The 57,671-nt window shown below is 45.8% G+C and carries 40 protein-coding genes and 1 pseudogene (2 of these 41 running past the window's edge); 20 read left to right on the top strand and 21 right to left on the bottom strand.

Going from position 1 to position 57,671, the window contains the following annotated elements; all coding sequences use genetic code 11:
- A protein-coding gene (locus B7360_RS00710) for a glycogen/starch/alpha-glucan phosphorylase (RefSeq protein ID WP_085342503.1) crosses the window boundary here: on the bottom strand, positions 1-1,295 show its 5' portion. Its footprint begins 1,159 nt before the window's first position; 1,295 of the gene's 2,454 nt are visible here — the first part of the coding sequence; the start codon lies at positions 1,293-1,295; the stop codon falls past the left edge of the window.
- Between the two features lie 734 nt (positions 1,296-2,029).
- Here B7360_RS00710 and malT point away from each other — a divergent pair.
- The 7 genes from malT to sstT all read left to right on the top strand — a co-directional run bounded on the left by malT (position 2,030) and on the right by sstT (position 10,762).
- Positions 2,030-4,738: an HTH-type transcriptional regulator MalT gene (gene malT / locus B7360_RS00700; protein ID WP_005396763.1), complete on the top strand. Its 2,709-nt coding sequence runs from the start codon at positions 2,030-2,032 to the stop codon at positions 4,736-4,738.
- 580 nt (positions 4,739-5,318) lie between these two features.
- On the top strand, positions 5,319-6,236 hold the full coding sequence (locus B7360_RS00695; protein WP_041853110.1) for a DUF368 domain-containing protein: 918 nt from the start codon (positions 5,319-5,321) through the stop codon (positions 6,234-6,236).
- Positions 6,237-6,487: 251 nt separating this feature from the next.
- A complete protein-coding gene (locus tag B7360_RS00690; RefSeq protein ID WP_047009646.1) occupies positions 6,488-6,913 on the top strand; it encodes a hypothetical protein in 426 nt (141 codons plus the stop codon).
- A 9-nt stretch (positions 6,914-6,922) separates the two neighbouring features.
- Complete coding sequence (locus B7360_RS00685) at positions 6,923-7,537, top strand: SCO family protein (RefSeq protein ID WP_006740812.1); 615 nt, start codon at positions 6,923-6,925, stop codon at positions 7,535-7,537.
- On the top strand, positions 7,527-7,835 hold the full coding sequence (locus tag B7360_RS00680; protein ID WP_085342501.1) for a PTS transporter subunit EIIB: 309 nt from the start codon (positions 7,527-7,529) through the stop codon (positions 7,833-7,835). Before B7360_RS00685 ends, B7360_RS00680 begins: the two co-directional genes overlap by 11 nt.
- A gap of 275 nt (positions 7,836-8,110) precedes the next feature.
- A complete protein-coding gene (rsgA, locus tag B7360_RS00675; RefSeq protein WP_085342500.1) occupies positions 8,111-9,187 on the top strand; it encodes a ribosome small subunit-dependent GTPase A in 1,077 nt (358 codons plus the stop codon).
- A 357-nt stretch (positions 9,188-9,544) separates the two neighbouring features.
- Entirely contained in the window at positions 9,545-10,762 is a 1,218-nt protein-coding gene (sstT, locus tag B7360_RS00670) for a serine/threonine transporter SstT (RefSeq protein WP_005396770.1), read from the top strand.
- A gap of 72 nt (positions 10,763-10,834) precedes the next feature.
- On the opposite strand, the gene pdxY is transcribed toward sstT, so the two are convergent.
- From pdxY to B7360_RS00640, 6 genes are all read right to left on the bottom strand, one after another.
- A complete protein-coding gene (pdxY, locus tag B7360_RS00665) occupies positions 10,835-11,704 on the bottom strand; it encodes a pyridoxal kinase PdxY (RefSeq protein ID WP_085342499.1) in 870 nt (289 codons plus the stop codon).
- Positions 11,705-11,805: 101 nt separating this feature from the next.
- Positions 11,806-11,994 (bottom strand): AbrB/MazE/SpoVT family DNA-binding domain-containing protein, encoded by a 189-nt coding sequence (locus tag B7360_RS00660; protein WP_005396772.1) that lies wholly within the window; start codon positions 11,992-11,994, stop codon positions 11,806-11,808.
- A gap of 147 nt (positions 11,995-12,141) precedes the next feature.
- A complete protein-coding gene (gene potE / locus B7360_RS00655; RefSeq protein ID WP_085342498.1) occupies positions 12,142-13,452 on the bottom strand; it encodes a putrescine-ornithine antiporter in 1,311 nt (436 codons plus the stop codon).
- A 61-nt stretch (positions 13,453-13,513) separates the two neighbouring features.
- The gene (speF, locus tag B7360_RS00650) at positions 13,514-15,694 is read right to left on the bottom strand and encodes an ornithine decarboxylase SpeF (protein WP_031780582.1); all 2,181 of its coding nucleotides are present in this window, start codon (positions 15,692-15,694) and stop codon (positions 13,514-13,516) included.
- A 408-nt stretch (positions 15,695-16,102) separates the two neighbouring features.
- On the bottom strand, positions 16,103-16,549 hold the full coding sequence (locus B7360_RS00645; protein WP_031780583.1) for a helix-turn-helix transcriptional regulator: 447 nt from the start codon (positions 16,547-16,549) through the stop codon (positions 16,103-16,105).
- A gap of 540 nt (positions 16,550-17,089) precedes the next feature.
- Positions 17,090-18,286, bottom strand: coding sequence for a tetratricopeptide repeat protein (locus B7360_RS00640; protein WP_085342497.1), 1,197 nt, complete (start codon positions 18,284-18,286; stop codon positions 17,090-17,092).
- 546 nt (positions 18,287-18,832) lie between these two features.
- On the opposite strand from B7360_RS00640, the gene pulA reads away from it, so the two are divergent.
- Complete coding sequence (gene pulA / locus B7360_RS00635; RefSeq protein ID WP_085342496.1) at positions 18,833-22,822, top strand: pullulanase-type alpha-1,6-glucosidase; 3,990 nt, start codon at positions 18,833-18,835, stop codon at positions 22,820-22,822.
- 105 nt (positions 22,823-22,927) lie between these two features.
- Here the strand turns inward: pulA and B7360_RS00630 are convergent, their stop codons facing one another.
- The 5 genes and pseudogenes from B7360_RS00630 to B7360_RS00610 form a co-directional block, all read right to left on the bottom strand.
- Entirely contained in the window at positions 22,928-24,541 is a 1,614-nt protein-coding gene (locus tag B7360_RS00630) for an endonuclease (protein WP_085342495.1), read from the bottom strand.
- Between the two features lie 331 nt (positions 24,542-24,872).
- Complete coding sequence (locus B7360_RS00625) at positions 24,873-26,486, bottom strand: alpha-amylase family glycosyl hydrolase (RefSeq protein WP_085342494.1); 1,614 nt, start codon at positions 26,484-26,486, stop codon at positions 24,873-24,875.
- A 120-nt stretch (positions 26,487-26,606) separates the two neighbouring features.
- Positions 26,607-27,113, bottom strand: a complete 507-nt coding sequence (locus B7360_RS00620) for a glycosidase (protein WP_085342493.1) — start codon at positions 27,111-27,113, stop codon at positions 26,607-26,609.
- A gap of 317 nt (positions 27,114-27,430) precedes the next feature.
- The gene (locus tag B7360_RS00615) at positions 27,431-28,240 is read right to left on the bottom strand and encodes a MalM family protein (protein WP_085342492.1); all 810 of its coding nucleotides are present in this window, start codon (positions 28,238-28,240) and stop codon (positions 27,431-27,433) included.
- A 100-nt stretch (positions 28,241-28,340) separates the two neighbouring features.
- Positions 28,341-29,612, bottom strand: a pseudogene (locus B7360_RS00610) (maltoporin).
- 446 nt (positions 29,613-30,058) lie between these two features.
- Here B7360_RS00610 and glgX point away from each other — a divergent pair.
- The gene (gene glgX / locus B7360_RS00605; RefSeq protein WP_085342491.1) at positions 30,059-32,050 is read left to right on the top strand and encodes a glycogen debranching protein GlgX; all 1,992 of its coding nucleotides are present in this window, start codon (positions 30,059-30,061) and stop codon (positions 32,048-32,050) included.
- A 78-nt stretch (positions 32,051-32,128) separates the two neighbouring features.
- Here glgX and B7360_RS00600 read toward each other — a convergent pair whose 3' ends face one another.
- Both B7360_RS00600 and B7360_RS00595 read right to left on the bottom strand, forming a co-directional pair.
- On the bottom strand, positions 32,129-33,499 hold the full coding sequence (locus B7360_RS00600; protein ID WP_085342490.1) for an L-serine ammonia-lyase: 1,371 nt from the start codon (positions 33,497-33,499) through the stop codon (positions 32,129-32,131).
- 11 nt (positions 33,500-33,510) lie between these two features.
- Positions 33,511-35,052: a sodium:solute symporter gene (locus B7360_RS00595; protein ID WP_085342489.1), complete on the bottom strand. Its 1,542-nt coding sequence runs from the start codon at positions 35,050-35,052 to the stop codon at positions 33,511-33,513.
- Between the two features lie 339 nt (positions 35,053-35,391).
- Between B7360_RS00595 and B7360_RS00590 the strand changes: the two genes are divergently transcribed.
- The 7 genes from B7360_RS00590 (at position 35,392) to B7360_RS00560 (ending at position 43,030) form a co-directional block, all read left to right on the top strand.
- On the top strand, positions 35,392-36,687 hold the full coding sequence (locus tag B7360_RS00590; RefSeq protein WP_085342488.1) for an MFS transporter: 1,296 nt from the start codon (positions 35,392-35,394) through the stop codon (positions 36,685-36,687).
- A gap of 101 nt (positions 36,688-36,788) precedes the next feature.
- Entirely contained in the window at positions 36,789-37,805 is a 1,017-nt protein-coding gene (locus B7360_RS00585; protein ID WP_085342487.1) for a nuclear transport factor 2 family protein, read from the top strand.
- 177 nt (positions 37,806-37,982) lie between these two features.
- A complete protein-coding gene (locus B7360_RS00580; protein ID WP_085342486.1) occupies positions 37,983-39,068 on the top strand; it encodes a porin in 1,086 nt (361 codons plus the stop codon).
- A 257-nt stretch (positions 39,069-39,325) separates the two neighbouring features.
- The gene (locus B7360_RS00575) at positions 39,326-40,333 is read left to right on the top strand and encodes a LacI family DNA-binding transcriptional regulator (RefSeq protein ID WP_074190328.1); all 1,008 of its coding nucleotides are present in this window, start codon (positions 39,326-39,328) and stop codon (positions 40,331-40,333) included.
- A gap of 147 nt (positions 40,334-40,480) precedes the next feature.
- Positions 40,481-41,125 (top strand): recombinase family protein, encoded by a 645-nt coding sequence (locus B7360_RS00570; protein ID WP_005395606.1) that lies wholly within the window; start codon positions 40,481-40,483, stop codon positions 41,123-41,125.
- A complete protein-coding gene (locus B7360_RS00565) occupies positions 41,122-42,306 on the top strand; it encodes a multidrug effflux MFS transporter (protein WP_085342485.1) in 1,185 nt (394 codons plus the stop codon). The genes B7360_RS00570 and B7360_RS00565 overlap by 4 nt, the downstream gene beginning before the upstream one ends.
- Positions 42,307-42,385: 79 nt before the next feature.
- Positions 42,386-43,030 (top strand): START domain-containing protein, encoded by a 645-nt coding sequence (locus B7360_RS00560; RefSeq protein WP_173669993.1) that lies wholly within the window; start codon positions 42,386-42,388, stop codon positions 43,028-43,030.
- A 16-nt stretch (positions 43,031-43,046) separates the two neighbouring features.
- On the opposite strand, the gene B7360_RS00555 is transcribed toward B7360_RS00560, so the two are convergent.
- Positions 43,047-43,256 carry a DUF3955 domain-containing protein gene (locus B7360_RS00555; protein WP_085342484.1) on the bottom strand — a complete coding sequence of 70 codons (210 nt, stop codon included), beginning with the start codon at positions 43,254-43,256 and terminating at the stop codon, positions 43,047-43,049.
- A gap of 505 nt (positions 43,257-43,761) precedes the next feature.
- Between B7360_RS00555 and B7360_RS00550 the strand changes: the two genes are divergently transcribed.
- Positions 43,762-46,008: a CehA/McbA family metallohydrolase gene (locus B7360_RS00550; protein WP_085342483.1), complete on the top strand. Its 2,247-nt coding sequence runs from the start codon at positions 43,762-43,764 to the stop codon at positions 46,006-46,008.
- Between the two features lie 89 nt (positions 46,009-46,097).
- Here B7360_RS00550 and B7360_RS00545 read toward each other — a convergent pair whose 3' ends face one another.
- Positions 46,098-47,852, bottom strand: coding sequence for a hypothetical protein (locus tag B7360_RS00545; protein ID WP_173669992.1), 1,755 nt, complete (start codon positions 47,850-47,852; stop codon positions 46,098-46,100).
- Between the two features lie 428 nt (positions 47,853-48,280).
- Between B7360_RS00545 and B7360_RS00540 the strand changes: the two genes are divergently transcribed.
- Positions 48,281-49,234, top strand: a complete 954-nt coding sequence (locus B7360_RS00540) for a M23 family metallopeptidase (protein WP_005395595.1) — start codon at positions 48,281-48,283, stop codon at positions 49,232-49,234.
- Positions 49,138-49,590, top strand: coding sequence for a polymer-forming cytoskeletal protein (locus B7360_RS00535; RefSeq protein WP_080619267.1), 453 nt, complete (start codon positions 49,138-49,140; stop codon positions 49,588-49,590). The genes B7360_RS00540 and B7360_RS00535 overlap by 97 nt, the downstream gene beginning before the upstream one ends.
- A gap of 88 nt (positions 49,591-49,678) precedes the next feature.
- Here the strand turns inward: B7360_RS00535 and B7360_RS00530 are convergent, their stop codons facing one another.
- Positions 49,679-52,429, bottom strand: coding sequence for a pitrilysin family protein (locus tag B7360_RS00530; RefSeq protein ID WP_085342482.1), 2,751 nt, complete (start codon positions 52,427-52,429; stop codon positions 49,679-49,681).
- A gap of 364 nt (positions 52,430-52,793) precedes the next feature.
- On the opposite strand from B7360_RS00530, the gene B7360_RS00525 reads away from it, so the two are divergent.
- On the top strand, positions 52,794-54,680 hold the full coding sequence (locus B7360_RS00525) for a methyl-accepting chemotaxis protein (RefSeq protein WP_085342481.1): 1,887 nt from the start codon (positions 52,794-52,796) through the stop codon (positions 54,678-54,680).
- A 117-nt stretch (positions 54,681-54,797) separates the two neighbouring features.
- On the opposite strand, the gene fecE is transcribed toward B7360_RS00525, so the two are convergent.
- The 4 genes from fecE to B7360_RS00505 form a co-directional block, all read right to left on the bottom strand.
- Entirely contained in the window at positions 54,798-55,562 is a 765-nt protein-coding gene (fecE, locus tag B7360_RS00520) for a Fe(3+) dicitrate ABC transporter ATP-binding protein FecE (RefSeq protein WP_025505251.1), read from the bottom strand.
- A gap of 2 nt (positions 55,563-55,564) precedes the next feature.
- Positions 55,565-56,536, bottom strand: a complete 972-nt coding sequence (locus B7360_RS00515; RefSeq protein WP_085342480.1) for an iron ABC transporter permease — start codon at positions 56,534-56,536, stop codon at positions 55,565-55,567.
- Complete coding sequence (locus B7360_RS00510; RefSeq protein WP_371343554.1) at positions 56,533-57,492, bottom strand: FecCD family ABC transporter permease; 960 nt, start codon at positions 57,490-57,492, stop codon at positions 56,533-56,535. Before B7360_RS00510 ends, B7360_RS00515 begins: the two co-directional genes overlap by 4 nt.
- A gap of 74 nt (positions 57,493-57,566) precedes the next feature.
- Positions 57,567-57,671, bottom strand: partial view of a Fe(3+) dicitrate ABC transporter substrate-binding protein FecB gene (locus tag B7360_RS00505; RefSeq protein WP_085342478.1) — the final stretch only. The gene runs 819 nt beyond the window's last position; 105 of the gene's 924 nt are visible here — the last part of the coding sequence; the start codon falls outside the window, past its right edge — the gene reads right to left on this strand; its stop codon occupies positions 57,567-57,569.

Here is a 57,671-nt window from a genome sequence, read left to right as displayed (position 1 = left end):
CCAATTACACATAGGTTTGCCATGCGAACCATGCGGTGGAAACCTTCTTCGATGATAGAAAGCTTCTGTTGTTTTGCGACATCACCCGGCCACATTGCACGTACGTCTTGTAGGAAGCGGTGGTTGATCTCGTAAATGATCTCCATGTGACGTGGTAGTAGGTGCTGAATTAGCGACTCCGGCCATGTCTCTAGTGCTTCTGGAAGTAGCGTGTGGTTTGTGTACGCGAAGGTTTGAGAGCTGATTTCCCAAGCCGCTTCCCAAGTTAGACCTTTTTCGTCCATCAGGATGCGCATTAGCTCAGGAATCGCAATCGTTGGGTGCGTATCGTTAAGCTGGATAGTCTCTTGCTTCGGTAGATCCGCTAGCGAGTAGCCAGCTGCTTCGTGGCGACGTAGGATGTCACGTACAGACGCAGCTGAGTGGAAGTACTGTTGCATTAGACGAAGTGTTTTACCTTTCTCGTGGTTGTCATTCGGGTAAAGCACTTTAGTGATGTTGCCTGCGTCGATCAGTGCGTGCTGCGCTTCGAAGTAGTCACCGTTGTTAAAACTTGCTAGCGAGAACGGTGCAATTGCCTGACATTCCCAAAGACGTAGCGGGTAAACCGTGTCTGATTCGTAACCTACGATTGGTAGATCCCAAGGCATTGCTCTTACAGACATGCCAGGAACCCATTTGCGAACTTCTTTACCGTTCTCGTTAACCACTTCAACGTGACCGTAGAAACCGATCTCTTGTGCAAGTTCTGGACGAGCAATTTCCCAAGGGTAGCCTTCTACACCACGCCATGCGTCAGGTGCTTCTTGCTGGCGACCATCTTTGAAAGACTGTTTGAACAAACCGTATTCGTAGTGCAAGCCGTAACCGACGGTTGGGAATTCTTGTGCCGCACATGAATCCATGAAACATGCCGCTAGACGACCAAGACCACCGTTACCCAATGATGGGTCACGTTCTTCTTCTAGCAGGTCAGTTAGGTTGTAACCCAGTTCAGCCATTGCTTCTGTTACTTGTTCGTACAGACCCATGCTGATTAGGTTGTTACCCGTCAAACGACCGATAAGGAACTCTAGCGAAAGGTAGTTAACGCTCTTCGCACTTTTAATGCGTGGATCTTCTTCAGTAGCAAGCAAATCTAAAGTAGTGAACTCAGCCAGTGCATGACCCATTGCTAGGTACCAAGCGCGGCTGTCTGCGTTTTCAATCGTGTGAGCGTAAGTTACAGATAGGTGTTTCTTTACGCTTTCTTGGAACGACTTCTTGTCAAATTGTTTTTGTTGAGTAGGTTTCATTACGAAATTCTCACGTCTTTTGGTAATTCATCTGCCATACATCCTGCATTTACCTCTGTGAATAAACATCCTCCTAATTCTCCTCCTTTGAAGGAGGAGGGCTGAGGGCGTAGAGGGGGTACCATTGCTAGGTTAGTGATCCAAATCTCAACAAAGTGAGCTTTGCTCCAGTTCTTAGTGATTTTGATCACAATGGAATATGAGAAAGGTTAAAACCCGTTCATGACGCTTTTTATAGCCCACTCATCTGATGATGTGAAAATTGTAATATTGGTCACATTAACTTGGTTAACATGGAAAGATTTTTCATAATCGATGTGCAACGAGATCTTAATACGTTCGACACAAAAGATATTTAAGTGACAAGAATCACAAATAAAGGGCGTAGTTGATGGTAAATCCATCAACCCTTGAGAATTAGGAAGTGGATCAAAGTAACGGACATTTCTGATGTCGTAACATCCCACACGGCTCACAGGATTGTACGCTTTTTATACAAACTAGAATTAGGCGGTGTGAGTTATTTCTAGTTTTCGCTAGCTTTTATATCTAAGTGACCGTATGGAATGGTTTTTCAGACGGATGCAAGCCCCAACAAGAGGCGACATCAACCGGCATTCAAGCAGTTTTTGATGCCGGTGAAATCATTCAGTAAGACGAAGCTTTCGAGGGGCCTTACTGAAATGATCACGTCGCAATCACTTGGGTATACATAAATAAGGACATAATTACTAATGTGGATTCCATCTAAGCTTACTCGACCAGGACGCCTGCACAATGCCATCGTGCGCCCACGAGTGTTGGACTTACTACAGCAAGCGCCTTACTACAAATTGGTTTTATTCCGCTCCCCAGCAGGTTACGGAAAAACCACCATGGCAGCGCAGTGGCTATCCGATAAACCAAACGTCGGTTGGTACAGCATTGATGACAGCGATAACGACGGCTTTCGTTTTGTGAACTACCTGCTTCAAGCATTAAACAAAGCCACCAACTTCAGTTGCTCTAACGCACAAAAACTGGCGGAAAAACGCCAAATCTCTTCTCTACGTTCTTTATTCAGCGAAGTGTTCGCGGAAATGGCTGATTTTCATCAAGAGTGCTACGTGGTGCTAGATGACTATCACTTGATCACCAACGATGAAATTCATGAATCCATGCGTTTCTTCTTAAAACACATGCCAGACAACCTCACCGTTGTGGTAACAAGTCGTGCAGCGCCGCCTCTGGGTACTGCAAACTTACGTGTTCGTGATTTAATGATCGAAATCGGCAACGAGATGTTGGCGTTCGATACCGAAGAAACGACTCGTTTCTTTAATCAGCGTATTGCCGATGGCATCGACGAAGACATGGCAAACAGCCTCAGAACCTATGTGGAAGGTTGGCCATCGGCGATGCAGTTGATCGCGTTGCAAGCGCAACATCAAAACCGTACATTGGCGCAAACCGTAGAGTCGGTATCTCAGTTCAATCACGCGCATTTGTGGGATTACCTGGTCGAAGAAGTATTTGACCTACTCGATCACGAAACTCGTCATTTCTTGATGCAAGTTTCCGTGCTTGACCACTTCAATGATGAGTTGGTGTTTGCCCTCACCCAACGCGAAGATGCGCTTGGTTTGATCGAATCATTAAACCGCTACGGCTTATTCATCTACCCACTCGAAGGGGAGCAAAACTGGTTCCGATTCCATAACTTATTTGGCGAGTTTTTGTCTCATGAGCGCCAAGCGCGTATTCCTCAGCAAGAAAAAGATCTCCACCGCAATGCAGCTGTTGCCTGGTTACAACAAAAAGCACCGCACCAAGCGATTCACCATGCACAAAAGTCGAACGATAAAGACTTGGTGGTAGAAATTCTAAACGAATTCGGCTGGAAGATGTTTAACCAAGGCGAGCTCAGCACACTGGAAAGCTCAATTAATAAGTTGGATGCTGAGCTTCTGTTCAGCCACCCAAAACTTACGATGCTCCGAGCTTGGTTGGCTCAAAGTCAGCACCGTTATAACCAAGTAGGCCACCTGCTTGAAGAAGCGGAAGAAGAGCATAAAAAGCGTAACATTGAGTTAGATATTCATTATCAAGGTCAAGCAAACGCGCTGCTTGCTCAAGTGGCTATCAACAGCAACCAGCCAGAGAAAGCACTCGAATTAGCGGAGCTAGCACTTAGCCAACTTGATAACACGATTTACCGTAGCCGCATTGTGGCAACTTCGGTTGTTGGCGAAGTTAACCACGTGCTAGGTAAACTCGACCGCGCGTTACCGATGATGCAACAAACCGAGAAACTGGCTCGTCAGTACCAAGTTTACCACCAAGCGTTATGGGCGATTTTACAACAAAGCGAGATTTTGATTGCGCAAGGTTACGTACAAGCCGCCTTTGAGCTGCAAGATTCCGCATTCCGTTTGATTGAAGATCAGCAACTTCAACATGTTCCTCTGCACGAGTTTTTGCTGCGTATTCGAGCGCAAGTGCTTTGGTGCTGGAACCGACTTGATGAAGCAGAAGAATGTGCCTACCGAGGTCTACAAATTCTCGAAAACCATTCGCCAAGTAAGCACTTACACAGCTACTCGATGCTGGCGCGTATTGCGGTTGGCCGTGGCGAGCTAGACAAAGCCGGTAAATTCATTGAGCACATTCAACATTTGATGAAGCAGTCGACTTACCACGTAGATTGGACAGCAAACGCCTCACTATCGTTGATCCTGTTTTGGCAAGCGCGCGGGAATACCGATGCAATGCAAGAATGGCTCAACACTGCAGTTCGTCCTGAATCGGCATGCAACCACTTTTCACAATTGCAATGGCGTAACATTGCACGCGCACACATCAACTTAGGTCAATATACCGAAGCGCGCGCAGCATTAGATTTCCTCCAAAGTGAAGCTCGTCGAACCAACCTGATCACAGATACTAATCGCAACTTAGTGGTCGAAGCGGTGTTTGCTGCTCGTCAAAAAGACGAAGAGCAAGCAAAAGCTTTGCTAAAAGAAGCGTTAGTGATGACAAACCAGACGGGGATGGTAGGTAATTTCCTCATTGATGGCGCCACCATTGGCGGGCTACTGGAGAAGTTAAGCCTCCGCCATGAGTTAGGCGATCTAGAACGTCACCGCGCTCAACAATTGATGAAGGATATTTCCTCCAATCAGCGCAGCCGCTCTATTCACTTTGATGAAGACTTCATTGAGAAGCTGGTAAACCACCCTAACGTACCGGAACTGGTTCGCACAAGCCCACTGACTCAACGTGAGTGGCAGGTGCTTGGTTTGATTTATTCTGGTTTCAGTAATGAGCAAATCGCGCAAGAGCTTGATGTGGCAGGCACCACGATTAAAACCCACATTCGCAACTTGTACCAAAAGCTCAATATCGCCAATCGTAAAGAGGCCATTGTGACAGCTGAAAATTTACTCCAGTTGATGGGGTACTGATCAGCTCAAGAAAACAGATTAAAACCTAAAGTGAAATACAAGGGGTTGGCGTGATGCGTCAGCCCTTTTTTATGAGTCTAGAACGAGGGAAGTGCAATTTGCAAAGCACGTAAGTAACGTTGTTCATATAAAAAAATAGCCAACCGCAATAATCGCGATTGGCTTATATTTAGTGTGAACAAATTGTATTCACTAACAACGTCAGTTGGCTAGGTGACCCTCGGCTTAAGAAGGGTCGAGCAGTATTATGCATTAATCATGCCAAAATGCAAAGACTTATTTTTGGGCACAGGATCTCATATAAAGTGAATTTGTCTATATAAAATATAGCAAAACGCAAATCCAATTATCAAATTGCATTTGCATAATGCAACAGGCGTAGCCATTGATAGTACAGTTAATCATCTCAATAATGTAAACCAAATATTAAGATATCGTTGTATTTGAATCACCTCATAACCTGTAACAAAAATAAGCAATTGCTTGGATATAAAACCCAGTAGCTACAGCACTATTTCATACTTTTTTCGTCGCAATGTTTGTATACTCTGTGCCATCGAAACGACTTAGCATTAGAGCAATGAACTACTTAATTACTTTCTTCAAAGGAATCGCCATGGGCGCAGCAGATGTTGTTCCTGGCGTATCAGGCGGCACCATCGCGTTTATCACCGGCATTTACGATACACTGCTTGAGAGCATTCGACGCATTAACCCATCACTTTTCTCTATTTGGCGAAAAAAAGGGGTTAAAGCCGCCTTTAATCACATCAACGGTTTCTTCCTTATCGCTCTGTTTGCCGGTATTTTCACCAGCATTGCTACGCTAGCAAAGTTGATCACTTGGCTTCTTGACACACACCCCATCCCACTTTGGTCATTTTTCTTTGGTCTGATTTTGGTATCGGTCTATCACATTATTCGTCAGGTTGAACAACGTGATCTTATCCGCTTTGTGACTCTACTTGTTGGTGTCGGGTTTGCTTACAGCATCACCGTGCTTAAACCTTTACACATGGAACCAACGGCCATTAACACATTGTTCGCTGGTGCTATCGCGATTTGCGCGATGATCTTACCGGGCATCTCTGGCAGTTTTATCTTGTTATTGATTGGGATGTATGCGCCAGTATTAGCCGCCGTGAAAGGCTTCCAAGTCGATACATTAGCGCTGTTTTTGTCAGGTTGTGTGATTGGTTTGCTGTCCTTTTCGCATCTATTGTCGTGGTTACTACGCAAGTTCCGCGATTTCACTCTGATGTTTTTGACAGGCTTAATGATTGGTACGTTACCAAAGATTTGGCCTTGGAAAGAAACCATTACTTGGCGCACCAATTCAAAGGGTGAGCAAGTGCCCTTGCTACAGCACAACCTATCACCATTTGAATTTGAACACGTAACATCACAACCTTCTCAGTTAGTGCTTGCCGTTGTGATGATGCTTGCTGCCATTGCGCTGGTTTTGAGTCTCGAAAAATTTGCAGATTCAGACAAGTAACTGCGGTATCAAATCAATACGGAATCAACAAACAAGAACGGAGCCAATTGGCTCCGTTTTTGTTTATTGGCTAAGAGAAAATCATCGCAATTGAAAATCTTTATGGGCTTGATTCAACAGCCCCTAAGCCGCGCGGTTATTTTGCTCTCTGTCATCGAGGCACAACGCACAATTTATCTAGGCCACGAGTTGGCTAATGACGCTTCTGTGCTACGATGCAGGTAATGTTAAGTGATAAATGCTGAACCTTAATGAAAGTGTTACAAATCGCCGCTGTTTCAGCCGCACTGGTTGCGGGATTTTATGCCCCGACTTTACTAAAAAGCTTTTCTTCATCCACTCCGATCAAACCGATAGATGAGTATTGCTTTCTCTCTACTGCCTCGTGCGTTCAAGAGAATGTTACGATGACGCTCAACGCAGATACTGCTCAACCCTTGGTCCCTACTACTCTGAATGTTGAGTGGCGCACAAGCGATGCTGAGCAACTCGTCCTAAGCCTTTCAGGAAGAGAAATGGAGATGGGAGAACCCAAGTTTTTACTGAAGCAAGTCGCTCCCGGTCGATATCAAGGTGACATCATCCTGCCGGTTTGCACTCAAGACGCCATGACCTGGGTTGGTGAACTCAGTGATGGAGAGAATACCGTTTACCCTGCTATAAAAATGCAAAGATAAGGAATCGTTATGAGCCGCAATTGGTCCCTATTTCTCGTAGTTGCTTTCGCCCTCGGGTTTGGCGTAAAAAGCTATTTAGATAATCAGAAAACGAAGCCAGAGCAAGTGGATAGTTCCACCTCTCAACAAACGGTATTGTTTGGGGAAAATAACCAAGCCGTCAATATCTTCGATGTGAATGACCCTCGCATTCGAGTCGTCTATTTTGGCTTTACTCGCTGCCCAGATGTTTGCCCAACTTCGCTTGCTATGCTAGCAGGAGCCCTAAATCAGATCGATGAAGCGCAAAAAGCGCAACTGCGCCCAATGTTCATTTCTTTAGATCCAGAGCGTGATGAGGCCGATGCCTCGGCGAAATATGCCCATTACTTCCATCCAATGATTGAAGGCCTATCGGCACCTCTTGATGTAACCACACCTTTGGCACACAACTATGGTGTTATTTTCCGCAAAACCGAATTGGAAGGCTCGGAGCTCAAATACACGCTTGATCACAGCTCTTACTTTTACTTCTTGAAGCCGGATGGCACGTTAATCACCAAGGTACCGCATACACTCTCGCCGGCACCGATTGTTGAAGCCATTTCAAAACTGACGACTGAAGGCTCCTCAAATGACAGTTAAGTCAGTGCTGAAACAGTTTTTCAGTTTCCTAACTCAAACCAACCCCAATGTCGAACAAGACGTCGATACGATCATTGACGCCATTGGGGGGATAGAAAACCTGCTAGAAACCGGAGCATGCACGACTCGGCTGCGTCTTACCCTCAGAACGACGTCCATCATAGATAAAAATGCACTCAAAAATCATGGCGCACATGGCATCGTGATATTGGATGAGCGTCATGTCCAAATCATATACGGCTTAAAAGCCAACACGTATTCGCAGATTATGGAAGAGCGCATCAACAAACAAAGCTAATATTTTCGCAGTATAGCTACCCTCTAAGAAAAAGGGCGGCTATACTCTCTTGGCTTAATTAATTCACTTATTTATTAACCAACGAAGAGGACACATGATGATTGTATTGAATAACACTAACTGGGCATCGCAAGGGTAACCCTAACCGCACCAATTGCGTGGCATAGCCACAACTCCCCTTCTCTGCCCGGTCTTAACCGGGGTCAACTCTATCCGAATTAGACCCTAATGCGATTTGTATTAAGGCGCTTTTTTGCGTCTGGGATAATTCAACAATGAATCAAACACATACTTTTTGTGACACATTAATTTCAACTTCAAACCCACTAAAACGATTGGGTTGGAAACCATTTTTTCAGCAACAACTGACACTAGACGATTACGACGACACTATCTTTGCACGTGTGATTGCGCATCACCGAAGTGGTTACCTATTGGCGACAGAAACGGGGCAAGTCCACCTCAATGCCCACCACTCTCTACCCAATATGACCGTCGGAGACTGGGTTATCTTAAATGACGATCAGCAATTTGTTCGCTTACTGGATCGCTTGAGCCTCTTTAGCCGCAAAGCAGCAGGTAGCAAAGTGGCAGAGCAACTCATCGCCGCAAATGTGGATACCGTTTTTATCGTCTGTTCCCTTAACGACGACTTCAATTTAAGTCGTATTGAACGCTATCTCGCCTTGGCTCATGAAGCCGAAGTCGAACCCGTCATCGTGCTTTCCAAAGCCGATTTGTGTGGCAACATTGATGAACTAAAAAGCCAAGTACAGAAGCTCGATCCTCTATTAGTCATAGAGACAGTCAACGGCTTAGAAGCAGAGAGTGCTTCCAAACTCATGAGCTGGTGCGAAGAAGGACAAACCGTCGCTTTTATCGGTTCTTCAGGCGTTGGCAAATCAACTCTTGTGAATGCATTACTCGGGCAGCAAGAACAGGCGACCGGGCATATTCGTGAAGACGATAGTAAAGGGCGACATACAACCACATCGCGCTCTATCCATCTATTACCTGATGGCGGCATCTTGATTGATACTCCGGGAATGCGCGAGCTTCAACTAGCAGACTGCGAAGTGGGCGTCAGTGAGGCATTTTCTGACATTGAGGCTCTCGCTCAGCGTTGTCGCTTTGGTGATTGCCAGCATCAAACTGAGCCGGGTTGCGCAGTTCAAGCTGCGATTGAAAATGGCAAACTGGAGGTTCGTCGTTTCAATAACTATCAAAAACTATTGCGAGAACAAGCCTTTAACGGCGCGACTTTGGCAGAGCAACGAGCTCAAAGTCGACAGTTCGGGAAACTCACTCGAAATGCCATGAGTGATAAGCGCAGGCGCCAACAAAGTTATTGATTTGTTACGTTTGAGTTGTCAATAAAATCAAAGGAGACGAAAGTCTCCTTTTTAACAACTTTATTAAAAACCATTACTCATAACTAATGATAATTTTCAACATAAAAATCTTATTTAAATAACATTGAGCAAACATTTAATCCAAAAACAAACTAAAACTAGACACAAAATATTACCAAGCTAAGATATGTGATATTCAGCAAGAAAATGGCTGAATTTATAAAAACAGGATAATTGATAATCATGTGTCTTAGTGACCAGAAGCAATGCTCACCCCTTGCAATACAAGGGCATTATCGCCGTGTAATGATGGACTATTGCCCTGCTCGCTCTGCCATAAAATTGCAGGAATGATGTATGCAACACAACAGCCTCGTTGCCCGATTTGCTCGTGGTAACCTCGTCGTCCAGATCCTTGTCGGTATTGTCTTTGGTATTTTGCTCGCCACAATTTCCCCAAGCCATGCCGAAAGTGCAGGATTAATTGGTAGCCTTTTTGTTGGTGCTCTTAAAGCGATCGCGCCAATCCTTGTGTTTATTTTGGTTGCCGCTTCAATTGCGAACCAAAAGAAAAACCAGCACACGTACATGCGTCCAATCGTTGTACTGTACCTGATGGGTACGTTCTTCGCGGCACTATCAGCAGTGGTTCTAAGCTTCCTTTTCCCGACCAATTTAACGCTTGTCACCGGCGCTGAAGGGGCAACGCCGCCTCAAGGTATTGCTGAAATTCTACGCACACTGTTGTTTAAACTGGTCGACAACCCAGTAAATGCACTAGTAGAAGCAAACTACATCGGCATTCTTGCTTGGGGTGTGGGTCTGGGTCTTGCACTACACCACGCATCTGCAACAACGAAAGCCGTGTTTGAAGATCTCAGCCACAGCGTGTCTCACATTGTTCGCTTTATCATTCGTCTTGCACCATTTGGTATCTTTGGTCTGGTTGCTTCAACGTTCGCAACAACAGGCTTTAGCGCACTAGCAAGCTACGCACACCTTCTGGCGGTTCTTCTTGGCGCTATGATGATCATCGCACTCGTTGTAAACCCGGCGATCGTGTTCGTTAAAACTAAGCAAAACCCTTACCCACTTGTATTCCGTTGCCTACGTGAAAGTGGTGTAACCGCGTTCTTCACTCGTTCAAGTGCGGCGAATATCCCAGTAAACATGGCACTATGTGAGAAGCTAAAACTGGACGAAGATACGTACTCAGTATCTATCCCACTAGGTGCGACCATTAACATGGCTGGTGCTGCAATCACTATCACAACGCTAACGCTTGCAGCTGTGCACACTATGGGTATTGAAGTTGATCTACTGACTGCGCTACTGCTCAGTATTGTGGCTGCGGTTTCTGCATGTGGCGCATCAGGTGTTGCAGGTGGCTCGCTACTACTTATCCCACTTGCGTGTGGTCTGTTTGGTATCTCAAACGACGTAGCAATGCAGGTTGTAGCGGTTGGCTTCATCATCGGCGTGATTCAAGATTCTGCTGAAACTGCACTAAACAGTTCAACAGACGTTGTCTTCACAGCAGCAGTTTGTAAATCAGAACAGCAAAAAGCTCAGTAAGACTGACAGAACAAATAGAAAGGGGAGCCGATGATGGCTCCCCTTTTTTATATACTAATTATTTGCGCTCAATTACGCGGTGGCCAGAACCACCTCTTCAATTGAGAAATGCTTACTTGGCTCAACAAATTCTTGCTGTGCCGCGATAGTTTGCAGCTCCCACTCCCCTGCATGGTAAGTGGCGCTTAATACCCCGTAACACGCGTCATGGCAGTGTTGGAAAGCTTGTTTAGGAGACCAGCCCTTCAATAATCCAGCGGTGAAGATAGCCGAAATAAGATCGCCTACCCCCACAGGTTGTTTGGCAAACTCAAACTGAGGGCGCTTCGCTAAGTAAATGCCTTCTTGCGTTGCCAGTAACATGTTGAAGCTGCCATTCTCTAGGCAGTAAAGGTGCTTCACTAGCACTATTTTTGGACCTTTCGCTAGTGCACGTTGGCATGCCGTGATCGCATCGTCTAACGAGTGGATTTCCATCTCTGCAAATTGGCTTAGCTCGAACTGGTTAGGCACGATCACATCTGCCATTGGCATCAGACGGTTTAACAAGTTTTCTGCAATACCCGGCGCCACAATACAGCCTTTGTCTGGCGCGCCCATCACAGGGTCGCAAACATAAAGTGCGTTCGGGTTCGCTTGCTTCACCTTCGTCACGGTTTCTTCAACAGCAAGGCACTGCTCTGCGCTGCCTTGGTAGCCCGTCAACACCGCTTGGCACTTTTCCAATGCACCGATGTTACTAAGACCACGCACTAACTCGCTAATGTCTTCAGCCGCAAACGCTCGCCCAGTCCAACCTTCTTGATACTGCGTGTGGTTAGAAAATTGAACGGTATGAATCGGCCATACTTCGAAGCCCATGCGTTGCATTGGGAAAACGGCACTGCTGTTACCAGCATGACCAAAAGAAACATGAGATTGTATAGAGAGGATACCTTGCATAGTACCTTACCTCTTATTGTTGTTATCGATAGTTCAAAGACAGCGGCAAGCGCCAGTTTTGCGAAACCAGTAGTGTATCCGACAAACCAAGATTCTCTAACTCAATTCTCGTTAACTTCTTCAGAGTAAGTTGGAGCGCTGGTTTTCAACACCATCTTCTTGATTTCCATTTTGTCTTTATTCAGTGCGATTTCTAGGGTATCTCCTTCCCTTATCCCGAGTTGAGTCAGGATTACGCTTGGAATGACTACGGCGGTATCGTCACCGATTTTAACAGGTTGACTTATCATCTTTCGTCCTCCAAATGTCGAAAATGAGTTTTCACATCATTGGATATTTATTCCCAAGAGCCTTGTTCTGACTTGGGCTTGGCATAAGCGCCTAAAAACAAAGAGCCTTCCACACCGCGTTTGGGAAGGCTCTTTCATTATTATTTTTTAATTTGCTAAAGGCTCATGCTTGGCAGCAATCAGACCGTAAGCACTCCAACCTAGGAAGGTTACGATTGAGCCCCACATCATCGCTTCGTAGCCGGAACCATATAGCGCGTAGAAGCTGTATAGGGAACCAATCAGAGCGATAATGTTGGTGGTTTTCATCTCGCGCTCTGGCACGTGCGCCACTTGCTGCATGATGAAAATTGCGCCCATACATAGGATGTAAGGAATTACGTTCGTTACTACCGCTAGGTTAACCAGCGCTTCGAACTGCTCGTTCAGCGTTGGAGAAATAGTCATTAAAGACAGCACCGATTGGATAACCGTGATGGCCACCATACCTTTGATTGGCGTACCACGTTTGTCCACTTGAGAGAACAATTTAGGGAAGAAGCCCGCATCAGAAGATGATTTGAACACTGACGCGATAGTGAACTGCCAACCTAATAGAGAACCCGCACAAGCCAATACCGCCATACCAGCAACCGCTTTACCTGCTGCTGAGCCAAGCATCACAGACCATACGGTTGAGAATAGCGCGGTAGAAGCGGCAAGCTCAGAGTTTGCAACGATACCAGAACAGATGTTTGTCGATACAATGTAAACCACCGCAGCAATCAACGTACCGCCCAATACTGCGATTGGTACGTTCTTCTCTGGGTTTTCTACTGCTTCAGAGTTCGCACAAGCCGATTCAAGACCAAGAAACGCCCATAGTGTCATGGCAATAGAAGCGCTCACAGCTTCACCAAATGGTAGGTGGTGTGGGTTCCAAGCTTCTATGTACATGGTTGGGTTAAACCAGAACCAACCAACAATACCTAGCGAACATACCGGTAGGATCACACCCCATACCGTGAAGGTACCGATTTGACCTGTGATTTTCGCACCACCGAAGTTAGCGAAAGTACAAATCCAAAGAATGGCGATGGTATACAAACAGGTTTCGACCGGAGATAGGGTCACTTCAAAAAATGCGGAGCCGTAACCCACACAGGTAATCGCGATCGCAATATTCGCAATAAGGAGCGACAAACCGTAAGTCCAGCCCGCCATAAACGCACCCGATTTACCGAATGCGTAAGACGCGTAACCGTTCATACCGCCGTCACGTTTACTAAAGCGACCACATTTTGCAAACACATAAGCCAACGCCAAAGAGCCCGCTGCCGTGATCAGCCAAGACAACACAGAAATGGTGCCCACTTGCGCCAGTTTACTTGGCAGCATGATAATACCGGAGCCAGCCATATTGATGAACGTCAGAATGGTTAACTGCACCACCGACATTTTTTTAGTTTCAGTACTCATAAATTATTCTCCACGAATAAGCGGTTCGCACCGACGCCGGAGCGTGGTGCGAACGGGTAGATTAATCTTTTAGGACATAGCAATGTGCGGTAGTGCGACCGTCGACATCTTCAAGGTACACACCTTGAATTTCTGGCGCGAAGCCTGGGAATCGGTTGATGCCTTCTTCTAGAGATAAGAAGTAATCCACCACCTGTTGAGTCCAGATTTCACCAGTGATCACACAGATAATGCCTGGAGGGTAAGGTAGTGCACCTTCGGCGGCTACGCGGCCGACGGCCTCTTTAAGTGGTAAGTAATCGCATTCACCGCGGAAGTATTTGCGCGTTGCCACGTCCGGTTTGTGAACCATTTGTGGGAAGTATTCACTGCGGAACATCGCTTTTTGTAGCTGTTTCACGTTCAGCTCTTTGTACATGTCATGCATTTCCTGACATAGCTGACGGATGGTGTAACCACGGTAGCGCTCTTTGTTCGCTTCGTAGACGCCTGGTAGCACGATACTGAGAGGTGCATCATCACGAATGAATTTTTCGAATCGGTTGATTTGCGCGACAAGGTGACGGATCTTACCCATATCTTCGGCAGGAGTGAGTAGGAACAAGATGGAGTTCAAGTCACACTTCTCAGGGATGATGCCGTTTTCGCGAAGGAAGTTCGCCAATAGCGTTGCCGGAATACCGAAATCTGCGTAGCTGCCGTCTTCGGCAATGCCTGCCGTGGTTAGCAACAATTTACATGGGTCAACAAAGTATTGACCTTCACCATAACCTTCAAACTTGTGCCAGTTTGCATCTGGCTCGAACATGAAGAACTTCTTGTTGGTCGCGATCACATCAGTGTCATAACTGCCCCAAGGTTGACCTTCAATTTCATTTGGAATGAACGGACGAATTAACTCACAACTTTTGAGAATTTCTTTACGCGCTTCGATACCTGTCTTAACTGCGTCGCTCCATAAACGTAAGCCTGCTTCACCATCGTGGATCTTCGCGTTCACATCCAATGCAGCAAACAACGCATAGAAAGGAGATGTCGATGCGTGCATCATAAACGCGTTGTTAAAGCGTTTGTGATTGCAGTAACGAGCTTGGCCTTTGATATGGCGGTCTTTTTTGTGGATTTGCGACGTTTGAGAGAAACCAGCTTGTTGTTTGTGAACAGACTGAGTCACGATCACACCCGCATCTTCTGGTTTCAGATCCAGTAGCAGTGGCGAACAATCTTTCATCATAGGGATGAACTGCTCATAGCCTACCCATGCCGAGTCAAACAAGATGTAGTCACAAAGGTGGCCAATCTTATCCATGACGTAACGAGCGTTATAAATTGTACCGTCGTAAGTACCCAACTGGATGATGGCCAAGCGGAACGGACGTTCATCTCGTGCACGCTCTGGAGATACTTTCGCGATTTGAGCACGAATATACTCTTCATCGAAACAGTGCTCATCCATACCACCAATGAAGCCCCAAGGGTTACGCGCTGTTTCTAGATAAACTGGCATACCACCCGCTTGGATTAACGCGCCGTGGTGATTCGACTTGTGGTTATTGCGGTCGAACAATACCAAATCGCCTTCAGTTACTAGCGCGTTACACACCACTTTGTTTGAAGCAGAAGTACCGTTGAGTACGAAGTAAGTTTTGTCAGCGTTAAATACTTTTGCAGCGTGTGCTTGCGCTTGGTGTGCAGAACCTTCGTGGATCAGTAAGTCACCTAAGTCCACGTCCGCGTTACACAAGTCGCTACGGAATAGGTTTTCGCCAAAGAAATCGTAGAATTGTTTACCAGCAGGGTGTTTTTTGAAGAACTGACCACCTTGGTGCCCTGGACAGTCAAACGCCGAGTTACCCATCTCAACGTAGTGCGTTAATTGCTTGAAGAAAGGAGGGAGCAGACGACACTCATATTTAGTCACAGCTTCATTAATTTGACGGCAGTAGTAATCGATAGATTGTCTTTCTAAATCAATAACCCCCGTTAACCAAACGTAATCTTCTGCCGAAACTGGAGTTTCATCGGTCACTAAGAAAACAGGAATTCCGTACCCTGTTTCCGAAATCATTCTGTGCAGACCCGCTTTAATGTCTGCTGACGTAATAATAGCCGCACCAACGTCGGTTAATTCAACTTGTTCTAAAGGCAGTAAGTGACGATTAAATTGTTCATCTAAAGATTCAGCTAATAAGCTAAAGTCTTCAGGCATGTAATTACTAACACCTATAATTAAACGTTTCATTTGAAATATCTCTTTTTGTTCTTTAAAAATGACAAGGACAGATATTACAAACGAAATATTTATTTAAAATTCAAATTACAAATTTCGTGATTAAATTTTCATATTTAAAAGACTTATTTTATCGAATTAAAATTTAGAGACTTTCATCACTTTCCAGCTTCTATCTCAATGATATTGAAACGCACCTAAAAGGAAAGAACCTTCAATAATTATGTGACAACGCCCATTATTAAAAAGAAGGTTATTATAAGAAAATAAAGTTTTGAGATTTCCATCACTATATAATAAGTTAAATTATATTATTGCAGTTTAAAACACTCCACTTTTAACCAAATTTAAACACATAATAAAAGAGCCATCAACACATGTATTGATGGCTCTTTACTTTGGATATAAAGAAAAAACAACTTAATTGAATAAATGACTATCTAGCTTGACTCCACCATTCGACCATTGCTGATAACGCTTTACAGACATGCCTGACGAGTACATGGTATGTTTACAATCCATACACTCAACAAAATACAACCCACTCATTCCTGCCATAACGTGCAGCCTTCGGCTATCGCAGCGCTTGCAGGACAGGCGCTTTACTTTGGTGTTGACGTCAATACGCCGAGCAAAGTTTAACGTTTCGTGAGAGCATAAAGCGTCAACAGCACTATCTTTAAAAGGATGCTCACTAAGTAAATAATTAATGGCGTAATCGTACACCGGGGGGATTGAAGATTTTCCACTTTCAATATTACTTATCTTAGCAACGGAAACGCCTAATAAAGAAGCGAACTCAGCCTTACTGTACTCTAAGATAAATCTTGAAGAGATGAATTTATCTGCACTAATGATTCTCAACATACACAAATCTCTAATAGAAATAAAAACAGAGCAAACTAATTCGCTCCATTTCTGCTGAAACATGTAATGAAAAAGTTACTTCCTAGTGTAATTCTGCATATTATCTATGCTATTTTATTTTGTACGTCATCTTGCGCCTAATTAATTATAAAATCAATAATCCATGCCTAAATATAAAAACACAATTTAAGATTTATAATACAATTTTTAATTTACATTATTAGATAAAGTAATGAATACTATTAACCTATTACTCTGGGCATCAAGTATTGCTCTTCAATCATTATTACTATCAATTGAAGAGACTTGATTTGAGCCCAACAGGAGAAGTAGATAAAGAGGGAAATCCCTCTATTTGAAGATAAACATATCCCGCCTTAGCGAAGTACTAAAAATGTGTTGAAAAATCGAATAAATAGTATGCAATCTAGTAAATAAATCGCTTAGATAAGTTTACAGTCTGTAATTGTGATCGACAGAGATACTGAGACAGAAAGGCAAAAGAAAAGCCTCAATTATGAGGCTTATGGATAAGATAAATTATGGTTGAAGGAAATTCTGCGTGAAATCGAGCGCCTCTTTAGAGAGCTTTTTTTCGGTGGACGATGTGGTTGTCTGTCCCTCCGTCGTTGCGGTCGTCATGTCAGGCTGGAAGTTCGGCGCCGATGCTTCATCCCATGCGTTAGCATCGTCTTTATTTTCGTCACTCAACACCGCGTTAAGCTCCTCCTCTGCAGGAAAATACGCTTCGCGTTTGTACACCTTGTTCAGCGCACGAATAATGGAATGCTTTCTCACCATCCCTGACGCAAGCTTTCTTTGCAACGGTTTCGCTATGGATTGCAATCCAACGACGACATCAACACCAATATTGGTTGCCACTTCGTCACGCAACGTACGCGCTGGCTGATACCCCATATTGGCAGCAAGAAACAACCAAACATAAGCAATCGCATTGCCTGTTTTACCTTTGTCCTTCCACGCTTCGCCAGCATGATACATCGCCTCGGCGCTACCACCTTCTGCGGCTCTTTCAAGCCAATAGCAGCCTTTGACCATGCTTTTTTCTGTACCAACACCATTTAGGTAACATAAGCCAACTTGGATCTTTCCGTCCGCACTGTCTTTTTCAGCCGCTTTCATAAACCAATAGAGTGCATCTGCACTGCGTCCTGCACTATTGTCTGATGAAAGTTGCCATTCACCCATGTAAAGCATGGCATCAATGCAGCCTTCTTCGGCTGCAGTTTCAATCAGTTGGTTACCTTTGGGAATATTTTTTTCCGTTCCGCGACCAAAAACCAACGCTTTGCCTGTCGCAAATTTCGCTTCGGTATCCCCTTCCATTCCGGCAATGGCGGTACGCCAAAAGTTTGCCTGCTCTTTTAAAATCACATCTTCACGCATGCGCTCACTCAAGCGAACAATACCGTACATTCCCGTCACGTTGTCCAACTTAGCGGCTTTATCATACCAATACAGCGCTTGACGAATGTTGTCCTTCTCGGCTTCTTTCGCTAGAAATAAAATGGTGGGGATATGCCCGGTTTCTGCTTTGAACTCACGCTCTTTACGCTCTTGCTCTCGCGCTTTTTGCATCGCCTTTCGATAAGCGGCTTCGCGAGCTTTCCTCTCTGCCTCGAGTCTCTGTTTCCGCATCGACAACGAGATCATCCACACAAATATCAGGACGAGTGAAAGGCCAGTTGCCGCAATGGCAATGCCCATACTACTCATAAATAGCCTCTTTTGGTTTCAGGGCCCAATTCATCTCCCTCTCAGGGAAATCTTAAGATTACGCGCCGACATAACGCCGACTACCTTCATTATATAACGACCACTTAGCGAAAATCTGAAGCTTGCCAAGACTTAATGGCGGTATTTTATTCAATATCACTGCAACTTATTTTTAATTAAAAAATATCACTGCGATTTTTATAGAACTTAATCACGGTTTTGGGGCTGAGATATTCTCCTCCCCTATCATCCCCCCTTGCTCCTCCTATAAAAATTTACATTTTAATGATGTGCAGAAGCTCTCACTATGCGTCTGTTTTATTATTTAATTTGTGAACAAAATCGACTGTGACAGAAAATTTTCACTTGTAAAAAACTTAACTGCCTGCTCTCACATTTTGCTGATGATTCAGTGTATTAGCATCTAGTTGAACATTTCCTTTTTCGGCATCTGCCTTTCTAGCGTGTGCGAAACCTTCTTGATGACTGAGTCAGCGAAGGCAGCGCGCAGCTCAATATCAATTCAATAACAATGGATTTGTAAACGTGGACAATAAGACATTTAAATTATCAACAATTGCCAAAACCGTACTGCCTTTGATTTCCGTCGCAGTCATCAGCGGTTGTGGTAGTGATAGCACGAACGAAGATACGACGAACCCAGGCTCAGGCTTGTACCCTGCGGGAGAGAACGAGGTCGTCATTTATTACAAACGCGACGTGGCGTCCGCTTCAACGGCCAGCGACTACGAAGGTTGGGGCTTGCACCTGTGGAACGGTGAAGGCTGTACCAGCACAGATTTAGACGCAATGGGCATTCCTGGCACAGGAACGGATTGGTCGGCACCGCATCCATTCGATGGCATCAACGACACCTACGGTGCTTATTACGTACTGAAAGTGAACCCAGATGCCTCTGACCCACACGAATGCATGAACTTCATTCTGCACAAAGGCGATGAGAAAGCATTCGGCAGTGCAAATTCAAAAGTAGAGCTGACGAAAATCGGCGAATCTAAAGGGTTGTTTGGCTTCCACGGTAGCAGTGAGCTTTACTACGAGCCAATCGAAGAACGTCCTGTTGATATTGATGGTCAAAAAGCGCATTGGCTAGATGCCAACACCATCGCGTGGGAAGCGGCGGCCAATGCGGATTCCATGAAGCTGTTCTACAGCCTCAGCAACGACATTAAAATGGATGAAGACAAGCAACTCTCCGGTGGCACGGCGGTTGAGTTGACGAAAGCAGGTGATTTATCTGATGGTCTGAAATCACGCTTCCGTCACCTTGCTAGCCTCCAAGCTGCAGGCATTGATGTCGATGACGCGACCCTACGCACGATCCTGAAGTCACAAATCGTTATGGTAGCTTACAACGCAAATGGTGACGTCATTTCTGCAACTGAAGTGCAAAAGCCGGGCGTTTTGGATGCGGTGTTTGCCGATTCCAAGGCAGGTAACGCGATTGGTCAAGAGCTCGGCGCGATTGTGGAAGGCGGAGCTGCAACCTTCAAGCTATGGGCGCCAACTGCTCAAGATGTTGATCTGATAATCTACGATGAAAACTTAGCGGAAGAAGCGACCGTTGCAATGACAGAAGATCCAGCAACAGGTATCTGGGCTTCTGAGGCACAAAGTAATGTTGTTAACAAATACTATCGCTACCAAGTTAAGGTGTACCACCCTACAACTGGGGTCGTTGAAACGCGTTTGGTAACAGACCCATATTCAATGAGCTTGTCTAAGAATTCACGATACTCGCAAGTGGTTGATTTAGATGATCCAAGCTTAATGCCTCAAGATTGGAATAACTACGCGCGCCCAACGCTTAAAAAAGACGAAGACCATATCCTTTACGAGTCACACATTCGTGATTTCAGTTTTAATGACAGCAAAGGCACGCCAAGTCTTGATGGCAAATATCTGGCGCTTACAGAAACTGAGCGTGAGTCTGTATCTCACTTACAAGCTTTAAAAGATGCTGGCCTAACAACGCTACATATCCTGCCAGCATTTGATATTGCAACCGTGGATGAAGACGCTGACCAGCGAGTCGATATCACCGACACCGTGGGTAAACTTTGTGGCATCAAGCCAGAAGCGTCCATCTGTGAGACCGAAGATGACGGCAAAGTGATTGAAGAGGTATTAAATAGCTACGACCCAACAACGGGCAAAGCACAAGCGTTGATGAACGATCTTCGCATGCTAGACAGCTTCAACTGGGGTTACGACCCATACCACTACACCGTGCCAGAAGGCAGTTATGCGACCGATCCTAACGGGTCTAAACGTATCCTTGAGTTCCGCGAAATGGTTCAAGCGACGCATAAAATGGATCTGAAACTGGTCATGGACGTGGTGTACAATCACACGAATGCATCCGGTGTGAACGAAAAATCAGTACTGGATAAAATTGTCCCTGGGTACTACCACCGCCTAAACGTCAACACTGGCGGCGTAGAAAACTCAACCTGCTGTGATAACACCGCCACCGAAAACCTAATGATGGGTAAACTGATGGTTGACTCATTGATGGTGTGGGCGGATGACTATAAAGTCGATGGTTTCCGTTTTGACCTTATGGGCCACCAGCCGAAAGATGTCATGGTTTACGCACTTGAAAAAGTCCGTGAAATTGATCCGAATACTTTATTCTACGGCGAAGGCTGGGACTTCGGTGAAGTCGCGCAAAACGCTCGCTTCGATCAAGCGACACAAGTCAACATGGCGGGGACAGAAATCGGTACTTTCTCTGATCGTCTGCGTGACGCAGTTCGTGGCGGAAGCCCGTTTGATGGCGGTGTAGATTCTGAAGGTAAGCACCCACTTCGCTTCAACCAAGGCTTTGGTAACGCTGCTTACCCGAACGAAGAAACCAAAACTGACGCAGAATCTGTGAATGGCCGTCTACACAACCAAGATCTGGTTCGTCTAGGTATGGCTGGTAATTTAGCTGACTACGTCCTTCTGGATTACAAAGGCGAAACCAAACTTGGTAAGAATGTTGATTACAATGGTGCTCCAGCAGGCTACACAAAAGTGCCATCAGAGAACATTTCCTACGTGTCTAAGCACGATAACCAAACGCTGTGGGACAACAACGCTTACAAGATTGCGACAGGTACTTCATCTGCTGAGCGCGCACGAATGCAGTCTGTGTCACTATCAACGGTGATGCTAGGTCAAGGTATTCCGTTCATTCACATGGGTTCTGAGCTATTGCGCTCTAAGTCAATGCAGCGTGACTCGTACGATTCTGGTGACTGGTTCAACCGTGTATTCTTCGATGGAAGCGACAATAACTGGAACGTTGGTCTACCACGTGAAGACAAAGACGGTGCAAACTGGGAGTTGATCAAAACCATCGTCGGTGACAGCACGGCGAAACCAGACTCAACGGACATCGAGCTGACGAAGCAACAATTCCTAGAGCTACTAAAAATCCGCAGTACAAGCGAACTGTTCCGCTTAGACACCGCGCAAGAAGTGATGAATCGTGTTGATTTCCGCAACGTGGGCCAAGACCAAGTAGAAGGCTTGATTGTGATGTCTATCGACGATGGCACATCAGCAGGTGCCGATTTGGATTCGAACTACGATGCTGTCGTGGCCGTTGTTAACTCAACATCAACTGAGAAATCTTTCAAAGTTGCTGGCGCAACTGGTTTCGAGCTACATGAAGTTCAACAAAACTCTGCGGATGACATCGTGAAAGGTGCAAGCTTCGCCAATGAAACATTCACAGTACCAGCACTGACAACAGCGGTATTCGTACAGCCACAAGACGGCGCGCAAGGTGCTGGCCTACCAGTAAACACGGATAACAAAGACGTATCGAGCATTCCTCCTTACGGCGAAACCGTGGTTTACGTCAAAGGCACCATGAACGAGTGGTCAGATAGCAGTGACTGGGCGATGACCTTTATTGGCAACGGCATGTACTCTGTAACTGGCGTTCTTGAAGCAGGTGAACACGAGTTCAAATTTGCGGATTCAGGATGGGCAAATCCAAACATCGGTTGTGATGCTGCGGATTTGGCTTCTGGCTCACTAGACTTAGGCTCTGCAGGGAACTGTACGTTGTCTGTCGCTGAAACTGGTAAGTACAACTTCACTCTGAACGCGTTACATGTTCAAGATGAAAGCGTAGAAAAACCTGTCGTTTCAGTGACGAAGTCAGCAGATGCACCAACGTTCGGTGAAACAGCACTTTACCTACGTGGCACTATCACCACATGGGATACTCCAGCGCAAGACTCAACTGCGAAGTTCAGCTATGTAGCAAATGACGTTTACTCGCTAGACATTGACCTAGCGGCGGGCAACTACGAGATGAAAGTTGCGAGCGCAGACTGGGCAGCAGACACCAACTTCGGTGGCGAAGGCAGTGTTGAGCTTGGTAAAGCGCTAACGATGGAAGTCGGTGGCGGTAGTGCAAACCTCAAAATTGCGATTGCAGAAGCGGGAAATTACAACTTCCACTTCAACGCGGCTGACAAGTCGGCGCCAATCGTGACGGTAACGAAAAACTAGTTTCATTTAAAAACATCCGTAATGAAAAAGGGGAAGCATCGCGCTTCCCCTTTGTTTTGTTGGTGTCACTATCACTAAATGGTGGATACCAAAATCAAGAAGGTGTTAGTTTCCCCAAATCTGTTCAACAAACTCTGGGTGATCAACGAATGGATTGCGATTGCCCTGAAACTCAAACACTTGTTGATTGCGGTTTTGTTCTTTTTCACTAACGGGATCATTTTTGTGCCAACGCTTCAGCATGTTTAACATCCAAGGTTCAAAAACTGTTGAACTTGAACCATCAAGGACAGCATCCGCATTGCTTGAATTGCCTTCCCAGTTACCTACAACATTTTCATAGCGGGTTGCTATGTAGAAATAGGCACGAGCAAAGTCGCCTTTGAACTCATCGATCGGCTCAAACACCGTACCGGAATAACCTAGGCTAGTACTTGCTTGACCAAGTTTAGAACCATTACTAGACACGTACGTCGCGGTGGCAACTTCACCAAATGGCCAGTTACTGCGCTTCGCATTCACATAGCCATCGGTCGCAAACAAATGGTGACCATCTGAGTTCATCGGTTCAACTTTACCGCCAAACCAGCTTTTCGGGAACGAGTGTTCACGGTTGTAGCAATCCCCTTCTTGGCTATATTGACCACATTGGTCTGTCACTTTCGTGAAGCTGATAGCATCACTGCCCGCAGGTTTCTCTGAATACATATCGAGAATAGAGCCATCATTTTCGTAATAGCGATCAATATCAGCATCTTTTACCAAGGTCCACACCGCAGAATAACCTCGGCTAGTGTGGTTGTTGATGATGTTAAACAGCGCCGTTTTTAGAGCGTAGCCCGTCTTGCCAGACGCCGCTTGGTAGTAACCATCAACTACTGGTGGGGTCGTGGTTGAGTCACCTAACGTAAAGTCAGTGGTTTCGCTTTTCGCAAATTCAGCGCCAGAGGCAAGTGTATTATCCCCCACCTTCAACGCGTAAGACCCCGAACCATTGCCACAGCAAATGCCGTCGCCATAGCTGTCTTGAATCGTAAATTGGTAGTTACCATCGGCTAAACACATGGTCTTTTCAATAGTGCTTTTCTCATACCCCTGACCAGAGAAAAGCACTTGCGCTTGGCTATTTTTCAACTCCCAGCTAGTTTCTGAGCCATAGTTGTCCGTCGTGAGTGTAAGAACCACTTCATGATCGCTACAATTTTCTACAGGAGGTTGTGTACTTGTCTCGGTCGGTTGAAAATTATCGACGTAGACAACTTCTGAGCCATCAAACCCGGCCTCATCATAAAAACGCAACCCGACATTGATGGTCTTGTTCGAACTCGCAGTATAGTTATGCGCCAGCTCTTGCCACTGGTTTACCTGCTGCGGATCTGAGTAATTGTGATAACCATCAACCACCAGACGTGCTTTTACATTTCCTTCGGTGTGATAAACCGAGACAGAAAACGGATAGGTTTTCCCTTGCTCCACATTAATGGTTTGCAAAAGGTCAGTGTTGCTTTGGGTACCTGTATTCACGACGACTTGAGCAGCCAGGCCGCCCGATTTGATTTGTTCGCTGCTTGGCGACACCGCGATGCCAGCGTCAATCACTGACCACTGCGTAGGCGCACTGCCATTCCACTGTTCAAAGTCACCATTGAGAATTTGGCTATATGCAAGCGGAGAGCTAATAACAGCAAGAAGACAGAGGGGTTTCGTTATGGATTTCATTATACTTTTCCATTAGTTATGTAAATCCCAAACACGATAAACATATTAGTAAGGCATAAGTAATCCTTCGGTCACACTTTTACGTTGCACAAGTGTTAATTTACTTTTTAATGTGCAGCTTATCTCACAAATATCTACCTGCCGAAAACAAACGCCAATGCAAAAAGCGAAGCAACCTGTTGGCTACATCGTTGGAAAACCATTAAGGGAAAAGTAAAACGGACGGAAAAAAGCCAAGTGTGCGCCTATGGGGGTCAGCAACAACACTTGGCTTGTGTATGAGAAAATCTTCTGGTCAGCTCAACTGATGAGCGGTGATTCTGGATACTTCCTAGGGTGTAACCGCAAAGAATCGACCTTGTAATGGCGACATCGGAATTTGATATTGACCATTGCTTGGCGTAATTTTTTCATTCGTGAGCAGATCCACCAACTCACCAGTACTAACACTTTCCTGATTAAGAATAATTGTTCTCGCGCTTTTCGAAGTGTTTAGCGCAAACAGTACTTTGTCTGTACCAGATTGTTTCAAGTCCACATAACTGCCGTTACTCGCAACTAAATTCGTGCGTGACCCCTGATACAATGCTGGGTGCGCACTGCGCATCGTCATCAGCGATTTCACGTAAGCTTTGAGATCGGCTTGGTTTGCGTCAAGTGTCGCCGTCACACCTTCAATTTTTGCACTGCTGCGCGCAACGTGATCATCGCACAAACCTTGAATGGCGCAGGTGTTGTTGTCTTCTTTTGCGGCAAAACCATCCACTTGATCCCCGATTTCATCGCCGTAGTACAGCGTGATTGGCCCAGTGTAGGCAGCTTGGAAGGCAAACGCAGCTTTATGGCGTAACCAATATTCTGCATCATTCACATCCGCCAAGTTTCCGCGTTGCAACAAGTCACCAAAGCGCACTAAATCATGGTTGCCGATCATCAAATTCGGTTGCGCATGCGTTGGATATTGGTTGTGTGTGCTGTAGCCGTTGTCTAGCCAATCCACACCGCGACCACCCACGCCGCTCTCATTCACGGCCAAAGTTTCTACGATGCGATAGCGCATCGGGAAGTCAAATGCAGAGCACAATGCTGGATCGCTGTTCGATCCATACGCCTCATTCGCGATCTCAGACTCCCCTTTCCAAATCTCTGCCACCATGTAACCCAACGGATTCACTTGTTCGCCTTTGCTATTGGTGTACGTGACACCTTGCGAGGCTTCATCGACAGCTTTACGAAGTTGTGTCCAAGCGTCTGTCGGAACTTGATAGGCTTGATCTAAACGCCAACCGTCAATTTTGAGTTCTTTGATCCAATACGTTGCTACCTCTTTGTAGAAGTCGAGACTGGCCGGGTAATCAACGGGGTTACTCGATCCCGTTGGCAACAAGCCGGAGGGAGATGGTTTGATCAAACCATCTTTGTGATGACCAAATACGCCATCAAAAAACACGTATAAACCGCGCTTGTGTGCTTCTTCGACTAGAGTTTTCGCGGTCGCTAAATCACCAAATTTTGGGTCGATCTTAAAGTAATCTGTCGCAAAATAGCCCGTGGCGTCCAAACGATCGGCCCAGTGATCTTGTCCTGCTATCGCTTCAGACTCAAAAATCGGCGTCAACCAAATCGCGTTCATCCCTAAATCTTGGATGTAATCAAGTGAATCAATCACCCCTTGCAAATCGCCATTATGGTGACTGGTGCCATAGCCCGTACCGTGACCAATGCTTGCATCACCATCCACAAAACTCTCGACCATGATTTGATAAGTACGAAGTTGGTTACTTTGCGCCATGACATTGGCTTGGCAAGCATAACTGGTATCCGGTAGCGGAGTGCTGCTATTAGTATCGCCACCACCAGAAGAATTACACGCAGATAAAGCACCAATCACACTTAACGCAAGCAGCGATCGATACAGGCGATGGTTACGTCGGACGTTACGCATTTTACTCTCCCTAACTTACTCAAATTAAGTAAAAACATTTGAGTAATAAAATTAACCCCAACATGCTTCCCATGTAGGGGTTAATAAATAAAAAAAGATTTTAAATAACTGAATGGAATATTATTGACACTTATTTACCATAACATGAAGCGGTTTGCCTTTTCCTTCAAACTGAAGGCTCCAGACATATTTCCCGTCTTCTTTAATATCAACTGAAGTATCTGTACCGTAACCACCAAATGTTAATGGTGTTAATTCACCAACGTTCATTCGATTCCCTTTAGCGGTAAATTGTGGGAACCACAACTCGGTCGCATACTGCATTTTGTAGGAGCCTGCTTTTTCTTGCGTCACAACTTGGTAGAAGTTATTGCCTTTGTAGGTGTATTGACGTTGAGGCACGTGTTTCCAGTCGGAATCCGCAAACGTACCCACCACAAACAGTGGTTTAGAAATTGGTCCTTTCGCCGTGCTATCTGGGTTGTCACACGCTTTCATGAAAGCAACCACTTCGTCTTGAGACATATTAACAACAGGCTCTGCGACCGCTTCTGGTTCTGCAGTCGATTGACAACCCACTAAGGCAACAAGTAGGGCGGCAGCAAGAGAGGTCTTCATCATGTTCATTTCACGTAATTCCTTTTTAGTATATCCAAAGCAAAATAAACTCAACGTTTAAAAGAAATATTAATCGTTATTAAAATGGAAATATCAAACGATAAATAAATATCGTCGGCTTGAGAATTTAAATTACTTCGAGAAGTTTATTTATTTCCTAAGTACAAAAAATAAGTTAGGAACTGTCAATAATTATTGCTCTAACCAATATAAAAAACAAAACAATAAAAATAATTATGTGAATAAGATAACTCTATGTAGGGGTATTTTTATTGGTTTATTTTCTATGAAAAAAGGCCAGCATTTTGCTGGCCTTTTATATTCGATTATTTTTTATTTACGGCTTTCACAAACACTTGTTGCGCACCTTCGATACCCAGCTCTTTTGCTTCATCGAGCAAAGTGAGTGCTTTCGGAATATCGTTCGCTGCGACTGCCGCTTCAATTGAGCTGTGGTAGTAGCTAGTGAGATCCGTACCTTGAGGAATGTTATCGTTTTTCGCAACAATCTTGTTATTCACGATATCATTTGCGGATACCGACAAACGGAACTGACCCAGTGGGCTGTGTTTCGCTAAAGGGTCTGCAATATCTGGCGGCTGAGTGTGGCGCGCCATGGCGAAGGCTTTTGCAGGATGCAGAACTTGCGTACTGCCTTTTAGATCAGCGGAAGTCGTGTACACCAATACATGCAGATCGTTACCTGTCATGTCTGGAATCACATTGAGATCAAGTACGAATTTATCATTGTCCAACAGTTTTGCTGGTTCGTACTTAAACTTTGAGAAATCTGCTTGGTAAATGGTTTCTCCTGCCGAGTTCATCACTGCGACATTAGGAGCATAAAATTGAAGTTCTTTACTTACGAATGTCTCTAATTTGATATCGAGACTGCCACGGTTGCCCGGAAGAGCAAACGCTGCAATAGCGCCAGCACTGTTACCATCCAACAGCATTTGGCTTTTATCAGTCAAAGCGAATTCAGTAACCACAGGTACATCAACCGTTACCCATTGAATATCACCCGATTGAGTGATCACTTGTTGCTGACCTTTTGGACTCATCTCTACTTGTTCTACAGACGCACAACCAGTAGCCAACATGCCCAGCAGTACGGGAGCAAGCCATTTTTTCATTACTGTCTACCTCGACTCTTTATTGTTTTTTAAATAAATACAGCCAGATAAGTTCTGGCTGTATCATTCTAGGACAATTTAGGACTTAGTGGTTAGATGATTACCACCAAGCTTCAGCTTGTACACCGAATTGGAACGTATCGTCTGAACGACCGTTGTCAAATGTGTTTGAGTTGTCTTCTTTGTCAGCCGTTAGGTAAGAAGCGTAAACACGGATTTCAGGACGAGCCCAGAAGCTAGAACCAGCAGACCATGCTTGAGCAACAGTTAGCTTACCGTATTTGTTTTCGTCGCCGTCGTTATCGTCGATAGCGTAACCAGCTTCGAAGATAGTTTTGTGGTTGTCATCCCATTTGTACATTGGACGAACTACAACAGACATTGTTTCCCACTTGTCTTGGCCAGCCCACATGTCTTCACCAACACCGTAAACTAACTGGTGACCCATTTCCCAGCTGTCACCCATGCCGATTACACCCCAGTTGATTAGGCGGTAACCAGATGCACCGTTATCAGCTTCTGCACCGTACCAGCTACCGTCGCCGTAGAATGCCATTGTTTTTGAGTAGCCTTCAGTACCGTACTGAAGCACTGTTTTGTTGAAACCAGCGTCTAGACCTTGAGTCAATTCTGCTGTGAACATTACGCCGTTTTTCGCATCTTTAGTGCCGTTTGGCGCAGCGTCAGTTTCGTTAAGGATTGCGTAGTTCAAGCCCATTTCTAGAGAACCGTTGTCCCATAGAGGAAGACCTGCATAACGTACGTCTAGAGTGTTAACGTTTGTATCGCCGCCATCGTTACCTGGATCTGCGATATCGCCACGGTCATTACGAACCCAAGCGAAAGAAACTTTACCTGGACCAGCTTCGATACCTTCAACACCAGCGCCCGCGCCAGAGATGTTCCAGTAGTAGAAGTCAGAGATATGAATGTCGTGACGTTGGTAGTAGCGCTTACCAGCCCAAAGTGTTGCTTCTGGAGCAAAGTTTAGTAGGCCTTTAGCTTGAACGTTGAATTGACGTAGTGCGAATTGTGCATCGTCAACACATTTCACTTAGCCGTTATCCAAACCACAGTTAGCAGAAGTGCTTTCCCAGTCGTTTGAACCATTAGAAGTCATTGCAACCATAGAGTCTACGTAGAACGTTTTGCCGTTGTTGTTGTAAACTTCTTTACCTAGTTGAATCTCGCCGTAGATATCGCTTTCATTACCTAGACGACCGATCTTGTTCTTTTCGAATGTTAATTGTTGACCACCGTCAGCGTTCACGCCAACGCCAGCACGCATGTAACCGTGGAAATCCACTGCGAACGCAGAACCAGCAGCTAAAGTTGCAGCCACAGCAGCGGCAATTGCACTTACTTTTTTCATTCTTAACTCCATTAAGGGTATTTATAATTCTGTCTTCCCTGCTCACTCTTTTAGGTGAATATAGGCAGTAAAAACACACCTAAAGAAAGAGAGGTAAGATGGGAACGAATCCCCGTTTGTTTCAACAGTTATGAGATTACCCGAGGCGTACAAGGATGACTTCCTCCGCCCCAAACTAATTTAAGGGGGATGAGAAGGGAGTAGAAAATTTACCGAATGGTGTTTTTTCGAGTCAGATCACCAATCTAGGGAGGAATTAGTAAGTTTATTCGGTTTTGAGCCGCTACAAAGTGATAGCCATTTCATATTTTTGACTCTAAGCCGTCACATAAAGTAATTAAATTACATGAATATTTTTATATTTAGGGTGGTTGACCTTAGTAAGACAAAGTTTTTAACTTATAGTTTCCTAAAGGTAGCAATAAATATTAAATAAAGTATCTCCGATGACACGACTTCTCTCTCGCCCTTACCCCTTGGGTGCAACTGTAAATAAAGAAGGTTGTAACTTCTCTATTCACGCTCCGGGGAATAAAGACATAAAACTCGCCCTGTTTGCAGACGATGGCAGTTACGCGCTTCATGAGTTACCGAATGAATACGCTGGCATACGTCATACTTTTATTCCGGATATTAAGCCGGGGCAAAAATACGGTTACCTTGTCTCCCACAAGGAAGAGCCACTATTAATTTCTGACCCTTACGCAAAGTCAATTGATAAAGCCCTCCACTACCACCCTCCCTACTCTCCAGCCAAAAGTTTCGATATGCCGAAGTGCATCGTTATCGAAGATAATTTTGACTGGCAAGATACGGATCATCCGCGTATACCCAGAGAAGAGATGGTGTTGTTTGAGACACACGTCAAAGGGCTTACCCAACTTCACCCAGAAGTTGAGGACAAGCTGAAGGGGCGCTATTTAGGTCTTGCATCACCTAAAATGCTGGCCTTTTATGAACAGCAAAACATCAACACGCTGCAATTGCTACCTGTCGCAGCGTGTATGCATGAGCCTCACCTACTAGAGATGGAAAAGGTCAATTATTGGGGATACAACCCTTATCTCTTTATGGTACCCGATCCGCGCTACGCAGAAAAAGACGCCGTCACAGAGCTCAAAACAACGATTCGAGAACTGCACAAAAACGGTATCGAAGTGATTCTCGACGTAGTTTACAACCACACCGCAGAGGGTGGTGAAGGGCCTACAATTTTCAACCTGAAAGCGCTCGATTCCCGTTTTTACATCAAACATGGCAACCACTTCGCAAATTACACTGGTTGTGGCAACACGGTCGATCTCACCTATCAACCCGCTTTAAACCTTGTAATGGATACATTGCGTTACTGGGTTAGCGAATTTAAAGTCGATGGTTTTCGTTTCGACTTAGCCGCAACGTTAGGGCGTCAAGGCGATGATTACAACCCAGAAGCAGCTTTCTTTAAAGCCGTTGCGCAAGACCCTATTTTGCGTGAAACCAAATTGATTGCCGAACCTTGGGATATTGGTCCAAATGGCTACCAAGTGGGTAACTTTCCATTTGGTTGGAACGAATGTAATGACAAACTGCGTGATATTTCCCGCAGTTTTTGGCGCGGTGATCAAGGCTATTTAAAAGAGTTTGCCACTCGATTAATGGGCTCTCGTGACATTTATAGTGCAGCGAACTGGCCATACAAACTCACGGTGAATTACATCACGTATCACGATGGCTTCACACTGCAAGATTTAGTGTCTTACAAGCACAAACACAATGAAGCTAATGGCGAAGAAAATCGCGACGGCCACGGTGACAATCGCTCAGAAAACTACGGTGTCGAAGGCGAGACAGAAAATCTGATGATCATCGCCACGCGTGAGAAGCAAAAACGCAACCTTATTGCCAGCTTGCTGTTTGCTTTTGGAATCCCACACATCCTCACTGCTGACGTGCTGTCTCACACCCAAGGCGGTAACAATAATGCCTATTGCCAAGATAACGAAACCAGTTGGCTTAACTGGGGAGAAACGGAGCGTAAGCAACATTTCAAAACGTGGATGTCACAAATGGTCGCCAACCGAAATCAATACATGGTGCCATTTATCCGAGCTTTCAGTGGCGAAAACCGCAATAACAACCGTATTTTCTGGCGCCGTACAGACGGTCGCTTAATGGAACACGATGATTGGAACCGTTTAAGCTCTGTCGCACTTCACCTTGGTATCGGTAAAGAAGGACAAGAGCTGGTCTACCTCATCAACCAAACTAACGCCACAGCGCGCTTTAAGCTCCCTAATGAGCGAAAGCAAGAATGGGTAACGATCTGCGACACAAACGTACGTAACCTCAACCCAGGGCATGCTGAAGGCGAAGTCTTACTGTCACCCACCTCGATGGTGATTTTGCACTATCAACCAAACCAAAGCACACCAAAAGGTGAGCAAACGCATAGCTAAGTTATAAACGCTCCAAAAAAGCAAAGCCGATGCATCTCTGTGCTTCGGCTTTTTTATTGGTTAGATTTACTTCACTCATTATTCGCAAGGTGGCGCTAGGTGAACCAGAGCCAATCCACCCAGTGACGTCTCGCGGTATTTCTTGTTCATGTCTTTGCCCGTTTGGTACATGGTTTCAATCACCTTATCCAACGAGATCAAACATTTACTATTACGCTTTAATGCCATGCGAGAAGCATTGATCGCTTTCATTGCACCCATCGCATTACGCTCAATACACGGCACTTGCACTAAGCCACCAATTGGGTCACAAGTCATGCCTAGTGAGTGCTCCATGGCGATCTCGGCCGCAATACAAATTTGTTCATTGCTACCACCACGCAGCGCCGTCAAGCCAGCTGCCGCCATGGAAGAAGACACGCCAACTTCGCCCTGACAACCCACTTCGGCACCCGAGATAGACGCATTAGTTTTGTATAAGATGCCAATCGCACCGGATACAGCAAGGAAGTCTTTAAGCTGTTTAGTATCGAGCTCTTTGATGAAGCGATGGTAGTACATTAATACCGCAGGAATCACACCCGCCGCACCATTGGTTGGCGACGTCACCACTTGTCCACCAGCAGCGTTTTCTTCACTTACAGCAAAAGCAAATAGGTTAATCCAATCCATGATTTCCATTGGATCGTTTTCGATTGCTGCATTTGCTTCAAGCTTCTTCAACAAGTTTGGCGCACGGCGGGTCACGTTCAAGCCACCATCCAAGATACCTTCTGTCTCAAAACCGCGCTCCATGCAACGCGTCATCACACGCCAGATCTGTTCTGCGCGTTGATTGATAGCTTCCATATCCTGAAACGCTTGTTCGTTTTTCAGAATCATACCGCCGAGGCTCATGCCATTCTTCTCTGCCTGTGCCAACATTTCGTCTGCACTGGAGAATGGAAACTCAACTTCTACGGGTGCAGTCGCACTGCCATTTTGCAGTTCATCCGCCGTTGCGATGAAACCACCACCGATAGAATAGTAAGTTTCAAAACCAACCTGATTGCCGTGCGCATCTAACGCAGTAATCGTCATGCCATTCTCATGCAGAGGAAGATTCTCTTCATGGAACAACATATCCGTTTTGTAGTTGAATTCGATTTCATGACGGCCATCGACAGACATCATGCCCTCTTCAATCGCCTTGCGCATCGCTTTGTTCGCAGAAGCGATTTTGATGGTATCTGGTTTGTTACCCAACAGACCCAAAATCGTTGCACGGTCAGTATGGTGACCAATCCCCGTTAACGAGAGTGAACCGTATAAATCGACTTGAATACGAACCACTTTTGCCAGGTTCGATTCAATCAAACGAGTGAAGTGGTAACCCGCGATCATTGGACCATTGGTGTGAGAGCTAGAAGGGCCCACACCAATCTTGTAAATATCAAAGATGGACAGCATAAACTTACCTATTACGACAATGCAGCATAAAGCCAATCAGGGAGAACCATACAAGCAGCGATGGTCGCCACAGCGAACACCAACAGCCCGTAGTGGCTTGCGGTTGGCTTTGCAAAAAGATGTTTTTGATTATTGATAAAGATTTGTTGTTCGGCAGTCACAGCGCCCCAACGACGACTCACTAACACACCAAACAAAAGGAAGACGAACGTACCAATTGGCGCGAACCACGGCCAAGCCACGTCGAGATACATCGCAGTAAACACCGCAATCACACTCATGATACTGCCAACGATCACGCCTTTTTCGTTGGCTTTCGCCCAGAATAAGCCAAGCACGAATGAACCCAAACGGATACCAACAAAGATAGAAGTCAGACTAGCGATGGTTTTGAGTACCGATTCATTCGATACCGCCAGAAGAGCTGGCACTACCACCATGGCCGCCGCAAGCAAACTCATCTTTCTTGCGACTTTTTCGTAGTGCTCATCATCGGCACTTTTGCGAACGAAACGCTTGTAGATATCGAACGTTGCGACGGTCGCCATTGAGTTGTAGGTCGAATCCAAGGTCGACATTGCGGCCGCCGCCAACGCGGAAATGATCAAACCAACGACGATTGGGTTAGTGTGGTTGAAGACGAAATCCAAAATCACTTCATTGCTGTTTTCAAACGATTGATCTTGATAGAAAACACTCAAAAGAACACCGAGTACCGCGAAGAACAAGTACACGAAAAACGCACCGTAACCACACAACAGCATCGACTTCTGCGCCGTCTTTTCACATCTCGTCGCTAACGTGCGTTGGATGATCAATTGGTTGGTGCCGTACACACTCAAATGCAAAAAGCTCACGGCAACCACGCCAGCCCAGAGTGTGGTATCCACGCCCAAATCAAAGTCTAAGTTGATGATATTCAGGTGATCACGAGAAAGGTAATCTGCCGCATTAATCTCTGTCATTAGAAGGGCAAAGATAGCGATGCTGCCCGCAACCAATACTGCAGATTGCAACATATCGGTCCAGATAACCGTGGAAATCCCGCCCGCATAGGTATAGCAAGCGGTGAAAATACTAATGTAGATAATGGCTTCAGAAATACTGATAGGCAGAACTTGCACTAAGATCAGCGCCACGGCATACAAAATCACACCCGCAGAGATACATTGAACCACAATAAACACAATCGAGTTGATGGTTCTTGCATACACCCCAAAGCGGTGCTCAAGGTATTCATAAATCGAAGTCAGACCCAGCTTATAAAAGACAGGCACAAAGAAAATGACAGTGAAAAAGATAACGATGGGATAGTTAAGGTGAATACTCATCGCTTCCATGCCAGAGCTATAAACCCAACCAGGCATCCCTACAAACGTCATCGCACTAATGTAAGTCGCAAGTATCGAAACACCTGCCGTAAACCAGCCAAATTGCTTTCCACCCGTGGAAAAGTCGCCACCATTGCTGTAGCGCTTATTCACTAAATAGCTGATTAGTATGGTGATTAACACGTATAACGCAATCACCACAAAACTTGAGTACGTAACCATTTCAGGGTTTCCATAATTCTGGGTGCTAATTATTTGTGCTTGGATATTACTTTAAAAAAGCATATCTAAACGATAATCCCGCCATAACTGTGACTATAATCACCAATATAGACGGTTATATATTCAAAAATGCCAAAAAGACCGATTTAATGAGACTCCCATCACTAAAAACCACCAATTGGGTACGCATTCATTTTAAAATTGATATTGATCACGGATCTAATGACCTTAAAAAAACTATGATTCACCACGACACGAAATCGAAGACGATCCCAATAAGATCGTGTTCTTTAAGTTTGAATAGCAACAAATCCTAAGTGAAATAGAGGTTTATCGGTCATGAATGCCAAAAGACACATGAGCGAAGTTCCTATGATTCAAAGGGTAGCTGCCTATCTAGCGATACTGGTTGGTTACTTTTTTTATTGTTATAACTTTGTAATTATTGACTACGTACGCCCATACATCGTTGAAGCGTATGATGGTATTAGCCTGTCAGACACTGCCCAGTTCTATACATGGCAGTCGGTTGGTGCACTTATCGGTGCATTGAGCTGTGCTTGGTTCGCAACAAAATTTGGTAAGAAATCCACTCTTATTACCATCACAGCCCTAAACGGTGGCGCAACGATCATCAATATGATGTTCACCGACTACACAACATGGGCAGCAATGCGTTTCATCATTGGTTTGTCATTGGGTGGTTACTTCACCGTGGCAGTGAGCCTGATGATCGGCCTATTTACGCCAACGGTACGTGGTAAGTTGACGGCATTCGCGTCTTCTATGTTCTCTGTAGCACTAATGGTAATGGGTGCGTATGCAGCATTTATTGCAAGCATAGATGCACCATGGGAAAGCCTAATGCTTGTAGGTGGTATCCCACCATTGGCAGCAGCTGTTGTCATGATCTTTGTACTACCTAGCGACAGCAAAGTGATCGCTTACGGTGAAGAAGAGCAAGCAAAAGCAGAAGAATCAAATACACCAGCGAAAAAAGGCTCTTGGGGCGAAATGCTAAGCAAGCCTTACCGTAAGATCACACTAACGTGCCTATTACTGGCTGGCCTTAACTTCTATGGTTTCCAATTCTTTGGTGGCTTCGTAACCACTTACCTACGTGATGTACGTATGTTCGACGGTGCAACCATCGGTCTCATCTTCTCTATCTCAGCATTTGGTTCACTGTTTGGTGCGTGGTTCTGGGGTTGGGTAGCTGACAAATTCGGTCGTAAGGTGAACGCATTTGGCTTCATCCTAGCGGGCATCATGGTTTCAATCTTCTTTGTTGCACCTGGCGACATGGTGATTGGCGGCCTAAACATGCTGGCTCTACTTGGTCTGATTTACAACTTCGGTCTGTCTTCTTCAGCGGTATGGGGTGGTTACTTCTCAGAACTGTTCCCAGCACACCTACGTAGCTACGGCGCGGCGCTATTCCACGGCGGTCGTATCCTCGGTATGTGGGCACCAATGGTACTTATCTTCATCCAAGAACGTACCGACCTACAAACCGCAATGTGGGGTTCACCAATCGTATGGATCCTTGCTGGTCTTCTATGGCTATCACTGCCAGAGACACTAAAAGGCGGCGTGCTCGATAAGAGCAAAAAAGCCGAAGCAGCAAAAGCGTAACTGAATTTCAAAAACTCCGGCTGGCTCCCCGGCCGGATGAAAAAACTTAATTTCGAGTCCTGTTCCCAAAGCCGATTCGACAGCAAATAAGAGAGTTTATTATGTCTAAATATCAAGAAGCGAAACGCGTCGTACGTGAATACTTCAGCGCAATGGAAAACGCAACTCACGAGAACGTAGCAGAAGTACTAAAAGCACACACTTCAGAAGATTACTTATGGCGTGGTGTTTACCCATTCCGTGAGCAACAAGGCGCTCAAGCAGCAGCTGACGTTTTCTGGGCTCCTTTGATGAAATCAATGACTCGCATGCAGCGTCGTCAAGACATCTTCATCGGTGGTGAGAACGAAGTAACATCAGGTGAAATCTGGGTAATGAGCATGGGTCACTTCATGGGTCTATTCGACGCTGAATACCTAGGCATGCGCCCAACTGGCAAAATCATGAACATCCGTTACGCAGAATTTAACTGTGTTGAAAACGGCAAGATCACTAATACTGGCCTATTCCTAGACCTTCTAGGCGCGATGGACCAAGCGGGTTGTTACCCACTACCACCATCAACAGGTAAGCACTTCGTATACCCTGGTCCTCGTAACCACGACGGTCTACTGTTCGAAGACGCGGCACCAGAAGAAGGCGTAGCAACACTAGCACTAGTGAACAAGATGGTTGATGACCTATCTGCACTAAACGACAGCGGCGCTATGGGTTGCCCACCAGAAGTTCTTGAGAAGAGCTGGTCTAAAGACATGATCTGGTACGGTCCATGTGGTATCGGTGCGTCTTACACAATCCCTCGTTACCAACAGCAGCACCAATTGCCGTTCCGTAACAACCTGAAAGACAAGAAGTTTAACGGCCACGTATGTCGTTTCGCAGAAGGTAACTTCTCTTGTTTCTTCGGCTGGCCAAACCTATCTAACACGCCAATCGGTGGTTTCCTAGGTATGACAGGTGGTGAAGTACGCGCAGACATGCAAGTGGTTGACGTTTACTACCGTGACGGCGACAAGCTATCTGAGAACTGGGTACTGATCGACCTTCCTTACTGGCTAAAACAGCAAGGTCTAGACGTGTTCGAGCGTACTCAACAGATCCTAAACCCTTCTCTATAAGAAGTCCTAGGGGCGGATTGTCAACCCGCCTTTATGTTGCCTGAATCCCCTCTCGGTTCAGGCGACATGCTCCCAACTCGTGCCTCAAGGATGGGGCACAACCTCAAGATAGAACCCTTATTCACAACGGGCATGAACGCACGGTGGCTTTCTGCGCCCTGAATAACGAGATTGATGATGAAAAAATCGACCCTTTCAGCAGTGATTTTAGCAGCGCTTACTTCTAGCTCAGCCTTTGCTGCACACACTTTTGTTAATGACGCTGGCGACAGCCTAACCATCGATGGCCGTTTCGATCTTCGCTACCAAGACCGTGGCGGTGATGATAACGGAGAATGGAACAGCGGCAGCTCACGTTTCGGTTTGAAAGGCCAAATGGGTCTTGATAACGGCTGGACTGGTTTCGGTCACGCGGAATGGGGCTACAACTCTGGCGCGAACGGCGACAACATTTACGACCGCTTACTATACGCAGGTGTCGATCACGAAAAATACGGCAAGATTGCTGCAGGTACTAAGCAGTGGTCTACCTTCTACGACGTAGCATGGTACACCGATTTAGGTCGTGTATTCGGTACTCGTGGCTCCGGTGTTTACAACCTAGCTGACTGGGGTATCGCATCCGGTGCAGGTCGTGCAGAAAACTCAGTTACGTACCGTAATTCAATTAATGAAAAAGTGAGCTACGGCTTTACTTACCAAACCACGCGTGAAGATGTTGCTCTAGCAAGCAATGCGACAGCCTCATTGAAAAACGGCATGGGTGCGTCTATCACTTACAAACCCGTTGATGGCGTAACACTTGGTGCGGCTTACCATCAAAATGAAGTTACGGATCTGGATGCAAGCGTGGTTGGCGTAGAAAACGGCGACAACATGCGCATCATGCTATTGGGCGCGAACTACAGCAACGGTGGCTTCTACGCGGGTGCGACTTTCCACGTTGGCGAAAACTGGGAAGCAGCGAGCCAAGGTGGTACGGACGTAATGTTCGATACCCTAGGTGGCGAAATCTACACTTACTACCACTTCGACAACGGCCTACGCCCAACGTTGAACTACAACTACATGGAAGATCGCGGTGACGAGACACAAGGTTACGAGCGTAACTTGCTGATTCCTGGTCTTGAATACCACTTCCAGAAGAACAAATTCCTAGTTTGGACTGAATACCAGTTCGACCTAGGTAAAGGTCAGTACGATGGCAGCAAATTCGAAAACCGTGATGATCAATTCGCGGCAGGTATTCGCTACTACTTCTGATAACCACGAGATAAGTTATTCCGGTTACGTAACTTATTCGATTTAGTGGAAATGGGAAATAAGAGCAAGCCTTACCTTTCTTAGGTAAGGCTTTTTTCGTATGCAAAACATGAAATGTGACTTGGGTACTACCCAAATTGCGCCACCAAAGACAATCCAATCCTTTATTTACCTAAATCTTGCTTATTTCTCTTTATGAGTACGTACCTATTTGTGTTAACCTAGTCACAGTTAAACTGACTTATGAATCCACTCACATGAATCCTGCAAAACAAACCGTAACATCGAAGGACGTTGCCAAACTGGCTGGCGTTTCTCAATCTACTGTATCGCGTGTGTTTGTTCCGGGCAGCTCAGTGTCAGAGAAGACCAAGCAAAAGGTCTTTGAAGCTGCGAAAGCCCTAAACTACCGTCCAAATGCTTTTGCACGTAGCTTGACCACCAACGAATCTAAGTTGATCGGTTTGGTATTCCCCGATGCGGATTACCCTATCCACATGAAAACACTCCAATTGATTTCAAGTGAATTGCAGAAGCAAGGCTACTCAGCAGTGTTGATTCCATGGCAAGTGGATGATGAAGACAACCACTCAATCCCGAACATCTTCCAATACCGTGTAGATGGTGTCATTGCCGCTTCCGCTACCTTCAACAAATCACTGTATGAAGAGTGTGAAGAGTTCAATATCCCTATCGTTCAGTATGCACGCGTCGTAGAAGGCACTAAGAGCAGTTACGTTATCAGTGACAACTACGAAGCTGGCCAACAAGCCGCGCAACTTCTGCACAAAAGTGGCGTGAAGAATGCGGTTTACCTGACGGGTGAAGTGCCAACCTTTACCAACGACGAGCGCCAAAGCGGCTTCTGCTCTGAATTTGAAGACCTAACTAGTAATACGCCACGCATCGTTGAAGCCACTTATGATTACGCTAGCTCACTCGACAAAATCCGCGAAATACTCGCTGATAAAAACCGACCAGAAGCCGTGTTCTGTGCGACCGACAACCTTGCAATGGCTGTTATGGATATTGCGCGTATCGAATGCGGATTGAGTATCCCGCAAGACTTACAAGTCATTGGTTTCGACAATATTCCGCAGACAGAGTGGTTGAGTTATCAGTTAACCACATTCCGCCAAGATTTTCGTCGTCTCGCTCGCGAATGCGTGAAGATCATTGTTGATCAAATCAATACTAAAAACGGTAGCTTGGTCAAAATGATGGTACCAGTGAAACTAATCGAGCGGCAGACAACGAAAGCTTGAATGACTAAAGCCAACCATTCGGTTGGCTTTTTTATTTGCTTTTGCTCAACCTCAATGGTCCATTTAGTGTTGTAAGCATTAATGAACCTCTGTATATTTATGAGCCATTACAGAATATGAACCAAACTTAAAAGGCGTATAGTCCATATGGCTACTTATCTTTACACACGTTACTCGCCAAAGAATCGAGCTTATCAAGAGCACCTTAATACTCTAAAAGCTTTTGCGCCCGAAGCTCAGCATTTTGAGGATAAGGTTCGTGGTTGCATGCCTCCAACCGAGAGAGAGGCATTCTTACAACTGCTCGATTCCGTCAGAGCAGGTGATACGATTGTGCTCTGGTGGCTAACGGCATTTGGTCGAGATTTTAGTCAGGCGTTAAATACAATCAAAGTGTTACTAGCAAAAGGGGTCACACTGAAAACCGTTTGTGAACCACTCACATTTGAACCGGATTCTGTTCAAACTCAAACGCTACTCACCGTGTTATCTGGATATGGAAAAGTGCAGACTGAGCACCGCCTGTTTGCAGCGGAGCAAGGGCGACAAGCCATTAAAGAGCAGCCAGATTTGTGGAAACAGAAATTTCGCGGGCGCCCAGCAGACAAAACTAAACACCAACAGATCGCAACGCTGCTGTTAGAAGGCTATACGTTGAAGAGTGTTTCGGAGCAGTGTGATGTCAGCCTATCTACCGTAAAACGCGTCAAATCTAAGTTAAATGAAGTGGATGATGAAGGCTGCCTCAGAACACGAAAGCAAAGAGGTTATTCTGATGGTGATCCATCATGAGTCGCCCAATCAACTTTCGCACTATCTTACTCGCCTGTCTTATTATCAGTGTTGGCCAATTGAGCATGGGGCTTGTTATGCCCTCTTTGCCATGGATCGCAAAAGACTTTTCTATCTCCCTTGATCAAGCCCAACTGCTCGTGAGTATTTACTTACTCGGTTTTGGTCCCTCTCAGTTCATTTACGGTCCGGTATCGGATGCTTTGGGTCGAAAAAAAGTGCTGCTGACGGGCTTGCTCATCGCGATGTCTGGTCTATTAATGATCATTTTCCTCAGTGACACCTTCACAGGCATGGTGATGGGGCGTTTTCTACAAGGCTTAGGAACTGGGTGCTGCGCGGTACTCGCGAGAGCATCGACTCGGGATAGATTTAGCGGTGATGAGCTCCCTGTTGCCATGTCTTATATCGCTATGGCAGCTTCGATCACGCCACTCATTGCGCCTGTGATTGGCGGCTTTATCAACTTCCACTTTGGTTGGAGTATGGTGTTCATTTCACTGTTAGGTTATGTCTCACTCGCTTGGGTAATCATCGCCTTTAAGTTTACAGAAACCATTGCAAAACGATCTGTTATCCCGTCACCACGCAACATGCTTTTCCAGTATCGAGACTTGGTGACGTCACGTTACTTTATGAGTTTTGCCAGCATCAGTTGGTTAAACTTCAGCCTGATGATAACGACCGTGTCCGTGATGCCATTTATCATGCAAGACCAAATTGGCATGACATCCGATCAATACGCAATGTGGGCACTCATTCCCGCTTTAGGTATGTTAGGCGGCACCACGATTTGTAACCGAGTAAGGCCAATTATCGGCAACAAAAGAATGCTACTTTGTAGTCCATTCTTGCATCTCAGTGCTGCAATATGGTTGTTCTTCTGCCCGGTAGAACCGCTGTATTTAATGTTGGGCCAACTATTAATGATCTTAGGTAACGGCATTGCCTTACCTTGCGCGCAAGCCATGGTAATGCAACCCTACAAAAAGCAGGCTGGTGCTGCAGCAGCCATGTCTGGAGGTGGACAAATGATCGTATCCTCATTGGTCAGCTTAACATTGGTACAGCTTGGTTTAAGCCAAGCCTGGCATCTATCAATCGTTATTGTGGTGTTTGCAGCAATAACGCTCACCAATATTCAACGAGGTTTTGGAGCAGAGCAACCTTCAGAACAGTAACGAAAAGACTGACTATTGTCCTTATAATTAAGAACACATCGTATAAGCTTTAACTAAGGATAAGTTGGCGGGTACTAACATGATGTTGCATTTACGAATTGGCGCGCTACTACTCGCCACTTTTATATCCGCTGGCACCGCCGCGAAAGCCAACGAGTACTGGCAATTTGATAGTGACGATAACGGAATCACTATCTACTCTCGAGAGCATACCGACGGTTTGGTTGAGATTCGTGCTCGGATGTTCACACCCACCAGCTATGGCGCATTTTTAACGCTATTGGAAGATAGTGATAATATCCCGAACTGGATTGACAATGCCAGTCATAGCCGGGTTTTGAATCAAATATCAGCCACCGAAAACATCGTTTATACCCGATTTACGGCGCCATGGCCTGCAAAAAATCGTGATATGCTCACCTACTCTAAATATTGGGTCGATGAACTTGGGTTCACGATAAAAATCAAAAGCGCACCAGACTCATATCTTGCTGAACAAAAGGGCTATGTTCGCATTCGTTCGGTTGATGCAACTTGGGAATTACAAAAGCTCACTAATGGCACGACACTCATTGACTACAAAGCGTTTGCTGACCCCGGAGGCCTTTTGCCAATCTGGCTAATCAACAAACTATCAAAACAAAGTGCACGAGCAACATTTAGTAACCTAAGAAAAGAGTTACCAAAATATCAGCAATACTCCCATCCTCAGAAAAAGGAGTAAACTTCACGTTTGCTCTTTAATTACGATTACGGTGTTTGACAAAAGAGCCCACAAAAGAGGCGAAGGCTAACCCCAAAAAGAGCCAAAACAAAGGGATAAACCCAAATGACTCTACTAATAAGCCATTTTCATCTACGTAAGAGCCCTGAGCGTGGTACGCAATTAAACATGCCACACCACTCAAAAACAAAACTATGCTCAGTTTATATTTACGAATAAACCCCATCTAAACCTCAAGCAATCAATTGATATGTCTTCGACATATTGCCACCGTATATAGTTCACTCAAAAAACATAGTGTCTCTATGTTTGCTCCAATCTTTATTAGAGGTCTTTTAGTCAGAGACAAGATAAAAACCCAAACATAAAGAATAAAAAGTCAAATTTAACTTAAAATATTATATGCGTTCTCAGAACTATCTTGACCTTTTTTCTCACATATACAGTGTAATTGTTATCATTTTGTTTGCTCAATGCTGCCAAAAATCGTTCACATCTCTCCCAAAATAATTAGTGTTCTAAATATTTTTATTACTCTACACAAAAACAAACCAAACAACAAAAAGCCTTTAAAATCAAAACGTAAGGTTTAAAAATCAATTGTAAAACAATAATAGCAACGAGTTAACCTCTTCATCTCTTTCGCTTTTTTAATTGAACGTCTAATTAAGTTAACGCACAATGCCATCGACAACTCACATAATAAATCATGAAAAAAAGGAAGTGTCTTCATGCATAATTTTTCAAAAAGTGCAGTGGCAACTTTAATCTCTGGCCTTTTGCTTGGAACTTCAGCGCATGCGGGAGTGAGTATCACACAGGGAAAGACCACGATCCCCGATGGCGAAGCTACACACGCTCAAGACATTACCGTTCAAAACGAACATGTCACCTTCGCTCTCGCTGTTGAATCCGCACCACCATGGGGCGTACCGCGAGGAACATTGGTCGATTTGGCAGCAGTAAAGGATGGTAAAGTAGATCTTGACCGTGTTGCCTTTGCTGACTTCATTCCTAACAGCTGGTCCGCATGGCCGAATGATCGCAAGTCCATTGAAATTATCGAAGACAGCGACAATAAAGCGGTCATTAAAGTGAGCCGCAACTTCGATAACGTTGATATCACAACATGGTATACACTCGCTTCTGGATCTGACTCAATTGCGCTTAAAACGCTCATGACCAACCAAGGTAAAAAAGATCTCGCGTTAGAATCAGGGCACACCATTTGGCCAGACACTGGCTACCAATTTGCCGTGCCGGGGTTGGAAGGGAAAGAAGAATCCATGGCCGACCATGCCCTCGCCGATCGCATGGTCGCTTATGATCGAGACTGGGCCTTTGCACTTCATGCTCCTTATTTTGATCGCGTCAAATACAATGGTCGTGACATGTACCTAGGGCATACCTTGAAAGCAGGTGAAAGCCGAACTTTCCAATCCCGATTACAAGTGGTTCCAAATGGAGACATGGCCCCCATTGTCAAGGCAGAAGCTGACCGACTAGGACAAGCGACAGGCACCATCAACGGCCAATTACGCGCAGATAATGGTCGTGTTCCTGAAGATGCTATCGTGATGATCGAAAAAGAAGGACAACCCTATGCCTGGACATTGGCCAAAGATGGCCAGTACAGCATGGCGCTGCCTGAGGGTGAGTACCAAATCTACGGCACAGCGACTGGTCACGCAAACAGCGAGCTGCAATCGATTCAAGTGGCGAGAAATAGCGAGCAAACACTCGATTTTACGTCTCTAAAACGCCCAGCAACTCTCTCACTTCAAGTTGAAGAGGCAACATCAGGTCTGGCCAAAGATGCGAGAATCACCATCCTTGAAGGTCAAGCGCCACCGGTTGAATTTTTGGGTAAACGCACCTTCTTTACCGATCTGCTGCCTGCAGGTCATGCGGAGCTAAAACTGGCACCCGGTCAATACAAATTAGGTATCAACTCTGGTGGAGGTTTTACAGCTAAAACCCAAACATTAGACGTAACTCTAACGTCCGGTAAAACGACGAAGCAACGAGTAGAAGTGCCTCAAGTGACGTTTCCTAACCGTCAGCATTGGTATGGCGCAGATTTACACCATCATGGCAACGTGTTGGAAGGCGTTACCCCGCCAGAAATTGTTGTGCGTGCTCAATTGGCAACGGATCTTGACCTGACTTTCATTAGCGATCATGACTCAACCATTAACCACCAGAAGTTTGCAGAACTATCTGCGAAACGTGGCGTGCCTTTTATTCCGTCAATCGAAGTTTCGCCATCATGGGGACATATGAACCCATTTCCTATCGACAATGGCGCCGAGCTAACGGTCGATCCTGGCACCACTGACGTTCACAAGTTACTTGACGCCGTACATGAGATGGGAGCTGAAGTCGTACCGATGAACCATCCATACAACGATTATGGCTACTTTACGAATATCGCTAAAAATGCAGTCCCTGGTGGTAAAACGGATCGCTTCGACCTTATGGAGCTTAATGCGCGCGTAGACAATGAACCAACGTTGAAGAAAGCACATAAACTCTGGGATCAAGGTGAAGCAATGTACTTTACGGCGGGAACCGACACCCACGATGCTTGGAACCAACTCACGGGGCAGATTCGAATGATGGCAAGAGTCGATGGAGAGCTAACGCCGTCGAAGTTTGCGCAAGCACTTAAAGCCGGCCATGGCTACGCAACACAAGGCCCTATTCTTTATCCGCAAAACATTATGTTTGGTGAAACAGCAACAGCTGGCGATACGTGGGATATCCACGTCGTTGCAGCCGATGGTCTAAAAGAAATTCGATTGATCGGTAAAGGCGGCAACGTGCTGAATACCCTGACGATTAACCCGAAAGTTGATACTCAACGCATAGAGTTGTCGCTACCTATACCTAGCGACGCAGAGGGATGGATAAGTTTAGAAGTCGAAGATAAAGACGGCAGCACAGCCTGGAGTAACCCTGTTTGGTTGCAGTCATAATCTTGATGAATGTCCGACTCGATGGTAAACAAATCTGAGTTCGACGATGAAATAAAGGCGGCACTGGCCGCCTTTTTCTACTCGATGTTTTACTGCTGTGCAACCGTCACGGGTTTGGTCGCACCACGGTAATCAAACTCAAAACCAATACCTTGATCTGTTACATCCATCGTCATCCCACCAACAAGCTCACCTTGTAAGCTTTTCATAACATCATCAGGTAACGGCTCACCAGTCACGGCTGACGCACTTTCCAACACTTCCAAAATGCGTTCTGAATCGAAGTCAAAACTGAACAAGCCATTTGGAGAAAGTGGTTGTGCCATCACTTCTTTGCTCGCGTCTTCGGCATTCTCACCACTGTAGAGCGTAAAATGGTTTTCGTTTAAGCGAGCAAACACATCCATCTTCAAGCCTGTGTGCATTTCTAGCAGGTCACTGACATTAACTGGCTGGTTATCCGGCTGAATTTGTAATTGAGCAAGTTCAGGGACAAACATTTGCGCGGTTTGAATCAGCATCATTGGATCATTGGCAGATAGAGACAACATACCATCTAGCTGGCTAAATACTTCACCGTGCTGAGCATTAGTGTCAACGTGGATATCAAACATTTGCAGGCTTAATCCTTTCAGGCCGTTAACCATGCCGGAGCCCATGCTCACAGCTGCGGCTGGGTTTTGGCCACCCATCTCTTGCTGCATTTGAGTCAATAAAGAACATTGGTACTGAGGCTGAGTCAAGTCGCTCCAAATCTGACCAATCGATGGCGCTAGCGTATTAATGTCTAAACCAAGCGCCATGCTAAAGAAGCTCTTATCATTGTTCGATTCTGCCAAAACGCCACGAATCGACTTAAGCGCATCTAGAATCACTTTATTTTTCGATTCAACAACAAAAGCACCTTTAATGAATGCCTGCTCGCCTTTCAACTTGTATTCCGCAAATGCGACGGATTGAGGCCAGTTTTCTGCAACTTGAGTAAGTTCAGTATGACAGGCTGGTGAGCGCATCTCCTGAATAGTCGGCTCAGGGTCAACGGCATCCAGCATGCTGACTTGACGCGCAAAGATATTGCCATCTTTCGTCGTCAAACCTTTAACCAATTCACGGTGATCAAAGTAACCGAAAGAGTTATTGTTTTCGCCGTATTTAGCCTGCAACGCCGCTAGGCGTCCACTCTCCGCAATGCTTTGACTTGGCGACTCAAGTCCCAATGCCATTTTAAGCGGGTTTTGAACACCCAATTGCGGAATATCAACCGTTAACGTAAGTACGTTGTCAACCACGGCAACAACCAAGCCAATGCCATCTTGCGGGTCAACCGAATCTGTCATCTCGTAACGACGAAACTCAACTTCACCGAGTTTAACCAGCTCGTGCTTAGCACCGCTCATCTGCTCTTCGTGATCCAATGTTTTCCATAACGCGGCAGGGTCTTCAATCTTCAATTTGTACACTGGTACCATACCGATTGTGTACAACACAGGATTAATATTTTCTCCGGTACCTAAGTAGGCTTTTAACGTTTCTGGCGATGCAGCGCTCTCCAGATATCCATCAAACAAGTTAACGGCAAACTGTTGCTGTGGAGAAAGTGGTTCATCGGCAAAAAGTTCAGCAATCGAGCCTTGATTAGCCGTACCAAATGCATTCATGTATTTATAATGATTAAAAGGTTCCGTCTGATACGTCACCATGAGCGAATCCGCAGGAACTTGCGAAAGTAGTGAGCCTGAATCACTCGAGGTAGTGTTATTTTGGTACAGGTAGCCAGCGCCCCCTGCAGCTGCGACCACTGCTGTAGCCAATAGTAGTTTTTTCACGACCAACTCCGTTGTCATAGTTATGTGTTCCTAAGCGAAATATTACGCTTAGGTTTAAAGCCTTTGAATAGCACTTTTATATCGACCGCTATCATAAACAAGTTATCGATATAATGAATGTCGGTTTGATAAATTATCCAACATTTATAAGGTAAACCGTGAAGTAAGTTGAATTGCGTGAGGATGCTATTGGCAATATTCACAATCTAATTTCTCGGATAACCACCTTACAAATCAAAATCTTCAGTTCAATAAAGCGATTTGGAGTAACTACGACCAAAAGCGCTAAGATATTAAATCTTTATTGAGTCTTTTATCTAATATCTGAAAACGCCTCACGGCCTGACACTTCTTTCCAGTTTGCCTCTAGCGGTCCCCGTTCGTTTTCCTTACATTCCCATTAACTCAGTGACGAGACGTATACCAGATACGAGCAGTAGAAGACGATGAAAGACCAGTTGACGATCTCTATATCAACCATCAATGGCTCCAGACATTGGTACTTCAGTAAAAGGATGCAACGCAATCTAAAAACGTTTTTATGCTTTTTTGTCATTGCTCTGGCCGCAACCGCGATCTTAATTCATCACTTGTACACTCGCGTCGATAATGCCGCGTTAAAACAAGCTGAATTGACAGAACATTCGCGCACTATGGGTGAAGAGCTCAGCACACTGAAAGCATTAAAATCCGAGCTGGAAAGTGATCTCTCAGAGCGAGAAGAGCGAGTACAACTTGTTTCGGAGCGTTTGGGAGAGTTAGAGAAAGTCCTTGGAGTTGGAGAACATACTACCACGGATAATTTGGATGCCCGACTTGATGCGGCGGCGATTACGTCGAACGTTCGCATGGTGTTGTTAAACCAAATACCAAGCGGGTCTCCGGTCGGTAAAGCGCGGCTCTCTTCTCGCTTCGGTAAGCGCATTCATCCGGTGACAAAAGTCGCTAAGATGCATCGCGGGCTCGATTTTGCCGTGAATACCGGTACTAAGGTTTATGCCCCAGCAGATGGGGTTGTGGAAGTCACCCGCCGCAGCAATAAAGGCTCTGGTAACTTCCTCAGGCTGCAACATTCTTTCGGTTTTTCGAGTTCTTATTCGCACTTGAAAAAGTTCAAAGTAAAAAGCGGTCAGTTCGTCAAAAAAGGGCAACTGATTGCAATTTCCGGCAACAGTGGGCTCTCTTCTGGCCCTCACCTTCACTACGAGGTGCGTTTTGTTGGGCGAGCACTGAATCCGAAGCCATTTGTCGATTGGAGCCTCAATGATTTCGAAGACATTTTTACTAAGGAGCGAAGAATACGATGGGAATCTTTAATCAAAACCGTGGAACAACGAGTAGCTCAGCAGCTTCAACTCTCATCGCCAAAGGCTGTGCTGTTAGCGGAGAACTCAAAGTAGAAAACGATGTCCAGATTGATGGCATCGTCGATGGTCAAATTAATGTAGAAGGCACTCTCGTCGTTGCAGAAAGCGGCCGAGTAAACGGTGAGATCTACGCTAAACAACTGATCATCAATGGCATGATGGATGGTAACTGTCACGCAGAACACATTCAAGTACTTGCCAAGGGACGTGTAAGTGGGAGGATCTGGAGTAATAACCTCAGCATCGAACCTGGTGGTAAATTCTTTGGTGAGGCGGCCGAATTACCTGAAAAAGAAGTGGTGACACTGAAAGGAAAGGCTCAAGAAAACGCCAGCACGAAAGAAAACAATACCAACAATGAAAAGCGACCTGCGCGTAAATCAGCGTAAACTCTTTGGTTAAAGTGCATAAAAAAGACGGCTTTCACGCCGTCTTTTTTATTACTAGAGACAAGAGCTTCGTCAGAAGCTACAGTGATTATTCGGCCGGGTTTAAAATCATCACCGAGCGCTTTGCTTGTGGACCAAAAGCCGCTCTCGCATGCGCTTTCACTTCTTCTAATGTCACACTCTTAGCCGCTTTTTCAACGTCAAGTAACACATCGACGCCGTAATCATGCACCAAGTAGCGTGTATACGACCATGCGCGCTGAGCAGGGTTATCATCTAATCCTTGCATCGCTACCGCCAATTGCTTCGCTGCCGTATCCACTTCTTTTTGCGTGATGTTCGAAGCTAAGTCATCAAACATTTTGCCTAACTTGCTATCTAAAACTGCCACGTCTTCGGGCTCAACTTGAGATTCCAAGAGCCAATCAGAGATTGGTTCGCGATCTTGCGTCACAGTGTAAATATTTGGGCTGTAATCGAGACTAGACTCTTCTCGCACAATATCCAAGACACGCGCATTACTGATACGTTGCAAAATATCTTCGATAACCGTATCCCTTGCCGTACGTTGGTAATCGTTCGTGTTAGTCAAACGCATTACATACAACGATGAAGGTTCATGCCCATCCGCAACGACTGTTCGCGCCGGCACGTCGGTGTTGAACGCAACATGGTAATCAATCGAACGACCCGGTTTCATCTCGATGGAGGCCACATACTTACGCAAGAGTGGCGTAATTTCTTCCGGCTCGACATTTGCCACAATGACCATCTTAAAACCATCATTGGTTTTGAAAAGTTGCTCATGCACCGCCAGTATTTGCTCGGAAGTCACTTGTTCAACATCGTCACTGGACACTATACGATGACGACTACCCGGCAAATAAGAATTACCGTTTGCTTTCTGAATCAGTTTTCCCATCGGCGATTCAAAAAAAGCGCCACTCTGCTGTTTAAACTCTTGCTTTGCTGCCGCCATCTGGCGCTCGTCGACTTTAATCTCCGTCGCTAGGTTGTATAGTCCATTCAACGCGTAAGTTAAATGCGTTGTTGGCGCGGTAATTTGTGAACCGTGACTGGTCGCATCAAGAATCGCGCTAAGCGCAATGTTATTTTTGCGTAAGTAACTGTCTAACTCTGAACCAGAAAATGCCCCTAACCCACTGCGTATCGCCGTCGTTGCGGCGATTTCATACGCAGCATATAACGCTGGATCAACGGCGGCTTTACCGCCTTGGCTCGCATAGTAAATATAAGCTCGACCACCCGCTTTGGCATCTTTTTGGAACCACACTTCGACACCGTTTGATAGCGTATAAACTTGAAAGCCACCCGCTTCCTGACGCATGCTGGTGATGGTACCTTCTTGAGTAGGCTGTAAGAATCCATCCACTTTGTCATACATCTCTAACGGTTTTTCGCCAGTTTGGAGGTAGGCACTGTATAGATCGGTAAATACATCATTGAACTGAGCTGACGTTTCACTTTTCCCCAACCCAATCACAAAGATTGGTTGCTCAGACAACAAGGCATTCAATTGCGTGTTAATGCTCTCTAGATTCTCGTTGTTGATGAATTCAGACAAACTCTGGGCGTAACTCTCTTTTGATTGACTCACACTGCCTTGGTCAATTTGGAAAACGCGCGCTTCTGCATAACTGTTTGGCTTACGTTGGTCCCAGTCTGAATCAATATTTGCGAGCTCACCTTGCCAATTTGACATGATGCTCTCTAACTCAGATTGCGTCGCACCATAATCTCTCAGTGACGCCAACGTGCTGATGAAAGTTTGATGCATTTGTTCACGACGCTCAGGCCCAAACGAAATACCTGCCGACATCATGCGCTGGTAGTTGGAATAGTAAGGCTGGGCATAAGCATACTGAAAAGGTTCAGCGGCATCATTAAGTACACGAATCAGACGTTGTTGAATTAGCTGTGTTGCGACTTCATCACGCCACACTTGATGCTGTTGTTCAATCGTAGTGCTGCCACTTAGACCACGCTCAATCACTAAATGAAGGCTTGGTGATTCCATCGTGTTACTTGGCAAGATTCGGTTTTGGTTGTTCACTCGAATATCGCGGCGCTTCTCTATTACGGTATCCGACGTGCTTTCCCAGTTCGAGAATTTGTTTTTGATAATATTGGACAGTGAATCCACGTCGATATTACCGGTCACAACCAACTCGGCATTTTGTGGTTGGTACCACTTGTCGTAAAACGCTTTTAGCTTGCTTGATGAGGCATTTTGAATCGCTTCGCGAGTACCAATTGGGTCGTGTTCACCATACATAGTGCCTTCAATCGACGCTTGATAAGCATGCATAGAAAAGGACTTATCATCCGGGTTAGCACGTCGCCATTCACCAAGGATCACCCCTTTTTCTTTCTCTACTTGTTCAGGAGCAAACTGAAGTCCGTTTCCGATATCTCTCATCCACTTCAGGGCATCTTCCAGCTTTGTATTATTGGCAAGATCAAGTTGGTAAGAAGTTTGCTGATAAGTGGTAAAGGCGTTGATATCGGCACCAAAGCTACCACCAGATTGCTCGAAAAGTTTAACAACGTCGTTGCCGGTAAAATGCGTGCTGCCATTAAACGCCATGTGCTCAACAAAGTGAGCGTAACCTTTTTGATTGGCTTCTTCTTGGAATGAGCCGACATTCAGAACCAAACGGACCGATACTTCTTGGTCTTTTGTTGGGTAAAGATGGTATTTCATACCGTTCGATAACTGGTCGACATGCCAGTTGGCGTCAGGCTGAATCGGCGTCGACTGTTGTGTCAGAGCACACCCTGACAGTAATAACGCGGGGACTAACAATATACTGCGCATAACTATTGTCCATAACAATGATTAAGCTGATCAATATAATCCTCGTTCGATGACCTTCACATTTTTAATGGATTATTTACTACTCAAACGTGACGTAAATCACCTTTTAATGAAATCAATTATCATTTACAAAAATAGACAAATCCTTACTTTACAAATAGATAAATAACACAGCTTAAAAGCCTTTTTCTTATTTGATGTAAAACTCAAAATCGCGACATGGAGTCAGTATTTATTTTGAGCAATAAAATATAATTATTGAACAGATTCGAATCTGACTTTCTGCTGCATATTCAACGGCTCGGTGAGTCCTGATGAGAATAAAAACACAACAACTATTATTCAAAGATCTATTATTCGCTTTATGTTCAAAAATCTATCATTAAAAAATAAACTGGCAATCTCTGCCAGTGCTGCCATCATTCTCGGGGGAGTGCTGGTAGAAGGGCTGTCTTTTCGAGATTCATTAAACAGACTGGATGTCGAAGTCGCGCAACGACTAGAAAGCACCAGCGCATCTTACAATCAATACGTAAAGGACTGGTTACTCTCAAAAGAGCGAGCACTGACGTCACTCTCTTCCGATTCAGAGAAGCGTTCTCTAGTTACGCACTTGAAACAAGTCCGAGACTCTGGCGCGTTTGATAACGTCTTTCTCGCTTACCCAGACGGCTCACAAGACAACGCCAATGGGGTGGTTTTGCCACCAGGTAATAACGACCCACGCAAATGGGGTTGGTACACCAACGCCATTGCCAATCCATCGAAAGTCTTTATGGATAACCCAACCGTCGCAGCGGCCACGGGGGCCAACGTCGTGTCGCTCGGTAAAGCCCTGCAACTACATGGTCAAACCGTCGTTCTGGGTGCAGATGTCGAGATCGGTGATATCCTAAACAGCCTCAACCAAGTGATCCTGCCGGGTGAAGGCTATATGTTTATTGCCAATGAACAGGGCAATATTTTCACCCATAACGACGGTAAGCTGCTGAACCAACCTGTTAGCAAGCTAGGCCTAAACAACAGCGATATTACCTCTGCCGCACGTTCCGGCACAGAGCGTCGTGTCTCGATTAACAACACCGAATATGTGGTTTACGCGCGCCATATTGAGGGCACCAAACTCACAACGGTCACAGTGTTAGATCAAAACTCGTTGGTTGCCCCACTTTACGATGCTGTTTGGGATCAAATCATCGCAACCACTATCGTCGTCGTTATCTGTGTGGCTTTGTTTAACCTGTTATGTAACATCTTGTTCCGTCCGCTCTACAATGTTTCGAATGCGCTCGCGCAAATCGCCAACGGTAGCGGCGACCTGACTCAACGCATCAAAGTAGAAAACCGTGACGAAGTTGGTGAACTGGCTGAAAACTTCAACCAGTTCGTTGAAAGTTTGCAGCAACTTATTGGTCACATTCGTCACCAAGCGGAAGAACTGAGCCAACAATCGGAGCAGAGCACGACTCGCGCGAATCAGTCGGTTTCTGATCTGAACCATCAGCAACAAGAAATCACTATGGTGGCGACCGCTGTGACTGAAATGGCATCGGCAACGCAAGAGATTGCAGCACATGCAGAGCAGACGGCTAAAGCCGCTCAAGACTCTTCAGCAAGCACACAAAACGGTCATGAGTTGGTGATCAACTCCAAATCGTCCATCAATAACTTGTCTTCTGAAGTCAACCAAGCGAGCGTTGTCATCGGCGAGCTCAACCAGCACGCGCAAGACATCTCAACCGTGCTATCAACGATTCGAGACATCGCAGAGCAAACCAACTTACTGGCTCTGAATGCGGCGATTGAAGCGGCGCGTGCAGGTGAGCAAGGTCGCGGTTTTGCCGTTGTTGCAGACGAGGTGCGCGTGCTATCACAACGCACACACACCTCAACCGAAGAGATTCGCTCGACGATCGAGACTTTGCAACAGACCACACAACGCGCTGTGACCATCATGGATACAAGCTCTCAACTTGCCCAAGGATCAGTGGAAGATGCCGATCGCGCAGCACTGGCTCTGGATGAAATCAACGCGGCCGTTGCGTTGATCAGCGATATGGCAACGCAAATCGCGACCGCAGCCGAAGAGCAAACGCACGTAACCAATGAAATCACACAAAACGTCACGTCAATTAAAGATGTGACTGATCACTTGGTGGTTGGTGCCGAAGAATCGATGAATCAATCTGCTGAGCTGAAATCACAAGCCGAGGATCTCAACTCGAAAGTAGCGACGTTTAAACTGGCTTAAACGCCACGTTAGGAACGCACTTAAAAACAACAAACCCCGCTAGCAAATGTATAACTAGCGGGGTTTATTTTTATGGCTCGACGTTTTTATTGCAGATAGCTTTCGAAAGACGTAAACCTACACTGCCACACACATCGGCGTGCCTGAGATTGGATCGTTAAATACTCTCGCTTGTAAATCAAACACCGATGCCAACATGCCTTCTGTCAGTACCTCTTGCGGTGTTCCCTGCGTGACTAACTGACCTTTTTCCAACACCACCAAATGATCGCAGTAACGACACGCTTGGTTTAGATCGTGCAACACTACGACCACTGTTTTGCCTTTGTCGTTCATCTGCCTCATGAGTTTCATCAGCTCAACTTGGTGAGAGAGATCCAAGTAAGTGGTTGGCTCATCAAGCATCACTACGTCGGTATCTTGCGCCATTACCATCGCTATCCACGCCCTTTGCCTTTGACCGCCAGACAACGATTCAACTGGCTTGTCAGCAAACTCAATCACGCCAGTATCTTGCATTGCTTGCTCGACCAACGCTTTATCTTGCTGACTTAACCGCCCCCAATGAGAGAGATAAGGCGAGCGGCCATATTCGACCAGTTTTCTGACTGTAATACCTTCAGGACTGACAAGAATCTGCGGCAGTAAAGACAACGAACGCGCCAAGCGTTTATCGCCGTAGTTGCTTAGCGGTTTATCGTCATACAACACTTGGCCAGAAGCGGGTTTATTGATGCGTACCAAGGTTTTTAATAGTGTCGATTTACCGCAACCATTTGGACCAACTAGTGCGGTAATTTTACCTTGAGGAATCGACAAAGAGAGATCTGGAATGATGGTCTGTTTGCCGTACGCGACGGATAAGTTCTGCGTTCGTAACATGCTTACCAACCTCTATAACGATACAAAAGAAAAATGAAATATGGTGCGCCAATAACAGATGTTAGCACTCCCGCTGGTAGCTCAATTGGCGGCTGTAAGCCTCTCGCTAAACCATCGGCGCAAATCACCAACAAAGCGCCAAGGCTTGCAGCGGCTGGAATCAACAACTTGTGGTTGTGGCCAAACAGCAAACGCGCAAGATGCGGCGCAAGCAGGCCAACAAAGCTGATCGTGCCTGCCACAGACACACTGATACTCGCCAATAGCACGGCAGCAATCAACGCAATAATTTGGATCTGTCTTGGTTTCGTGCCAAGTGTAGTGGCGCTTTCTTCTCCCAGTCCCATCACATCTAGCCGCCAAGCCAGCCAAAACGCCAATGGTAGTAGCAGCAATAAAGCACTCCAAATAAACGGCACTTGTTGCCAGTTTCGTCCCCACAAACTGCCGGTTAGCCATACCATCGCCGTGTTGATTTCGATAGGGTGCACAATCAGAAGAAAATCGATACCGCTGGCTAAAAATGCGCTGACAGCAACACCAATCAGCGCCAAACGTGCTGGTGTTGGTTTCGACCAGTAAGCCAGCACAGCAATAAAGCCAGCAGCAAGCAAGCCTCCCGCCATGGCGACCATCGGCAACATTGCCACTGGCGCATTCGGATACAGCACCAACCAAGCGGTAGCCGCTAGTCCTGCTCCGGCGCTTATCCCTATTAAATCTGGTGAGGCAAGTGGATTACGGATGACGCCTTGCACTAAAACGCCTGACAGCCCCAACCCAGCGCCCACGCCAATGGCGAGCAACATTCTCGGTAATCGATATTGGTGAATCACAAAGTCCGAGTCAGAGAAAGAAAACAGTAATGCAAAAACCTGTTGAACCGACATGTTCGCCGCGCCAACAAACAGCGTGAGAGAAGACGCAATCAGCAACAATCCAACTAATGCAAACAGTTTGGTTTGATTCATCATGATGATTTCCTCATTGCAATCGCGATAAAGCAAGGTGTGCCCAACAGCGCGGTAATCACGCCCACTGGCGTTTCAGCCGGAAAAGCAATCGCGCGTGATAAAGCATCTGACCACGTCACCAATGCCGCGCCACACAAGGCGGAAACCGGAATGAGAATGTGATAGTTGTGACCAACAATCGGGCGCACCAAGTGCGGCACTAACAACCCGACAAAGCCAATTGGCCCAGCAATCGCCACGCTAGTACCCGCCAACAGCACAACCGCTAAACCACTGATTAATCGAGTAAGACGAATGTTACCACCCAACCCGACAGCCACTTCGTCCCCCAACGCGAGTAAATTTAAGTTTCGCGCTAATCCCATGGCGAGCACCAAACCTAAAGTCGCAAAAGGCCACAGTTGCTGCCACTGCTGAGAATCTACCGCAGAGAGTGAACCCGTTAACCAATGCAACACGCTGTAAGCCATGTCATCCGCCAAAATTACCGACGCACGAGTTAACCCTATCAGCAGCGCACTGATGGCAATGCCTGCCAGCACCAAACGCAATGGGTGAGAACGCGCGGAAAAAAAACCACCCAACAACATGACCGCACCACCACTTAGTAGCGCACCGAATACTGCGTTGATGATGGGATTCAATTGACTAAAGAATGGTACGCCGATGGAGGCCAAGGCCATAAAACACGCCGCACCAGCATTAATGCCGAGAATGGATGGCGACGCCAAAGGGTTACGAGTTAATCCTTGCATCAGCACTCCGGATACCGCAAGCGAAGCGCCAATTAATAACCCAGCATAGGCACGAGGCGCACGCAGCGTCGCGAGGATTTGATGCAGCATATTGCCCTCATCAAACGCAAACCAATAGCTTGTCAGATCATTAACACTCAAAGAAAAGTTGGACCACCCAATCATTGAGGCGGTATAGCCTGACAACGTACACAACGCCATAGCACAGACAAACAAGCTCGCTTTCCAATGCGATTTGCTAACCGAAGACGGGCTTTCTGAGATTATCGACGCACTCATGAGCGCCCCAATAACGCTTCAAGGTTGCGGGCAATTTCTTCCGCCGCCAACATGCCGCGATTTAATGACCACAGTTCCGGAGAGACTTCTACCAGTTGCTG

Origin of the sequence: Vibrio sp. ArtGut-C1 (assembly GCF_002105475.1) — a bacterium.
Taxonomy (GTDB): domain Bacteria; phylum Pseudomonadota; class Gammaproteobacteria; order Enterobacterales; family Vibrionaceae; genus Vibrio; species Vibrio diabolicus.
This window is presented reverse-complemented; position numbering and strand designations above follow the sequence as displayed.

Bases quoted from the DNA above. Each gene is read 5' to 3' on its own strand.
- malT (WP_005396763.1), top strand. From the start codon at position 2,030: ATGTGGATTCCATCTAAGCTTACTCGACCAGGACGCCTGCACAATGCC.
- B7360_RS00695 (WP_041853110.1), top strand. From the start codon at position 5,319: ATGAACTACTTAATTACTTTCTTCAAAGGAATCGCCATGGGCGCAGCA.
- B7360_RS00690 (WP_047009646.1), top strand. From the start codon at position 6,488: ATGAAAGTGTTACAAATCGCCGCTGTTTCAGCCGCACTGGTTGCGGGA.
- B7360_RS00685 (WP_006740812.1), top strand. From the start codon at position 6,923: ATGAGCCGCAATTGGTCCCTATTTCTCGTAGTTGCTTTCGCCCTCGGG.
- B7360_RS00680 (WP_085342501.1), top strand. From the start codon at position 7,527: ATGACAGTTAAGTCAGTGCTGAAACAGTTTTTCAGTTTCCTAACTCAA.
- rsgA (WP_085342500.1), top strand. From the start codon at position 8,111: ATGAATCAAACACATACTTTTTGTGACACATTAATTTCAACTTCAAAC.
- sstT (WP_005396770.1), top strand. From the start codon at position 9,545: ATGCAACACAACAGCCTCGTTGCCCGATTTGCTCGTGGTAACCTCGTC.
- pdxY (WP_085342499.1), bottom strand. From the start codon at position 11,704: ATGCAAGGTATCCTCTCTATACAATCTCATGTTTCTTTTGGTCATGCT.
- B7360_RS00660 (WP_005396772.1), bottom strand. From the start codon at position 11,994: ATGATAAGTCAACCTGTTAAAATCGGTGACGATACCGCCGTAGTCATT.
- potE (WP_085342498.1), bottom strand. From the start codon at position 13,452: ATGAGTACTGAAACTAAAAAAATGTCGGTGGTGCAGTTAACCATTCTG.
- speF (WP_031780582.1), bottom strand. From the start codon at position 15,694: ATGAAACGTTTAATTATAGGTGTTAGTAATTACATGCCTGAAGACTTT.
- B7360_RS00645 (WP_031780583.1), bottom strand. From the start codon at position 16,549: ATGTTGAGAATCATTAGTGCAGATAAATTCATCTCTTCAAGATTTATC.
- B7360_RS00640 (WP_085342497.1), bottom strand. From the start codon at position 18,286: ATGAGTAGTATGGGCATTGCCATTGCGGCAACTGGCCTTTCACTCGTC.
- B7360_RS00630 (WP_085342495.1), bottom strand. From the start codon at position 24,541: ATGAAATCCATAACGAAACCCCTCTGTCTTCTTGCTGTTATTAGCTCT.
- B7360_RS00625 (WP_085342494.1), bottom strand. From the start codon at position 26,486: ATGCGTAACGTCCGACGTAACCATCGCCTGTATCGATCGCTGCTTGCG.
- B7360_RS00620 (WP_085342493.1), bottom strand. From the start codon at position 27,113: ATGAACATGATGAAGACCTCTCTTGCTGCCGCCCTACTTGTTGCCTTA.
- B7360_RS00615 (WP_085342492.1), bottom strand. From the start codon at position 28,240: ATGAAAAAATGGCTTGCTCCCGTACTGCTGGGCATGTTGGCTACTGGT.
- glgX (WP_085342491.1), top strand. From the start codon at position 30,059: ATGACACGACTTCTCTCTCGCCCTTACCCCTTGGGTGCAACTGTAAAT.
- B7360_RS00600 (WP_085342490.1), bottom strand. From the start codon at position 33,499: ATGCTGTCCATCTTTGATATTTACAAGATTGGTGTGGGCCCTTCTAGC.
- B7360_RS00595 (WP_085342489.1), bottom strand. From the start codon at position 35,052: ATGGTTACGTACTCAAGTTTTGTGGTGATTGCGTTATACGTGTTAATC.
- B7360_RS00590 (WP_085342488.1), top strand. From the start codon at position 35,392: ATGAATGCCAAAAGACACATGAGCGAAGTTCCTATGATTCAAAGGGTA.
- B7360_RS00585 (WP_085342487.1), top strand. From the start codon at position 36,789: ATGTCTAAATATCAAGAAGCGAAACGCGTCGTACGTGAATACTTCAGC.
- B7360_RS00580 (WP_085342486.1), top strand. From the start codon at position 37,983: ATGAAAAAATCGACCCTTTCAGCAGTGATTTTAGCAGCGCTTACTTCT.
- B7360_RS00575 (WP_074190328.1), top strand. From the start codon at position 39,326: ATGAATCCTGCAAAACAAACCGTAACATCGAAGGACGTTGCCAAACTG.
- B7360_RS00570 (WP_005395606.1), top strand. From the start codon at position 40,481: ATGGCTACTTATCTTTACACACGTTACTCGCCAAAGAATCGAGCTTAT.
- B7360_RS00565 (WP_085342485.1), top strand. From the start codon at position 41,122: ATGAGTCGCCCAATCAACTTTCGCACTATCTTACTCGCCTGTCTTATT.
- B7360_RS00560 (WP_173669993.1), top strand. From the start codon at position 42,386: ATGATGTTGCATTTACGAATTGGCGCGCTACTACTCGCCACTTTTATA.
- B7360_RS00555 (WP_085342484.1), bottom strand. From the start codon at position 43,256: ATGGGGTTTATTCGTAAATATAAACTGAGCATAGTTTTGTTTTTGAGT.
- B7360_RS00550 (WP_085342483.1), top strand. From the start codon at position 43,762: ATGCATAATTTTTCAAAAAGTGCAGTGGCAACTTTAATCTCTGGCCTT.
- B7360_RS00545 (WP_173669992.1), bottom strand. From the start codon at position 47,852: ATGACAACGGAGTTGGTCGTGAAAAAACTACTATTGGCTACAGCAGTG.
- B7360_RS00540 (WP_005395595.1), top strand. From the start codon at position 48,281: ATGAAAGACCAGTTGACGATCTCTATATCAACCATCAATGGCTCCAGA.
- B7360_RS00535 (WP_080619267.1), top strand. From the start codon at position 49,138: ATGGGAATCTTTAATCAAAACCGTGGAACAACGAGTAGCTCAGCAGCT.
- B7360_RS00530 (WP_085342482.1), bottom strand. From the start codon at position 52,429: ATGCGCAGTATATTGTTAGTCCCCGCGTTATTACTGTCAGGGTGTGCT.
- B7360_RS00525 (WP_085342481.1), top strand. From the start codon at position 52,794: ATGTTCAAAAATCTATCATTAAAAAATAAACTGGCAATCTCTGCCAGT.
- fecE (WP_025505251.1), bottom strand. From the start codon at position 55,562: ATGTTACGAACGCAGAACTTATCCGTCGCGTACGGCAAACAGACCATC.
- B7360_RS00515 (WP_085342480.1), bottom strand. From the start codon at position 56,536: ATGATGAATCAAACCAAACTGTTTGCATTAGTTGGATTGTTGCTGATT.
- B7360_RS00510 (WP_371343554.1), bottom strand. From the start codon at position 57,492: ATGGCGTTGTGTACGTTGTCAGGCTATACCGCCTCAATGATTGGGTGG.